This is a genomic window from Psychrobacter nivimaris, assembly GCF_009812035.1.
GTDB classification, from domain to species: Bacteria; Pseudomonadota; Gammaproteobacteria; order Pseudomonadales; family Moraxellaceae; genus Psychrobacter; species Psychrobacter nivimaris.
This window is the reverse complement of record NZ_VZIZ01000016.1, coordinates 1-40,788: the sequence shown is the minus strand read 5'-3', so window position 1 is coordinate 40,788 and position 40,788 is coordinate 1. Positions and strand designations below refer to the sequence as shown.

Below are 40,788 nucleotides of genomic sequence, written 5' to 3'. Positions count from 1 at the left end.
CCAGCCAGTTGTGAGTGCATTAGTTATTGTAAAATCCTCTGCCACTTTTGCAAGAGGTCTAGTATGCCTACTACCTTCTATACTCTATATTGACCGTTTGTACCAAAAAATAATTATGATTAGTGACGTTTAGTTTTAAAAATTGCTATACTAACTTTATATGGCGTATAGTTAATATATATTGATCGTTTTTAAATAAAATAAATTTCGATGATAATAGCCAAAGTTTTACTTGTTATTGGTTAATAAATCGAAAGCTATTTGGATAATAGATCTTTATATGAAATGGTTAACTTATTCAGAAAGTACCGTAGGAACGACATAGCAAGTTACAGAGCTAATGCAAAACTATCTCCAAGATTAGCAGTATTTGAGAGTATAGTGCATTGACTTACTAATCTATTATTTTAACAGTAGATTTTTGTCGAAATATCATTGCGAAATTCTAGCAGTAGTCAAAGTACTAGAATTTTGTTTTATTATTAGAAGATGCTTTCAAAGCTATAATAGCAATATATAAAGCATGGTGACTTATGTGTTTAGATTTATCTAAAACTAATTTTATTCAAAATGGATACAATGAGCATCTATCGCTATATATTTTCTATTTATAATGGATTGTTCGGGCTGTTATTAGAAATTATATACTCTTTAGAGTTAATGATATTTTATACATAGATTTAATGGCCAATGAACGATTTGTTCTCCGCATGTTTTCACGAAAAACAATACCTCAATAGAGGCCACACTCTTATTTTATAGTTGGATTTATTATGAGCAAAAATAACGCAATTGATTTAGAAAATTTGAACGTAGATGAGTTACGTGCTATCACTGAAAACGCTCAACAACTTATCGCCAAAAAACAACATCAACGTTTGTATGATGCCTATATGCAGTTCGAGCAGATTGCAGAAGATAGCAATGCAACGATCGAAGAGATACTGAAAGCTGGTGAAAAGTTAGAGAAAAAACGCAGTATTAAATATCGCAATACTGATGATCATAGTGAAACTTGGACTGGCCGTGGCCGTAAGCCAACGTGGTTAGTTGAAGCGCTAGCAGCAGGTCGTGATATCGAAGATTTTGCTATTTAATTAGCTGTTTTCCTATAAAGTTAATTTCTGTGAGCCAGCTTGAAGTTGCTATTTATAATGGTGTATTTACAACCATTTAGCGATAGATATAGCTGCTTTCGAGAAAATAAAAGCCAGTATCTTTACTGCCAGTATTTTGGCAAAAAGATACTGGCTTTTTTTCTGTCATCTATATGCCATTGTTTGTTATGATAATGACGTTTTTGTCTTATATAAGAGTTGTACGACTGTGACCCAAGTATCTGAGTTTTCTCATAAACGTCCTCGTAAGCTCTGGTGGCTAGTGGGGTTTGTGTTGTTTGCGCTATTTGCAGTGTTGCAAATGCCAGCAGCATGGTTACTTGAGAAATACGCGCCAGATACGCCTTATGTCCAGCATGTATCTGGCAATGTATGGCAAGGTGCTGCTATTTGGCAGTTGCCTATGTCATCGTCGTCGCTTACAGGTATGGCAGAATGGTCATGGCAGCCTTGGCAGTTACTCATAGGTAAGCTAGGTGCGGACGTCAATATTCACTCATCACAGACACGTCTGAATGGGCAAGTTAAACTTGGGTTAAACTCATGGCAAGTTGACAGCATTAGTGGGAAAATTGCACCTGAGACGCTAGCAAGTGTAGTCAACTGGCAGCTGCCAAATACCCCTATTCAAGTAAACAATGTATCGCTAACGCGTCAGGCTGATAAAAATGACGCATCTAGTAGCGATCCTGCTAAAGACGCGGGCGGATTTAGTGCAGCGGATGGTCAATTTACTTGGGTTGGTGGTGAGGTAGGCTATCCTAGTGGTGGCAAAGTTTTTTATATTACGATGCCTGCTCTAAGAGCTGAGCTTAGTACAGAGCAAAAAAACAATAGAGATTTGCTGCATGTTAATTTATTGAACAATCAAGATAAGCGTTTGGGTGATCTGTATCTCGATAGCGATAATATGCTCGATGTTAGTTTGACGCAGCGCTTGCTAGAAAACATGCCTGAGTATAAAGGACAAGCCCCTCAAGATACGCCAGTTGTCAGTGTGCGCCAACCATTGCTAGCTGGTTTGGGGGCGAACTAAATGCTTAATATCGCCGCAAGCCTAAAACCTGTTATCAATACTCTCAATCGCTTTTCAGCTTGGCTACTATTGTTAGCCATTGCTTGGCTATGCTGGACAGCCGCCCGTCTTTTATGGCTACTGCTAGCAGCGCCTTTAGCCCCTGCATTGCCTGTAGCGCCTCTACAGAACAGTGCCAAGTCCACCAACGATTATAGTGGCTTGTTTGCAATCTTTGCTGATCCCGATCCTGTTACCGCAGCCGTGCAACCACCTCCCAACATTGAGCTCAAAGGCGTCCTACTAGCCATACCTGAGAGCATGTCTTCCGCCTTATTGAATGTCAATGGCGAAGTCAAAAATTACCGCATCGGTGATGAGCTAAAAGACAGCGATTATACGCTCGTGGCTGTTGACTGGAATTCAGTTATCATCGCTGATGCTAACGATAAAGAAACCGTTATTAAAATGCCAGAGGCGATGCCATTAGACCAAAGTGATATGCTAGCAAGAGGAATAAGTAACCAGCGTTTGCCAAACAATAGCATGTTACCTACAGCGTCCCAGCCAGTACAAAATGCTGTTCCTGAGGCAGAGGGGACAACTGGCGCAGACACTTCAAATAATCCACAGTCAGCTATCGAAGAAGCGGTTACGGCTTTGCAAGAAAACCCTGCCAGTTATCTAAGTAGAATGGGGGTGATGGCATCGGGCGAGAGCTACCAAGTCACAGCGGCGATGCCTGCTGGCCTACGTAATCGTTTAGGGCTTGAGCCAGGTGATAAGGTACTAACTGTCAACGGACAGAGCGTAGGTAATAACCCAGCGCAAGATGCTGGTGTACTTCAGCAAGTACAGCAAGCAGGTGAAGCGCAGATAGAGGTTCAACGTGGTGAGCAAGTTATTACGATTCGCCAGCAGTTCTAGCAAGGTAGGTTTTTAGCAAAATTGCTCCTTAAACACTCAGCACATAGTAAGCAATATCACTGTAGGTAATCATCAATATGGTAAGTTTTCAGAATTTTTCAGCCACGCCTTTGTACCGTAGCCTGCAGCGTTTGATGCGCCTGTGCCGTCCACTTTGTCTGGCAGTGCCATTATGGGCTGCTGGTGTTGGTCTTGCTAATGCCGAGAGCTGGAAAGTCAATTTGCAAGACGCTGATATAAAAGCCTTTATTAATGAAGTTGCGACCATTACAGATCAAAACTTTGTACTTGATCCACGTATCAATGGTAATGTCACGGTCATCTCCAATAAAGCCTTGTCCCGTGATGAGATCTATCAGCTATTTCTGAGCGTGATGCAGGTGAATGGTATCGCCGCGATTGAGTCAGGAACGACGACAAAACTGGTGCCAGATAATATTGCTAAGCAATCTGGCGTGGCGGTTGATTTACGCGGTGATAGTGTGGGCGAGTCGCTCGCTACTCGAGTTATTTATTTGACCAACACCCAAGCTGCAGAAGTATTAGGTGTTATTCGCCCATTGATGCCGCAGTCGGCTCACGCGGCCGCTGTACCTGGTGTCAATGCGCTAGTATTGTCCGATCGAGCAGACAGCCTTAACCAACTGACAGCCCTTATCCGTGATTTAGACAGTAATGTAAATGACAGTTTGCAAGTGATACCACTACGCCATGTCGATGCCGAACGTATGATGGAGTTGATTAGCGCCTTAGTCTCAAGTGCGGGTAGCGGGCAAGCTCAAGGTGGCAACAATCAGCTAAAGGTGATTGCTGATACGTCAAGCGATAGACTGCTAGTCAAAGGCAGTCCTGAAATGATTGCTAAAGTCCAAGAAATGGTCAATCAGTTGGATACCACGCCGACCAGACGTTTAAGTGGTCTACGTGTCTTTCGATTAAAGTATGCTAGTGCGGGTCATATCGCCGATATGTTACGCGGTTTACTCGCTAACCAATCTATCAATAGTGCTGGCGCGACCTCGACACTAGAATCAGCCTCACTAAATGATGTAAGCAGCACAGGCGCTGCAATTAATAATGCAGCTAGCGATAGCCTTGGTAGTAGCAGTGCGGCCGCTGTCTCGACTAGCAGCACAAGCGGAACAAGCACAGGGGTGGGCGGTCGTCCGTTTAGTATTATCGCTGATGAAACTCAAAATGCCGTTATCGTCAATGCCGCACCTGAGCTCATGTTCGAGATTGAAGATGCAGTCAACCAATTAGACAGTCGCCGCGCACAAGTATTAATTCAAGCTGCCATTGTTGAAGTGTCAGGCGATGATGCCACCCAGCTAGGTGTTCAGTGGGCGCTAGGTAACGCCAATAGTGGCTATGGAGTGGTCAACTTTAACAATGTGGGGGCGAGCGCAACGACGCTTGCGGCGGCTGCTTTAGCAGGGACAAGTACGGCAGGCATTAGCGCTGCGGCCAGCTCTATCGCAGGTGCATTGATAGGAATTGGAGACAGTCGTAAAGACAGTCAGGGCAATACAGAGTTTTATGGTGCTATTTTACAGGCGCTTGACTCATCTACCAGTGCCAACTTGCTATCCATGCCATCGATTTTGACATTGGATAATGAAAAAGCCAGTATCTTAGTTGGTCAAAACGTACCTTTTGTTACGGGTTCTTTTACCACCAGTGGCAATAATTCAAACAACCCATTTCAGACAATTGATCGCCAAGACATTGGTATTAATCTGAATGTCATTCCCCATATTGGTGACAATGGCACAGTACGATTAGAGGTCTCGCAAGAAGTCTCGTCAGTCGTACCAGGTAGTACGGGTAATGCCAGTGGGCTAATTACCAATAAAAGCCTTATTAATACGACCATTCTAGCGGATGATCAGCAGACGATTGCCTTGGGCGGCCTGATGCGTGACAACACCACCACACGTCAACAGAAGGTTCCTGGACTGGGCAATGTTCCTGTTATCGGTAGACTCTTTCGTTCTGACAACGACAGCAACCAAAAGAGCAATTTGATTATCTTTTTACAGCCGACTATCTTACGTGATGGCGGCGCGGTAGCGAGTGTAACTGAACGCAAATTAAATCAAATGCGAGTGTTGCAGCTGGTCATTGATAAAAACGGTACGATTAAGCAATTACCATTGAGTGGCACTGAAGGTTGGAATGGTAATGTCAGTGCGGATTACGAGCTCATGCCGCTCAACCCCCTTATCCCTAAACGTGATCAAGCGCCAAAATCTACTTCGCAAGGCTTTACGAGAGTAGATAGTCCTAATAGCGGTATCACGACCTATCCTCTTAATCGTTAAAATATTGGCCGTATATATAACGGTTAATATGATTCAACTGACATAAATTAATGTACGATGTGATAGATACTAGTTACATCGTACATTAGCTTGCGTATTCATAACACAGATAAACATAGACGCTTTTATATTTGGGTATATTAGTTACTAATAAAATAATGAGTTACGTATTATGTTTTCCGCTACAGTAAATCAGAAACTAAGATGACAGATGATAAAAATACGAAAAAATGGTTTTTGCTAAGTGTGGCTGCAACTGCGCTATTACTCATCCCTAGGCGCAGTAGTCGAAAGGACAATACGGAGACAGTAAATAATCATAATACCGTATCTGAGGGTAGTGATATTGACGATGCTCACGAGAATGTAATTAGTAAAAATTGCTTAGTGTTTATTACTCAATTCTATGTTCTGAAAAGTCAGTTTTGGAGTTTATTAATGTGTGGCAACAAATCAGTGACCATGGCTGAGAGAACAGATGCTAGAGAAGTTTTAAAAAATGTCTATTCTCTTATAGATACGCATACACATTTTGATGCTCCAGTGTTCGACAATGATCGCAAACAACAGGTAGAGCAGGCTTATAGTCAAGGTATTCGTCACTTAGTGCTAGTAGGTTATTTATATCAGTATTTTGATCGAATGTATGATACTCAAGATTTCATTAATAAAATGTCGCAGTCGTCTGTGACAGAGGTGAATAGTAAAGATAAGTGCGATGTTGCAGCCCATATCGCGCTAGGTTTACACCCTTTTTATATTAAGCAGCATACCGATGGTCATTTGTTACAACTTGAACAAATGGTGATAGAGCGTCGTCCATTAGCCATTGGTGAGATTGGATTAGACACCTTTACCGATGCAATGAAGCAGCCTGATGTATTTGTTAAACAAAAAAGGTTCTTTGCGGCGCAGTTGGATATAGCAGTGGCCCATCGACTTCCAGTAATGCTGCATATTCGTAAAGCGCATGCTGAAGCGCTCGCAATATTAAAAGCGCATAAATACGATGCGCATAAATTAGGTGGTATTGCCCATAGCTTTAGTGGTGGCGAACAAGAGGCGAAGGCTTTTGTAAAATTGGGGTTTAAGCTTGGTGTTACGGGTCAGATAACCAATCCGAATGCCAAAAAACTGCGCCGTGCTATTCAAGTAGCAGTTGAGAGTCATGGCATCGAATGCTTGGTCATTGAGACGGATTGTCCAGATATGACACCTATTATGTGTCAGACAACGGATGATACTGATTCACATAATAGGAATGTACCAGCCAATCTACCATGGGTATTGGCAAGTTTGAGTGAGCTATTAGAAATACCACATGATAAACTTGCTAAGCAGTTATGGCACAATAGCTGTGATGCTCTGAAAGTAGACTGGGCTTATTCAGTGTAACTATGCTACTTATAAGAAAAGCATAGCGGTAATTAGAAGCTAAAAAGTACTAGCCAAATAAATGACAACCAAAATATTTGAAAAGAGAATTTGATCTGTTATGAGTGACACGCGACAATTTGAACAACCAGAATCCGTCGAAAACAGCCTTGTACAAGATGGATTAAACCAACAAGATGAGCAGTACGATCGTCGTTTTCAAGGTACACGGACACTATATGGTACCTCTGCGGTTGATACTTTTTCGGCAGCTCATGTCTATATTATTGGTGTAGGAGGGGTGGGCTCTTGGGCAGCCGAGGCGTTGGCTCGAACAGCGGTAGGAACGATTACGCTGATTGATTTGGATGTATTGGTTGCTTCTAATGTCAATCGCCAACTGCCTGCATTGGACAGCACATTTGGTCAAAGTAAAATTGAAGCAATGGCAACTCGTATTAGAGAAATTAATCCCACAGTAACCTTAAATTTGGTCGATGATTTTTTGACAGTAGATAATGTCGCCACACTCTTACCAAGTCGTGAAGCAGTCAAATTTGCCAATGCTCAGGGTAAACCGATTGTTATTTTAGACTGTGTAGACGATATGAATGCTAAATTAGCAATTGCTTTACACTGTCGTTTTAATAAACTAAAGTTGGTCTGTGCGGGCGGTGCAGGTGGTAAGATAGATCCAAGTCAGATTAGAGTAAGTGATTTGCGTGACTGTTATCAAGATCCACTACTTGCCAAGTTACGCAACAAGTTACGCCACGAAAAAGGCATTAACAGTGCTTTAAAAGAAAAATTTGGTATCAAATGTGTCTATTCGACAGAGCCGCCGATTGTAGATAAGAGCTGTCAGACAGGTGGTCTGCAGTGTGGTGGTTATGGCTCAGCAGTGGTCGTTACGTCAGTGGTGGCGATGATTATGGTGAGTGAAGCATTACAATTATTAATAAAACAGACGAGTTGTAACTAATGTGTCTTATATTATTTAATGGAGTTTACCTTGTCTATATCTAACTCGTCCAAGCAGAGCTACCCTGTCGCGGTAGATGAATTAGAACGTGTCAACAAGCTAAAGAAGTACCAGGTACTCAACGAAGATGATGAGCCTGCGTTCAAACGTTTGATTGATCTTGCTAGGCTTTTTTTTGAGGTGTCAAGAGTTAGAATTACTTTCATGGATGAGGAGGTAATGTATGTAAAGGCGGGCGATGAGTGTACCAGTGTATCAGACGATGTGCGTAAAACCCCGCGAGATATAGCTTTTTGTAATTATACGATACTGTCTGATGACGTGTTTGTAGTGGCAGATACGTTAGAGGACAGTCGCTTCAGGGAGAACCCAATGGTCGTAGGGCCTCCTTATTTACGATTCTATGCTGGCGCGCCTATTATTTTGTATGAAGAAAATAATAGCTACCGTTTAGGTGCTCTGTGCTTGCTAGATACAAAGCCCAATCATGATTTTGATAAACAGCAAGCTAAGATTTTAGCTGAGTTTGCAAAGATGGCCGCAGATGCGTTGAAATTACAAGACAAACAACGCGATGCTAAGCGTGCTAATGAGATGAAATCAAGCTTTTTGGCCAATATGAGTCATGAGATTCGCACACCGATGAACGGTATTATCGGTATGGTAGAGATGTTAGGCGATACCCAACTCAGTAATGAACAGCGAGAATACGTTGATAACATTAAAGTCTCCAATGAGCATTTGATGGTCATCATTAATGGTATTTTGGACTTATCAAAAGTTGAGTCTGGAAAAATGACGATTGATTCTATTCCATTGAATTTATCTAGTTTATGCAATGAGGTCGTCAGTTTATTTGCAATAAAGGCACGTCAAAGAGGCCTGACCTTAGATTATCATTATACTGAAACACTATCACCTTATGTAAACGGTGATCCTGTACGTCTAAAACAGATTATTGCAAACTTGGTCAATAACGCGATTAAATTCACGCGTGAAGGTGGTCAAGTAAGTATCGATGTTAAACATATGGACAATTGCTACTGTCCAAATAACATTAACGAAAAATTCGTGAGTACGAGTCAAGAAAAAGAAGCAAGCAAAATAGAATGCGATGAAACTGGTCAGAATATAACTTTGTGTATAGAAGTGAAAGATACGGGTGTTGGTATCAAAGAAGAGTCGTTAGAGGCGATATTTGACGCTTATGACCAAGCAAATAAATTTACTCATCGTATTTACGGTGGTACCGGACTTGGACTGTCTGTTTGTAAGTCTCTGGTCGATTTGATGGGTGGTCGTATTCATGTAAATAGTGAAGTAGGAGTCGGTACGACATTTAGTGTTTTATTACCGTTAACTACTATTGACGAAGACAAGTATGAGGTATGGCAAGACTCTAACGATATGACGATGATTGAACCTACGCATGAGCGGTCTGGCCATATCTTGTTGGTCGAGGATGATGCTGTCAATGCGATTATAGCCAAAAAATCCCTAACCAGCAGTGGTCATACTGTCACCCATGTTACGGATGGTCAGCAAGCAATTGAAGCTTTTGCTTTATTTCCTGACCGTTATGATGTGATATTGATGGATCATCATATGCCGATTATGGATGGAGTACAGGCAACTATCAAATTGCATGAATTGTATGATCCTCAAGTATTGCCGCCCATTATTGCTCTAACTGCCAATGCAATGGACGGCGAGCGTGAGAAATATCTGAAAGTTGGTATGCAGGACTATTGCACCAAACCTTTTAAGCAAGAGCAGTTGAATGCCTTAGTACAGTATTGGCTGATACAAAAGCAATCATTGGAAGAAGAGTAACTTACTAAATATTAGTATTGGCGCCATTGATTAGCATTTTAATGTAACTATGATCGGTAAATATAAAAAAAGCTTAACCGCCTATATGGTGGTTAAGCTTTTTTATTGATGATAAAGATATCAGTAAATATCAACTACCAGTCATGTTTAGAGCGATATTAGTTCACGCGAGTTTGGTAGTCGCCAGTACGCGTATCAACACGTACCACTTCACCTTGTTGCACGAATAATGGTACACGTACAACAGCACCTGTCTCTAATTTAGCAGGTTTGCCACCACCGCCTGAAGTATCGCCGCGTACGCCAGGATCTGTTTCTACAATTTCTAACTCAACGAAGTTAGGCGGCGTGACTGACAGAGGAGCGCCATTAAATAACGTAATGGTACATAGAGCATTACTGTTTTCTTTTAACCACTTGATTGAATCACTCATTGCGTTTTTGTCCGCTTGAATCTGCTCAAAGCTCTCAGGATGCATAAAATGCCAAAACTCGCCATCGTTGTATAGATAGTTCATTTCAGTATCCATCACATCAGCAGCTTCTAGGCTGTCACCTGATTTGAAAGTTTGTTCCAGTACTTTGCCACTACGAAGATTGCGCAACTTAACACGGTTAAAGGCTTGACCTTTACCAGGCTTGACAAACTCGTTTTCAAGAATGGCACAAGGGTTGCCATCAAGCATCACTTTTAGACCAGCTTTAAATTCATTAGTAGAAAAACTTGCCACAAGAAACTCCTAGGGGTTGTAAATATAATAGTAAAACATAGGGCTGACTGTACCAAAATTTTCTGTTATGCCAAGTATTTACGGATTAACGAGGATACTTTGATAGGCTAGACACTAAGGGCGTATAATATCGGATTTTGGGCACAGGTAATAGGCTGTCATGATAAACCATTTAATCACACAAAAAAACTGGCAAACGCAATTATCGGAAGCTATTACATCTGTTGATGAGCTATTGAGTATGCTACAGCTTGAATCAATGCGTGCAGAAGTTTACGTACCTAAGCATTTTGAACTGCGTGTGCCGCGTGGCTTTGTGGCAAAAATCGCTATTGGCGACCGTAATGATCCCCTGCTTAAACAAGTGTTGCCAGATCAGCAAGAGCAAATCAACGTCACAGGCTACGTAGCAGATCCGCTAAGCGAAAACACTCAAAATCCTGTAAAAGGCCTGCTTCATAAATATCAGTCAAGAGTATTGTTAACGATTACAGGCGCGTGTGCTATTCACTGCCGTTACTGCTTTCGCCAGCATTTTGACTATAGTGCCAACATGCCAACTGCCGATGCAAAAGAAAATATCATCAACTATATTAATGCAAATCCTGAGGTCAATGAGGTGATTTTGAGTGGTGGTGACCCACTAAATGTGACTAATAGACGTTTGTTTTCATGGTTAGATACTTTGGAGTCTCTTCCGCAGATTACTACCATTCGATTGCATACGCGTTTGCCATTGGTGATACCTGCACGCTTGGACGCTGCATTGTTAGAGAGGTTATCTCAAAGCCGCTGCCATATTGTCATGGTCATTCACTGTAATCATGCCAATGAGCTAGATGCACCAACTGCTGAGTATTTGCAACGTGCTAGAGCAGCTGGAGTTACGCTATTAAACCAAGCCGTGTTGCTAAAAGGTGTCAACGATACCCTTAACGCGCAAGTACAGCTTAGTCAGCGTTTGTTTGCTTCTGGCGTGCTACCATATTATTTACATGTGTTGGACAAGGTGGCTGGTGCGGCGCATTTCGATAGTAGTGAGCAAGCAGCGATTGAGCTTTATTGGTCATTGCTAGCATCATTGCCAGGCTATCTTGTCCCTAAGTTGGTTAGAGAGTTACCTAATAAACCTTTTAAAGTGCCGATTGATATTTACAGCAATAGCTAATGTAGGGCACTATATCAATTTAGGAGAATTAGTAAACAAAGAGCGGCTCTTAAAAAAAGATGCGGATAGTATCTTTAGAAACTAAAATCTAGGATTTATGCTTTTTTATAAGTATAAATAGATATATGATTGGAACAGAATATAGACTGTCAGTATGTAATCTAACTAAAAAGCATATAACGTTAAATACAAAACTTTGCCAGTATGTAGGTATTGTCAGAGCGTACTGCTAGATTTAGGCTCACAATAAATAGATATCATCACTTTTCTATAGTCGAGCTTAACAAACATTTTTTATGCCATACATGTATTTGTACTGCTGCATATTACTGATTGCCTCAGAGTGACTAATAGAGAGTAAAGATACTGATGATAACGTTATCAATGCTTCAAGAGCATTTAGATTCTACAGAGCCACTACCTCCGCTATCTAATCGCTCAGTAAATGGTCAAGAGCGTTACTTGTTAAAGATGTTAGCAACGCTACCTACGCTTACCCAAGAGCAGCAAACAGAGCATTTAGAGAGTCTACTGACAGTATTACGTGAATCCAATATGGATGAACAACAGCGTCTCAAATTAATGGCAACAGTCATTGATGCCTCAGACCGACTGATTGCAGCTTTTAGACAGCACTATATCTATGAGACAGGCGCGCTTAGTCAGGATCAGATGTCTTATATCGCTCAAATGCAATCGCTACATTATTTAATTATTATGGTTTACGACAAAGTCGTACGTCGTGAGACGCAGTTGTCAGAAGCCTCCTTGAACCAATCTTCTGATAAAGGTTGGCAGCGTTTTTTTGGCGCTGAGACTAAACCTGATAGCACGCTTGCTATTGCGATTTATCAATCACTATTAAGATACCAAAAACTATTAGCAGAAGAGGCACTGTGCTATCGAAAGCCATCAGACTACCTGTGGTCTAAAGTCAATCAGTTATATTATTTGGCTCATCAGAAAAAAGTAGCTGATATTGATTTAAGTCTACATACTGTTACGAACCAAACAAACAGTATTCATCAGCTATATTGCCAAATTTGTTTGCATCACTTGTTAAATTTGCGTGCTATGAGGCGCCCGAATATCTTACTCGTACAGCGTCTATTGCCTGACTGGGCTAAACACATGGTCGCAACCATAGAGCCCGCCACCGAGACAAAAGTTTTCGTTGATCTTCATAGTAGTAATCCGCCAAGCTATCTGACCGTCAACTCTCATATCAACCCCTATGAAGATCGTCATGACTGTCTATTTATAGAACTGACACCGATAATTGAATATTTTGAGTCACGTAAAAAAGCCTTTATCGAAGAAGGTAGCACAGCAGAATATAGTTTGCTTAATGCTATTTCGATGACCATCAGCTACCGCTATTTGCAGCCGCCACTTACCTTGGCAACCAAATATACTAGCAAACATCAGGCAAAGTTAATCACCAATTTTAATGATATACACTACCATGTAGGCCATTCAAAAACTTTTGCCAATTTGATCGCTATCAAAAATTTACGAGAAGAGGACAGGCCTTTATACGATACATTTGACAGCGAGCGTGGCCGCAGTAGCGTTATAAACATTGAGACATTTGATGACCATGACAGTTCTTCAGCATATCGCAGACTGCATTTATTGCCAAAAGCTGGTAAGCCTAATGAGAAGGTTGCAGACAAAAATATTTTCAATAAAGAGAGGCTTATTGTAGAAAAACATGACTCTGACCTTTCTCTAACGGCACCGCAGCCCTTACAAATAATGAGTTTAATTTTGGTCTATGGCTCTGAAAATACAGAACAACCTGATTGGTCAATAGGGGTGGTACGCTGGTTCAATGTAGATACTAAAAATCCAGAAGTGGAATGGCAAATACTCGGGCATAAAATTGTGGCATGTGGATTACGTTTGGAAGGCAGTAAAACGCGAAGTCATCATTTTGTACCGGTATTTATTCTCGGTAAAGATGAACAGCTACAGACGACTGGCACGCTAATCGTACCGCCTTTTTACTTTCAAGCTGATGATAGAGTCGTCATGCGTATTGGTAATAAACAAACCACTCTACGATTAGGACGCAGGCTAATGATGACTGATAAGTTTAGTCAATATGAGGTGGCGCAGTTATAGCGCTTAGAGGTACTTAGATGCGACAAGTATTTCAGGCCATAACGGAGAGTTTATACAGATTTTCGTCAGTAATATAGTAGGCGACAAAGGGCATAAGTTAATCTGCAGTTGGTCTAATTATTGTCTATAATGATAAATATTGTTACTCTGACTTTTATGATATCTCTAACTATAAAATAATTATCATAGTGAAAACTCAGTCTATACTGATAGGATTCATAGAATTTTAACGCTAGCATGTTTTATGTGCTAGGTTAGTTTTAGACAAAGATGTAAAGTAACAAAATAATAGATAACAATACGTACGACTAAAAGGCTCCTTATGCGCTCTCAATCTCTTTTAAATTTATTGGTGATCAATGACGATCAGCTCTATGCTGAACGTCTTGTGCAGTTATTGAGTCCTTATTATGATAGTGTGAATTTAGGGTTTTTAGACGATAAAGAAGAGCTATTAAAACTTCTGCGCCAACCGTGGGATGTACTGGTATTTGGCAAAGCTTATAATATGAGCTTTACAGATGTGGTAAGCATCGTACAAGAGCAAAATATCGATTTGCCGATGATCTGTTTAGTGAATGAAGAGGTAGCGTCGACTGCCTACAATGAGTATGAGCTACCGACTGTGATTAGTGGCACAATGGTCAAAGCGCTCACCATCGATCAAGAAATGCCAGTGGTAATGGCTATTTGTCTACAGCATAGTAGTTTGCGCAGTCGTCGTGAGCTAAAAACTTTACGTCAAGTACTTTCTGAAGCAGAACAACGTGCTAATGTGCTGATTAAGAACTCCAAGAGCGCGGTTGCTTATATTGATGAAGGGATTCATATCTTTGCTAATGATCCCTATCTCCAATTATTCGGTTTCAAATCAATGAATGAAGCGGTAGGCGTGCCTATTATTGATCTGATTTCGGGTGGTGATAGTGTCAAAGGATTTAAACAGTTTTTACGTCAGTTTGACAAAGGCAGTCGCCAAGACGTTGAGTTTAATTTTGAAAGTGTGCGAACAGATGGCAGCACTTTTGAAGCGAAACTACAATTAGCATCAGCCACGTTAGAGGGCGAGCCAGTCATTCAGATTATTATTCAGCAGAATAGTAATAATAGTGCGGAGGTTGCTAAGCGTTTAGCTGAAGCTGAACGTAAAGATAATTTAACTGGCTTAGATAATCGTCGTGGTTTTGAAGAGCAGATGATAGCAATACATCAGCAGGCGTCCCAAGGACTAATGACCGCAGCCCTGCTATATGTGCAGGTTGATAATGTAGGAAAAATAAGAAGTAGTTTAGGTCTACAAGGAATAGATGCAACGGTCAAACAAGTTGCCCACACATTAACTGAGCTAGTACCTGATGGGCATGTGAGCCGTTTTAGCGATACAGCATTTACGATTTTAGTAAAAAACAAGATGACGAGTGATCTTGAAGAGATTGCTAAACATATCGGTTCGTCAATCAAGGGTATGTTTATTGAAGTTGATAAGCGTACAACCAATACAACAGTTAGCATTGCTATTGTCAAAATTGAAAAAAATCCTGTAGAGCCTGTCATCATATTAGAACGCGCCATGGATGCTATCAGCCAAATCATGGTAGAGACTTCTAACAGTGGTGGATCTTACCGTATATATGACCCAAGCGAACATGCCAATAGCGATGATCATGCGCTTGCTGAGTCATTAGTGGATGCCATTACTAATAACCGTTTTGATCTATCATTTCAGCTAATATACGACATCAATAACGATCGTAGCGACTTCTTTGAAGTGTATCTACGGTTACCTTTGTCAGATGCTGACAATACGGTATTAACTCCTGATCAATTTATGGCGGTGGCTAAAAAACATCAACTGTTAGAAAAGATCGATCGATGGGTGCTTATCAATGCTTGTAAGAAAATTAATGACGTCCGTAAAGTTCATCCTGAAGCCAAATTGTTAGTACAATTAACTAATGCTTCATTGGTTGATAAAAAACTGCCGATAGTGGCCAGTCAATTGATAAAAGCGGTAGGCGGCACAGCTGGTGTATTGACACTCCAGTTCAATGAAATAGACATCTCTGATCACTTAACCGTCGCCAAATCTCAATTTTCCGCACTCAGCGATGTTAGCTGTCAACTAGGTATTAATAATTTTGGCTCTTCTGTTAAATCTATTGAAATTGCCAATTTTGTCCAGCCTAATATGGTACGCTTAGCGCGTAGCTATATTCAAGATATTGGTTCAGCAGAGAATTTAGAGACGGTTAAGTCTATTATCACACGTACTAATGACATCAAAGTCGATGTGCTTATGCCTTATATCGAAGATGCAGCAACGATGTCAGTCGCTTGGAGTGTGGGCGCGCGCTATTTGCAAGGGTATTATTTAGAAGAGCCTAGTAGCACAATAAAGGTAGCGAGTTAAAAGGCCAATACATCATATCGTTTATACTATGGCGATGATATTCCTCAACCAAAGATTGCTAAAAATGTCCCTTATCAGTAGATATCAAATGAGCAGCCTTTTGGCTGCTGTTCTGTTGCTCTCAGCTTGTGAGAAAACACCACCTGACCACCGTGCTCCTGTGACTCTGCCCTTATATACTGACGGGGATGCGGACAACGGCTCGATAATTTATAAAGATGCTTGCGGTCAATGTCACCAACGTAATGCGGGTCTGAATAAAAAAGGCCCACAATTAATGAATATATATGGTGCGCCGGCTGCCGAGTTAAAAGACTATACCTACAGCAAAGGGCTAGAAGATTCAGGTTGGGTATGGGATGCAGAGACACTCGATCCATACATTGCAGATGCCCAAAAAGCCATGCCAGATTCTAAAATGCTGTCTGACCCGATGCCAGATGCGAAAGAGCGTGCCGATATCATTGCTTATTTATCTACGCTCCGTGCCGCTGCACCAACCGTTACAGATGATGTGAACTGACATCTGACTTATCATCGTTATGATCTAAAAAATGAGCCAATAACCTACTATGACCCATGCAGCTAACGATAGATCATTATCCATCTCTCAGAGAACAGCGAATCCGCTTAGCCAGTCCATCCCTAGTACGGTTGATTTTCAACACAATCAGCAGCAAATTGCACAGCTGTTAGCGCAATTAAATCAGATTGTATTGGACAAGCCGCAAGCAGTCAGGCTAGCACTCAGTTGTATCCTGGCAGGCGGTCATTTGTTGTTGCAGGACTTGCCTGGTATGGGTAAGACGACTTTGGCACAGGGCTTGGCACAGTTATTAGGTTTAAGCTTTAGCCGAGTGCAATTTACCAATGATATGTTGCCTGCTGATATTTTAGGTATGAGCATCTACGACCAAAGTAAACAGCAATTTGAGTTTCGTCCGGGCGCTATCTTTACACAGTTATTACTTGCTGATGAAATAAACCGTTCCAGTCCCAAAACGCAGAGTGCGCTACTTGAAGCGATGGAGGAGCGACAAGTCACGCAAGATGGCCAGACTTATCCTTTGCCACAGCCATTCTTTGTCATTGCCACCCAAAATCCATTGCAACAAGCAGGTGTCTATCCGCTCCCAGAGTCGCAGTTAGACAGATTTTTATTATGCTTATCATTGGGTTATCCATCGCCTGCCGCAGAGCGTGAGCTGCTAAAAGGTAAAGATCGTCGCGAGCTGCTCAAAGACTTGAATACGGTACTTGATACTGAGGCTGTACTAGTGGCTCAGCAGGGTGTTAGGCAGGTTTATGTGGCAGATACTGTATTGGATTACTTGCAAAGACTGGTTGCAAAAACTCGTGCAAGCCAGGATTATCATGGTTTGTCACCTCGCGGCGTATTGTCACTACAACGTGCTGCCCAAGCGCATGCCTATGTATCGGGATATATGGAAGTGACCCCTGAAGATATCCAAGCGGTGTTTGCTGCGGTCACTGATCATCGCCTCGGTCAGCGATTTGTACCTGTGCATGTGACTGGTGGACAAGCGACAAAAACCATCGCCCAACGTATCCTAGCAGAAGTATCAGTCGTCGCTTAGCAGCTGACAGACTGTTTGACCGTATTGATTAACTGCATCTGTGAACCATAGTTCTACACATAGTCAACGCTATATAACTTAGAAAAAATATCAAAGTCACTCAGTTCACTATTTACGGTATTTTCACCCGCTTTTCTTGTATTCGAATTGTCCTGAATCAACTATATCGTTCTATTCGTGAGTTTGTTTGTCAGTCAGATACAAATACTGACAGCATTGTTCTTTAGATGGTAATAATAGGGTAGTCATGAGCTTGTTACCAAAGGCCTTAACCGCACCAATAAAATCAGCTCTGAGCCGCTGGTTTGCCGCGCGCGCACCTAAGAGTGACAGTGCTACGCTTAATTTGCGCAATGTCTATATTTTCTTTAGTCGTGAAGGAATGCTATTCGCCGTATTATTAGTAATTACCTTTATCGCGGGTATCAACTATGGCAACAATTTGGTGCTTGGTTTGTGCTTTTATCTGGTCAGTATTTGGCTAATTAGTTTTCATGTTACTTTTGCTCATATATCTGGTCTGCAAGTGCGTTTACTAGAAGTCACTATGACAGAAGCTGGCTTGCCTGTTTGGGTTACACTACAGTTGAATAGTGATAGTCGCCAACCAAGGCGCCAGTTGCTATTTGAATTTGAGCAGATAACCAATAAAAAAACCAAAAATGGCATAAACGCGCAAAGTTCAGTGCTTATCACGAGATTACAAGGCGAGCAAGTCATTCGACTGCCTGTCCAGACCTACAACCGTGGCCAACTTGAACTACCACGGTTAAAAATAAAAACAGTTTATCCCTTAGGTATCATGCGTGCATGGTCTTATGTCTACTTTGCGCGTACAGCGTGGGTATATCCAAAACCTGAAGTATTTGATTGGCAAGCAAAATATGCAATCGCAAGCTTAGAGGATTTACCAACAGGTGGGCAGTATAGACAGGGTCAGGACGACTTTGAGCGATTAGATAATTATGTCGAGGGTGAGTCATTGGCCCGAGTCTCTTGGGGGCATGTGGCGCGGGGACAAGGCATGCTGACCAAGCACTTCGCTGATCCGGTCGGTCATGAGCAAACGCTTGATTATGCAGATATGCCAGCTGCACATCACGAGCAAAAACTTGCACAATTGGCTTATGGGGCATTGACGCTGGGTCAGCTAGGCGTACCGTTTCAAATGCGTTTACCTAGTGATACTCCTGCTACTGCGGAGATGGGTAACGGAGAATCCTTTGCGCAAGCATGCTTGCTAAGGCTTGCGAAAGCACCATGACCAATTCTAAACGCTTATCTTCCACTGATGTTGATGCACTGTCCACAGAGTATTCTGCGGTCGATACTACAAAAACGGCCAGCTTTGAGCAGTTGGCTTTAGGTCAAAAAGTCTCGCTTCAACCTGAGCGAAATGGCGCTAAATGGTATCGTAAGTTATTTGCACTGCCAGCTTATTATTGGGTATTAATTGCTCAAGTCGTCGTTGTGTTACCGCATGCCGCACATTTACCATTATGGCTGATAGGATTTGCCGCCGTCAGTATCGTCGCTCAATTGCCTCATATCAAAGCTAAATTCAAAAAACTATCGCACCTAAAACGTATTTATCAAAGTGTACAAATGCTAGGCTTTCTGCTGGGGCTATTAGGTCTGTGGCTAACCTACAATACAGCATTTGGGCTCGATATGGGCGTGGCATTTTTGGTGCTATGCCTAGTTAGTAAGCTATGGGAGCTGTATAAGCGCCGCGATGCCTATGTGGTGTTGAATTTATCATTGTTCGTGCTTGCGGCATTATTTTTGATGGACCAAGGTTTACTGACTACTTTAGAAGTGATCGTTGGCGCAGTCATTGTATTGCTAGCATTTATTGCGCTTAATGATGATGGCAATGCTAACGGTGATGGACGCTTGCGTACATTGGGCGTGTTAGGGGTTGGTGCATTGCCATTATTGGTGGTGCTATTTTTGTTTTTTCCGAGACTGCCCCCACTGTGGTCTGTACAGCTCTCAGGTCAGCAAGCAACTACAGGTGTCTCTGATAGTATGTCTCCTGGTGATTTTGCCAATTTAGGGCAGTCGACTGAGCTAGCCTTTCGCGTAGAGTTTGCTGATGAGCGCCCACCGCAACAGCAGTTGTATTGGCGCGGTTTGGTATTTAGTGATTTCGATGGTGTCACATGGCGACCAGCCTCTCGAAGGGAACAATGGTCGTCGAGATTGCAAGCACCTGCATGGATTCAAAATGCCTTTGCTACTGTACCTGATGAATCAAGGGCGGCACCTGTCAATTACAAGGTTATCTTAGAACCCACTCAGCAAAACTGGCTATTTGGTCTTGATTATCCGTTCTCTGAGCAGCCAGATATTAATACTACCTCTGAATTTACCTTATCAAAGGGTCAACCTGTTACGCAGCAGCTTCGCTATGATGTGCTGCAGTTTGCACAGATGCGTATTGATCCGGTTCTAACAGAGGCATCAAAACGTGAGAATCTTGCCTTGCCTAACGAAGGTAATCCACAAGCACGCGCGCTTGCTAAGCAATTATTTGAGCAGTCAGGTTCAGACCCTGTGCGCTACATAGCTGCTATTGAGCAATGGATCAATCGAACAGATTTTCGCTATACGTTGTCGCCACCACGGCTCAATACCAATCGTATTGACGAGTTTTTATTTGAAACCAAAGCAGGGTTTTGTGAGCATTATTCGTCAAGCTTTACCTTTATGCTCCGCGCCGCTGGTATTCCTGCACGAGTAGTAGCGGGCTATCAAGGCGGTGAGCCAAGTCGCAATGGTAACGTATGGGAAGTGCGGCAAATGGATGCGCATGCATGGACTGAGGTTTGGCTTGAGGGCCAAGGCTGGGTACGTGTGGATCCGACAGCCTTTGTGGCGCCTGAGCGAGTAGAGCAAGGCATGAATACGATGACCCAGCAGCAAGGGGCGGCTATGTTTGGCAATGATGCCAGTGCGCAAATCAGCTATCAGCAGTATCAAATGCTACAAATGCTACGCCGCCTATCAGACCAAGCGAGCTACTACTGGCAAAAAGACGTAGTCGGCTATGACCAAGACAAACAGGCCGACTCGCTACTCAAATGGTTCAATATCAGCTCAATCATGCAGCAAATCATTTGGTTAGCCACCAGTGCAGTTTCCGTTATGGCTATCTTAGTATTTGTCATTTGGTATCGTCGCCGCAAACGTTGGCATCCAGCAGACCTGTCTCTTGCTCAGCTCTCAAAACGTGTTGCCAAACACGACAAATTATTAGCCCGCAATGATAACGAAGGGCAGCTAGCTTGGTTGGAACGTTTGGCATCGGCTATTGATAGCCGTCAGGGTGACGATGCTCATACTGCTACGAGTCAGCTAACAGATAGTAGCGACCCAAGTGTTATTCAAACAAAGCTTATTGAAATTAGACAAAACTACCGTCAGTTACGCTATGGACGACTGAGTACATTTGATAGCAGTCATAGCGAGTATCAAGAACGACTCAAACAACTTAAAAAAGATGTGCGCGCATTGTTATAGAGGTTTTTGATGACAGTTTTATTAAGTTACTTTGATGATAGTGCTGTTGAGGTATTTTGAACTGACGATAAGTTAGATAAGCGAATTAGTAAGAGAGGCGGTTATATGGCGATATATGTAGATTTTGTGCAGATAAAATTCAAAGGCCATAAGTGGTGTCATATGTTGGCAGATAGCTTGCAAGAGCTGCATGATTTTGCGGCATTTATTGATGTGGATGCGCGTCTATTTCATCGTAATGCCAGCTATCCTCATTATGATATCACGGTTCAAATGCGTGAAATCGCTATTGCACAAGGTGCTATTCCTGCCGATAGAAAAAAGATTATCGAGTGCGCAAAGAAATTAAAAGTAGAGCTGAATGACCAGATAGAGCAATCTAGTCATTCTTGATATGAAAGCTTTTTAAGTAAATAAGTAATACTTCCGTAGCACATTTCACTTATTTACTCGAATGTATATTTATTCAACTATATCGATCGCATTATTTTGCTATTGCTGCAGTACTGATAGCGTTAAGTGCTTTTGAGATATTAGCAATCTCGGTATCGCAACCTTTGATATTGTGACGTGTCTTGAGGTAGTCAGGGTTGTTGTATGACAGCCATACTTTTTTATCGGCATCTTCGCTAATTAAGATTTTTTGCGGCAAATCAATGGCAACAGTTTGCTCACAGTTCATTAATGGCGTACCCGCTTTAGGGTTGCCAAACATAACGACTTGCGTTGGTCTCAATGATAAGTCGGCACTCTGTGCATTTTTCTGATGGTCGACTCGTGCAAATACTTTCATACCCTTGCTTTCGATAACTGAGACCAGCTTGTCTGCGGTATCTTTGACGGAGTGATTGCTCTGTAAAGTTACTAAGCCTTTTTCGGCATTGATAGAGGTAGTAGTGTCTGTCATAGCACCAGTGCTCTTGGTTTTATCTAGCAGCGTATCGATACTGGCACAAGAGGAAACGGCCACTGCTAGTGCAGCGATAGAGACGATTTTAATCATAATGATACCTATAAGTTATCTGTAGTATGGTTAGTCCTAACTATAATGAGCAACATCGAATATTCATTGTGCGTAATCAGGTTTGTGATTGCAATACGTCTTAACAGAACGTTAAACCAAATGTTCTGCTAGATAATCTACGAGCAGTCTAATCTTTGGTGATAAATGACGGTTATGTGGATAAATGGCCCAAATGCTTTCTTCGGGCTCTCTATAGTCATCAAGTAAACTGACCAACTCGCCAGACGCTAAGTACTTTTGCACATAATAATCAGGCAGCTGTACGATACCCAGCCCTTTTAGTGCAGCATCGACCAGACTATAGCCGCTGTTATATTGCACCGTACCAGAGACACGCAGGTTCCGCTCTATACTTGCTTGTTGGTTGTCCGTCTTACCATGAGTATGACTGTTCTCTTTTATCTTAGCAGTATCTATAAAGTGCCAGTAGTCACGAGTACCCAATAGGCAGTTATGTTGACTTAAATCACTCAGTTGGTGTGGTACGCCGTGTTTTTTTAGATAAGAGGGTGCCGCGCAGACAAAGTTAGTACGCAGGCTAAGTTTCTTTGCCATCATCGTCGAGTCATGCAATTTGCCAATACGAATGGCCAAATCATAACCCGCTTCAATCAAATCAATTTTCTGATTACTCAAAAAGGCAGTCACTTCGATATCGTGATACTGCATCATAAAATCATTGATCAGTGGTAATAACTGCTGCTCACCATAAGTAACAGGCGCTGTTAGTTTTATCCTGCCTTGGGGCTTTGATTGTAAGTTGCTTACGGCTTGCTCAGCGGCATCCAAGCCGTCGAGTACACTGCGGCAGTGCTGATAGAATACACGTCCTTCTTCGGTTAATGAGACCTTGCGCGTGGTTCGATATAGCAGCTTTATATTTAAACGTTTCTCTAACGCGCTGATCTGACGGCTGACTTGTGCCGTCGAGATACCCAGCTCTTTTGCACCACGTGTAAAGCTCTCATATTCTGCGACATAGACAAACTCACTAATTCCTTCCCAGCGCATGATTATTACCAATATGTAAAAGATATTTTCAAATATAGCATATTGTTATCCGCTCAGAAATAAATATAATGGTTAGTATCAATGTAAACAGATGGTGTTTTATGGTCATCGATGCTTGCCTATAGAGGGCAGGCAAGATAAGCTCAGTCTATCTTTATCTGTTTTAACTGTGGATATAGTGAACGCCAAAATCCATAAAGTGTGTTAGCAAACTTTCAAAACTGCTTGTACTTATAACAAAACTGTCATGTCATTACCTATAAAAAACAATCAATTAAAAAGAGAGATTCTTATGTCAGATAAATTTATTAAATCAAAAGCCGCCATCGCGTGGGGTCCAAAGCAGCCGCTATCTATCGAAGAAGTGGACGTCATGCTGCCACGCAAAGGTGAAGTATTGGTCAAAATCGTTGCCAGTGGTGTGTGTCACACAGATGCTTTTACCTTATCTGGTGAAGACCCAGAAGGTGTGTTCCCTGCGATTTTGGGTCATGAAGGCGGCGGTATCGTTGAGCAAATTGGCGAAGGCGTGACCAGCGTTCAGGTCGGCGATCATGTCATTCCGTTATACACGGCAGAATGCGGCGTTTGTAAAATGTGCCGCTCAGGAAAAACCAATCTTTGCTCGGCAGTACGCGAGACTCAAGGCAAAGGCTTGATGCCAGATGGCACCACACGTTTCTATAAAGACGGCGAGCCTATCTACCATTATATGGGTTGCTCGACTTTCTCTGAGTACACGGTTTTACCAGAGATTTCTTTGGCTAAAGTTAATAAAGAAGCGCCATTAGAAGAAGTTTGCTTACTTGGTTGCGGTGTGACTACTGGCATGGGCGCGGTCATGAATACGGCTAAAGTCGAAGAGGGCGCTACAGTGGCTATCTTTGGACTGGGCGGTATCGGACTGTCAGCAGTGATTGGTGCTGCCATGGCAAAAGCCAGCCGTATCATCGCGATTGATATCAATGAAAGCAAGTTTGAATTGGCCAAAAAACTAGGTGCAACTGACTGTATTAACCCGAAAGATTACGACAAACCAATTCAAGAAGTGATCGTTGAGCTAACCGATGGCGGTGTTGATTATTCTTTTGAATGTATCGGTAATGTCGATGTTATGCGTTCAGCGCTAGAGTGCTGCCACAAAGGTTGGGGCGAGTCAGTCATCATCGGTGTCGCTGGTGCTGGACAAGAAATCTCAACCCGTCCATTCCAGTTAGTGACTGGTCGAGTCTGGAAAGGCTCCGCATTTGGTGGGGTAAAAGGTCGCACAGAGCTACCAGGTTATGTCGAGCGTTATCTAGCGGGTGAGATTCCTTTACAAGACTTCATCACTCATACGATGCCAATAGAAGATGTCAACGAAGCGTTTGACTTGATGCACAAAGGCGAAAGTATCCGTACGGTTGTACATTTCTCAGAGTAATCAATGACAGCAGTAACGACGTTATTGTCTTAGAAATGCTTTATTAAAAATAAAAAGGCTGCTTCAATATTGAGACAGCCTTTTTTAATGTTATTTTCAAACACAGCTTAAAGGTTAAATGTATCAAGCACTCTTTTTGCTAATGATTTGATCCGCTAGTGTCGATAAATCTGATGCGGTCAAATCAGGAACTGGTACATTTGGCGCGTTTAGCATTGCATTATAGGGACGGGTCAAAAATGCACCGCGACAACCTGCCGCTTGTGCACCTATAGTATCCCAGAGGTGACAGGCAACAAGACATAAGTCTGACGTATCAACAGCTAGCGTATCAGCCACCAATTGATAAGTATCAGGTGCTGGCTTGAACTTGCCAACAGTCTCAATACTGAAGTGCTGCTCAAAGTACTGACTGAGACCTGCTTTTTCTAATGGCGTTGGGGATGCACTGCTTGCTGAATTGGTCAGCGTAACCAGTCGAAACCCTGCATCACGCAAACGAGTCAGTGCTGGTGCAGCATCAGGATGAGCCGGCAACGCGCTCATTCTTTCTTTGAACTCATTGATGTCGGCGTCTGTCAAAGTCACTTGTCTGATATCAGCAACCATTTGCAATGCACCAACCCCAAGCTCGCCAAAAGGCGTATAGAGGCCGGACAACGTCATAGTTTGCGAGTACAGTACTAGCTGAGCGAACCATTCTCTCAGCACTCTTTGCTTACCAAAGACGCGCATGAATAAAGGCGTTAGCGTGTCGATATCGAGCAATGTTTCATTGACGTCGAACACAATAATCGAGGGAAAGCGTTCAGAAGACATAAAGTATCCTTTTATAGAATGACATTTTTATAACGTCGTATGGTTTACTCAGTCATGTTGGCCAATTGCTCTAAGATACTGATGTAGTTCTCGACCCCTTGAGCACCGCTGACCAGATGACGCTCATTAAAGATAATCGCTGGTACACTTTGGATGCCTTGCTGTTGCCAATGCTGCTCTTCTGCTCGTACTTCTTTTGCAAAGAATTGACCTTCCAACACTGCTAATGACTCACTACGATCAAGCCCAGTCTCTGCTGCAATATCGGCAAGCACATTGATATCTGAGATATCTCTGTTATTGGTGAAATGCGCAGCAAACAAGGCTTGCTTTAGCTCATGCATGCGGCCTTGCTGATCAGCGAAATGTAGCAGCTGATGCAAGTTAAAGGTGTTGTGCATGCGTGTGTCATCATTGAAATTAAATTCAAAGCCAACTTCCTGTCCAGCTTCAGTCATTCTGACTCGGCTAGCATCTGATTCTTGTTTAGTAGAGCCGTACTTTTCAATAATATGCTCACGTAGATTTTGACCTTCGCTTGGCATATTTGGGTTTAGCTCAAACGGATGCCAGTGGATAGTGTGAGCGGTATTGGTTTGCTCAAGTGCTGCTGCCAATTGACGATAGCCGATAACGCACCAAGGGCAGACGACGTCTGAGACGATATCTATTCGGAGTGGTTTTTCTGATGTGCTCATATTTCCTCACGGGTATTATTATGTATGTTTTGTTTGGGATATATAGATAGTGGCATATCAGTTGGGATCAAGCAGATATACCTAGTTATCAGACAACTATAACTAGTTACCATATATCAAGTCAGTTCATACTAAGAGAATGACTAAGTGATTACAATGTAGTCTGCGCAGTCGGCGTCGCCAATTCGGTAGCGTAATTGTAACCATTACTAATAAGAAAGTAGGCGTTTTTGCAATACGCTGACTCAGTCATAACAAAACCTACGAATACTTAACCAAGCAGGCATGGTCATAACATAGCTTTTTATTTAAAGTGGCTTCGTTAAATGGCAATCGAAGAATAAAAATTCTAAGAAAGAATAAAAATTAACATCAATAATGGAGTCACAGATGAAAAATATCACTGAAGCAATGAACTGGCGCTATAGCACAAAAGAATTTGATACCAATAAGAAAATCTCAGTAAAAGACTTCCAAAGTCTAAAGGATATTTTACGCCTCAGTCCTTCGAGTACCAACATTCAGCCTTGGCATTTTGTCATTGCTGATGATGAAGCTGGTAAAGCCCGAATCGCAAAAGGCACGGAGGGCATGTACGAGTTCAACGATGCTAAAGTAAAAGGTGCCTCGCACGTTATTGTATTCTGTAGCCGTGTCTATGCTGATGATGAGTTTTTGGATGACATCTTAGAGAAAGAAGATGCAGATGGTCGTTTCGCAGAGCCAAAATTTAAAGAGCAAATGCATCAGACGCGTAAAATGTTTTTGGACATTCGTCGTTATGAGCAAAAGGACGAGCCACATTGGTTGATAGAGCAATTGTATCTTAATATGGGCGCTCTACTACTAGGGGCTGCAACCTTAGGTATTGATGCGGTTCCGATGGAAGGGGCGGATTTGAAAGCACTTGATGAAGAGTTTGATTTACGTAGCAAGGGCTATACTGCTGTGGCGGTCGTGTCGCTTGGTTACCGTAGTAAAGATGACTTTAACGCTGAGCTGCCAAAATCACGTTTTGATGAAGAAACTATTATCACGAAGGCATAGCCAGTAGTCAGCTAAGCAAATGACGTTTTTGATAGACAGATCTACTAAATACTATACGTAAAAAGTCTATCTAAGAGCCTCATAAACTGACCGTTTATGAGGCTTTTTTTTAGGGACTTCCTTTGAAATAACGTTAAAAACTGATGATAAAAAATATACTACCTATTAGCAGCGCTAACATTTCGATACTCTCGCAGATTAGAAACTACACTGGAATCCCTACAAAGTAAAAACAAAACAACTGTTTTCATACGTCATAATAAATTTATTGACATTGTCATTTTGAAGCGTATTTCACCACTCTATTATATTCACCTGCCAGCGAGAAGCCAGCATGTCTACTTTGACCTTAACAATCAATAAGCAAGATTATCAGCTTGAAAATCTTGACGCCCGTACGACACTGCTCGACGTCTGTCGTCAGCACCTACAAATTACTGGACCCAAGAAAGGCTGCGATCACGGTCAATGTGGGGCATGTACCATGCTCATCAATGGACGACGGGTTAATTCTTGTCTGACGCTCGCCGTTATGCATGATGGTGATGACATCACAACGATCGAAGGCATTGGAATGCCAGAGTCATTATCGGCATTGCAGCAAGCGTTTAAAGACAATGATGCTTTTCAATGCGGATATTGCACGCCAGGTCAGATTTGCTCTGCGACCGCCTTGATAGAAGAAGTAAAGCAAAACTGGCCAAGCCATGTCAGTACCGACTTAGAAAATCCTGATGGTTTCCTTGTACAAGAAATTGCTGAGCGCATGAGCGGTAACATCTGCCGCTGCTCAGCTTATCCAAATATTATCAAAGCCATTTCACAAGTGCTTGAGAGTCAAGTTTCAGAGAGTCGAATACAAGAAGCTAGTGCTCAAACAGCAGACAACACAGTGCAAAACTCAAGCGTGACAGGTATCTGGTCGCCGCCACCGAGCGAGGCGCAACTTGGTAAGACTTCAGCGAATAACAAGACAGTAAATGCTACAACAGGGGGCCGCTCATGAAACGCTTTGAATACAGTCGTGCTGATGCACCAGAGCAAGCGGCAATATCTGCCAGTACCAGAGATGCGTCATTTATCGCAGGCGGTACCAACTTATTAGATCTGATGAAATTGGAGATTGAAACGCCAATTAAATTGGTCGATATTACCCGTTTAGAATTAGAGCAAGTCGAAACTACTGCCGACGGAGGTTTGCGTATCGGTACGCTTGTGACCAATAGTGATTTGGCTGCGCATCCTGAAGTCATTGCAAATTACCCAGTATTATCCCGAGCGATTTTGGCAGGGGCGACTGGTCAACTGCGCAATAAAGCAACGACTGGCGGTAACTTCTTACAGCGTACCCGTTGCTACTATTTTTATCAGACAGACAGCGCCTGCAACAAGCGTGAACCGGGAACAGGTTGTCCTGCTATCAATGGCGAGAACCGTACGCTGGCTATCCTAGGTACGAGCGACGCTTGTATTGCTCAGCATCCATCTGACATGGCAGTGGCAATGCGCTTGCTAGATGCCACTATCGAGACAGTCAAAGCTGACGGATCGACTCGTTCTATCAATGTAAAAGATTTTTATTGCTTACCAAAAGATACGCCGCATATCGAAAATGTATTAGAGGCAGGTGAGTTAATTACTCACGTTGTATTACCTGCGCCTATTAAAGGTATGCATACTTATGACAAAGTGCGCGATCGCGCCTCTTATGCCTTTGCACTCGTATCCTGTGCCGCAGTGGTAGACGTTGACGACAGTGGCAAGCTGAACACAGTACGATTGGCATTTGGTGGTATCGGTACTGAGCCATGGCGTAACGAAGCGGTTGAGGCACTGTTAACGGGTACCGATGGCAATAATGACGTTATCGCGCAAGCTGCCGATCTGTTATTGAATGATGCCAAAGGTAATGGTCAAAATGACTTTAAGATACCGTTGACGCGTCGCCTACTAAAACAAGTCATTCAGCGCGCACTAGCGGGCGAGGGAGCATAATCATGTCATTATTTGAATCAATCACTCAGTCAGAACCGACCAAAAAAATGACCATGGATGAACCTGTTGAGTCTTTATTTAGCACAACAGCGAGTAAACTGGTTGGTAAGCCAATTAACCGTGTTGACGGCTCGCTAAAGGTTAGTGGTCAAGCGCATTATAGTGCCGAAATCCATTTAGACAATAAAGCGTACGGTGTCTTGGTCGGTGCGACCATTGCCAAAGGACAAGTCGAAAATATCGATAGCAGTTCTTTAGATGGCATTCCTAATATTATCAAGGTCGTGACAGACCCTAAGCACTTCTTGCGTAACTCTCAGCAAGGCGGGTTAAAAAAAGCACCGAAGCAGGGAGCGACTGAGGTTTTTTATCATGGTCAGCCTATTGCGGTGGTCATCGCTGAAACCTTTGAGGCAGCAACAGAAGGGGCGAACGCGCTTAAAGTCACTTATAAAGATGAGACTGATCAGGCGGCATTGAATTTTACTAAAGAGTTGTCTAACGCTCATGAAGTCGATGAAAAAAAAGGCTCTGACAAAAATTATGTCCAAGGCGATCCTGAGCAAGGTCTAGCTGATGCTGAGGTAACACTAGATCGCTTCTATCATACGCCAAGTCAAAACAGCTCGGCGATGGAGCCACATGCGACATTGGCACATTGGGAAGGCGATAAGCTCGTTCTTTATACGGCAAATCAAATGCTGGCGTCTTGTAAGCAGCAAGTCATGGACGCGCTAGACTTAAACAAAGATCAAGTTCAGCTGATCGCGCACTATGTCGGTGGCGGGTTTGGTAGCAAGCTCGGTATTGCGCCTGAGTCTATTGCCGCTGCTATTGCGTCAAAAGAGCTTGGTCGTCCAATATTGATTACCATGACTCGTCCACAAGTGATGGAAGCGACAGTCAGACGCTCAAACACTCGTCAGCGTATCGCAATCGGCTGCGATAAAGATGGCGTTATCGATACGTTGATTCACGATACTATTTCTAGTAATTTGCCAGACGAGGCGTTCTTTGAGCCAACTGCCTTGTCTACGCACTATCTATACAGTGGTAAAAACCGCCGTGTAAACTATGAAATGGTAGACATGAACCAAGTGCTATCAGGTTCGATGCGTGCGCCTGGTGAAGCGGTCGGTATGATTGCCGTTGAATGTGCGATGGATGAATTGGCTGCGCAATTGGACCTTGATCCTATAGAGCTACGTCGCCGTAATGAACCCGAAAAAGACCCTAGTAAAGACATTCCATTTTCGACGCGCCAGCTGATTGCCTGTATGGAGCAAGGTGCTGAGCAGTTTGGTTGGAGTCAGCGTAACGCAAAGCCTGCCAGTCAATTAGAAGGCGACTGGTGGATAGGAACGGGCATGGCTGCTGCCGCACGTGGTAATCAATTACAGTCTTCTGAAGCTCGTGCAACGCTGCAAATCGATAAGTCAAAAGCGCTTGGTGTTAAAGCAGTTATTGAGACAGATATGACGGATATCGGTACTGGGTCTTATACGGTGTTTTCTCAGGTAGCTGCAGACCTGTTAGGACTACCTATTGACCATATCGAGATGAAATTAGGTGATAGTGCCCTGCCGCCTGCATCAGGTTCAGGTGGTAGTTGGGGCGCTGCAAGTGCAGGTAGTGGTGTCTACCTCGCTTGTGAGCAGTTGCGTGAGATGTTAGCAGCAAAAGTCGGCCTGTATCCTGATACGATTCAGCTAGATAATGGTCAAATTAAGCAAGTAGGCAAGCACGACTTAACAGCGATAGAGGCAGCCAAAGAGAACGGTCAAGCGTTTGCTGATAGCACTATTGATAAAATATCTGAAACGACCGGAGTCTCATTTTCAGAGAATGTATTAGAAGAACAGTCAGATTCAGAAAAATATGATTTCGACAATACAGAGTCATATGCACTTGCTGACGTGGTAGCGGGCTATGATGAGCAAAAAGTCAGTGCTAAAGGACAGATAAAGCCAGGTAAAAATGGTAAGAAGTATCGTCAGTCTTCTTTTGGTGCAAACTTCGCTGAAGTGGCGGTTCATAAAGTCACTGGTGAGATTCGGGTGAAACGTATGACAGGTGCATTTGCCGCTGGTCGTATTCTAAACCACAAAACTGCAACGTCGCAATGCTATGGTGGCATGGTATTCGGTATTGGCTCAGCGTTGATGGAAGAAGTGATTCATGACAAACGTGACGGTCGTCTCTGTAACCATGACCTTGCCGAGTATCATGTGCCAGTTAATGCGGACGTACCGCAGTTAGATGTCATATTGGTAGAAGAAGATGATCCTTATACCAATCCAATGCACATCAAAGGTATCGGTGAGACGGCTATTGCAGGTGCTGCTGCCGCGATTGCCAATGCTATCTATAATGCGGTCGGTGTGCGTGTTTATGACTTCCCGATTACCCTCGACAAGCTGCTTTATGAGATGCCAGAGTAGTTTTATCAGCTTATGTATGACAAGAACCCGCTTAATGAGCGGGTTTTTATAACTCAATCAGCAGTATATTTCGTCATTATCAAGAAAATAACTACCAAATAAGAGGCGTTATGAATCAGGTCGCTGACATTCTTAAGCTGGCAATCAAAGTTAAGCAACAAGGTATTGATGCTGTATTGGCAACGGTCGTACGTACTGAAGGCTCAGCATATCGCCGTGCTGGCGCGATGATGCTTATCTGTGAGGATGGTCGCTCAGTTGGGATGATTAGTGGTGGTTGCTTGGAGCCGCATATTATCAAACGTGCCTTTTGGCTTACTCGTAACGGTGCCAATGTGCAAGTTTATCAGACGGGTGATGACATTCAATATGCTGACGATGGCCAAGCGCAAGCAAGCGTGAAGCGAACTAACTCTGATATATATGATGGGTCGGATAACGACTTAGATGACGCGGACTTTGATGAGCTAAATTTTGGATTGGGCTGTAATGGGCGAGTGCATGTATTATTTGAGCGACTAACGACAGCAACGCCATTGTTAGAGACCATCCGTAATATTCGACGCACTCAGCAGCCGATTACTGTAGCGACTTTAATTCGTGCTAACGACTATCAGCATCAAGATTATATATCGCAAAACAGTGATAATTTGCAAATCGGGATGCGGATTAATTTAGATGAACATCGCAGTTTAGGAAGTGTTTTTGCGCTAGGGAAAACAACTTTTTCAAGCATACTTGCCAATACCGTAGAAGAATTAGCAGAATATAAGCTGTCTGATAAAAATGCCAAATATGTGATAGTAGAAAACGGCGAGGTAACAACAGAGTGGCTTGTGCAACGCCTGCAACCACAATTGCGTCTATTGATTTGCGGCGCAGGTAACGACGTGATGCCACTAGTGACCATGGCCAAGCTACAAGATTGGCATGTGACGGTCGTAGACAGTCGCTCGCAATATGCGACGCGTATGCGGTTTCCTCAAGCAGATGTTGTGATGTCGATACCCTTAGATGACAGTGAGACTTTGCTTAAGCTCAGTAATAACGCAGCCGTCGCCCTGATGTCACACAGCTTGAGTCAAGATCGCGCGCGCCTAACTGTACTGCTCGAGCATTCAAACAATTATAAATACTTAGGACAATTAGGGCCGCGCTATCGAACCGAACGTTTAATTAATGAGATTAGCATAAACCTTAGCAATCCTACTATGTTAGAAGCTGGCATTCATAAATTGCATTATCCGATTGGTTATAAGCTGGGTGGAGATGGCCCTGAGGCACTTGCGCTTGGTATCATGGCACAGGTTAATGCGGTCATGCACGATCAAAACGCTTCAGTAAGTGGCTCGCATAACGATTTTTCAAATATCCCAGCGGTGAGTAATGATACGGATGCCAATACTGTCCAGAGTGGCGTATGAGTAAGCGTGCATTTACAGAAGGTGCTGAACATACAGAAAGTACTAAACAGCAGAGCCAGAACCATGCGGTCATCATCTTGGCAAGTGGCCTCAGTCAGCGTCTCGGTCAACCTAAGCAGCTACTCGTTAAGAATGGCGAGCTATTAGTTACTTATATGACTCGATTGGCAATAACGACCAATCCGCAAGCCATTGTCATTGTCATTCCTGATAATCATCGTTTGATTGCTAGTACGATGACAGAGTTGGCTAATCAATATCCAGCGGTTCAAATAGTGGTGAACTCACAAGCTGATACTGGTATGGCGCATAGTTTACGTTTGGGTATTGGAAAAATTGCTGCTCTTGAATCGACTTCAATCGATCGAGTGCTCATCATGGGAGTCGATCAAGTATTGTTAGATAAGCCACATCTAACAGCTTTGCTAGCGGGCAAGCAGACGGTAGTGGCCAGTCGCTATCACAGTTGGCAAGATTTAGCGAAACATCAAAATCGAGATAAAACGGTGTCTGATATTATAGGTCCACCTTTAGCAATTAACTATAAATTGCTTAGACAGTGGCAGTCAGAATTGATAGGAGACAAAGGGCTTCGTCATCTCATTAGAGGATTGCCCGCTGATCAAATAGGTGAGGTCGATAATGACCAACTTAGCTACGATATTGATACGCCCGAGCAGCTAGCATTTGCTAGAAGACAGGATTGGCTTGATAGCTAGCATGATTAATTTAATTTATTTTGAACAGTATTCCTTCTGAACAATAAAATGCGAGAGAATAAAATTATAAATACGATAGAAACCGAACGACTGTACCTACGACAGTGGCAAGCGAGCGATTTTGCGCCATTCGCTGAGATGAATGCAAATCCTGAAGTAATGGAATACTTTCCCAAGTTATTAACTACTTCCATGAGTAATACTATCGCCAAAAAATGCCAGTCGCTGATTAATGATAATGGGTGGGGTTTTTGGGCGGTGAGTTTAAAAGAGACAGATGCTTTTATCGGTATGGTTGGGTTAAATCACGCGTATGCCGATATGCCGTTTTCTCCTGCTGTCGAGATTGCTTGGCGCTTACATAATGACTATTGGGGACAAGGTTATGCAACTGAAGCTGCCCGAGCATCTCTGGATTTTGCCTTTGTTGAGCTAGAGATTGAGGAAGTGGTTGCCTTTACTGCCGTTATCAATAAGCGCTCACAATTGGTTATGGAGCGCCTTGGTATGACCAATACACAGGAGGATTTCTATCACCCTATGCTTGACCTTAATCATCGGCTCGCTGAGCATGTGCTATACAAAATTACTCGGCATCAGCGGCAAGATACTGTGCTCACTTAATTGCATTGACGGCTGTCTTTTACTCTGTTTGGCTACTATTATCACGCGAAAACGTCAAAATATGTCCCTTAAACGGTAAGTCTAGATAAGTCGTATTTTCAGGTTTAACGTGCTTACTACTAAAGCCAAATTCAGTCATCTTGTTGGTTAGTTTGTTTTTGCGTCCGCGACCAGGATCGACCACGATGACCTCGCAAGTCGGCATAGCATGGCGGTCAATAAACTCAGCTAATATGTCAATGTGTTGGTCTTCATAGAGCAAGTCACTGCCGATAATCATATCAAACTTGCCAAGATGGCTATTGTCCTCTGCCCAGTCTAAACGCTCAAAGTTTATCTCTTTGGTATTATTCAGCGTGGTATTTCTATCAAGGAAATACTCAACCGTTGGATGATAGTCAGTCGCTGTGATGTCCGCATGTCTATGATTCAATAGCAGACTAGAGAGCGCCATACCGCAGCCAACTTCCAAAATACGTTTGCCTGCAATATCGTAATCGAGCATATGATTGGCCAGCACCAAGCTTGACGGCCATATCACCCCAAACATCGGCCAAGAAGCAGAGCAGATACCCAAATTTAACGCTTCGTCATCAGGGTCGCTAAATTGTTGATTGTCACGCAAAGTACAAATATGAATGTCGGTATTGCCAATTTCAATCGTTTGATAACGCACGCGCACAGTGGTCAGCGAAGTCATAAACTGTCCTAAAAAATAAGCAAGAATGCAAGGTTTGGCAGGGGTTGCCGATTTCGGTAGGGTACAACGTTGGAAAAGATAATTAAAATATTGGAAGCGGTATAGATGTTTGAATGATTAGAGATTTGTGGCAACTTAAGTTGTGGCAAGAAAATACCTAAGTGTATGAGAAGAGTATGACCTAAATTCTGACAAGTTATTGTTAATTCTGAGAGTATTGTTATTGCTGCATAGAGTTAGCCGATATCAAAGAGTGATATAGGTAAGAATGGTACGAACAGTTTCATATAAGCATAAGTAGTGTGCTTAGCTAGAATTAAGCACACTGCTTATGCTCGCGTAAAAGATTGAGATTAGGCATCAAATCATTGGATACAGCGGAATCAACTAAGTGAGTTAAATCAGTTAAGAAACCTCCTTAGTTAAGAAATCTCAATCCAGAGGTTTTGAGTGCCCATACCAGCTCTACAAAAGCGCGACTGTTGGTCAGAGGTTCGCCATCGATGATGAGAACGTAGCCTGCATTATCTATCCATAAAAACACAAAGCTGGTCTCAGGAATGAGTAGGTCGACCTGTTGAAAAAACGAGATTGCCTGACTCTCTACTGCCCACCCACGTTGCTTTTGGCGGAGCATAAAGCCTGAAAAATCAGCGGCGGCGACACTGAGCATGTCCGCTTCTTCTTGACTATAGCCAACTCGCGCTAAACAAAACCCTTCATCAGAGCCGATCGCGGATCGGCGTTTACCAGATAAGCTCACCACGACATAAGGCAAAAACTGGTCCAATGGCAAGTTAGGCGCTGGTAAAAACAGTGACAGCTTTTCAATCCAACCTTTTTCGATAAAGCTCTGTAACCATTGTTCAGAATAACGCTGAAGCCAGTCAGCGGCGAGCAATGTCTGATCATAAGACAGCAAATCCTGTAATGCCAACTGCTCATCAGTCGGTTCTTTCTGTGAAAACGCTTCGAAAATACCAGCTGGCGTCAGGGTAAGATAGGTTTTATCAGCATTTAAGTAAGAGGACATAGTAACTACCATTATGATAAAAGTGATTAATAAGTGACGAATTAGGCTTTCATATCGTTGAGTTCAAATAATTTCGATACAAGGAAACCGAGCGTAAGTTATACATTAATATGCTTAGTGAAGATGACGATGTAGCAGCTTTATATGGATTTGACTATAGTTTGATCGAGATGATGTTGGCAGTTGTCCCAGCGCGCATCGAACTGCCAATCACTTCTACCCAAACGGAACCATACCAACGAAAATGCGAGACGATCATTGCGCGCAGTACAATGGGCAAAAAACTCATTTTCGATTTGCTCAATCGTACCCCAGTCTTCGTCCTCACGCGCTTGCATCAGCTCAGTGGTGATGTCTTTAGCGATTTCTCGGGCATCGTCGCTGCTGATACGCAGCCGTTGCTTTTGCTCATTGAGTGAAGGGGATATCAGTACACTCCAACGAGTGGCCAACATACTATTGCGCTGGATGTATCTTTTTTTATCAATGCAATCACGAAAGCCCTGCTGGACATGAGGATACAAACGATCTTTGATACGAGTAAATAGGTTGTTTACATCATATGGGATATCAAACCAGCACCCATAAAAAAAGTCCGCTACAGCGCCTTGTAACGGCTCTTTCTCCGTCAACAGTAACGCTGCATTGATACGCTGCTCATGAAAATGACGGTTATTGGGTGCCAAAAATACTTTACGAGAGTAAAACCGAAATACTCGGTGCGCGACTCTTTCATTTTCTTTGATCAGGTCTGAATCAGACATAATAATACCCTCCTGTCATCGCTATTATTACGACGGTGCTTGCTTCAGTGGTGATGACTCCATATAACAAGCGATGATGTAATCCAGAGAAATAGCGCTTGATATCAATACAATGATTGAGCGACTAATCCAATAACGTCTGCATTAAATCAATCATAAATTCGGCATCTTCTTCGCTCATTGGCTCAAACCCTTGAGGCATGCCAAGCTCAGCCAAGGCCTCTTTACCATCTGCATCGTTGTGCAAATTCAGGATGGCTTCTAGGAAGATTTGTGCATCGGGAAAGTCTTCTTTGACTAGTAACACATGACTGATATCAGCCAAGTCACTTTCGATAAGTACTGACAGCTGAGTCTTGGTCAAGCGTGAGAAGCTATGAAAAATCTCTGCCAAAAAGAACGCGACTTGGGCTTCACCTTTGATGACCTTGCGGGCAGCCGCTTGATAGGTCTCGGTCACATCCCAGTTGAGATCAGACGCTTCTATATCGACGGCTTCTAGCAAGCGCAAGCCAATCAGTTTGACATCTCGGTTGTCGGCCATCGCGACAGTAGCCCCTGCTTGAATGTCTTCCAAACGGCTGATAGTGCTATTGGCAGCGGCTGCAATGATCATCTCGTCAGATTTACCGATAGGTCGGGCAATGGCTCGATAGCCTTGCTCTCGAATGAGAGTGGCTGCATCAAAAGGGTTGGCATAAATGATTTGAATGTCACCAGCATCAATGACCTGCTCTTGCTCAGCGTGAGAGGCAGGAATATTGAGATGCATGTTTAAGTTGGCACGTTTTTGAATCAAGGTGTTGAACATGTGCCAGCCTGCAAAGCGATCAGGCGAAAAATCAGGGGCGATTAACATATTGTGTGTCGTCATGAGTTAGCCTTCCTCATCTTGTTTCATTTGGGCATATTGAGTCATCGCCGCTTCAATTTTGCTGCGTGATGGTTTGCGTCGTACCGAGGTGTAGCCGACGGTTTCACCGCGACGCACGTTAGGCACCACAGTGGCATAGACCCAATAATAACTGCCGTCTTTGCATAAGTTTTTGACATAGCCATGCCATTTTTGTCCAGACTCGGCAGTACTCCATAAGTCTTTATAGGCAGCTTTTGGCATATCAGGATGACGCAAAATATAGTGCTGTTGGCCAATCAATTCATCTACATGATAGCCACTGATTTCGACAAAGGCGTCGTTGACGTGAGTGATGATACCGTCGAGATTGGTACGCGAGACAATCAGTTTGCCATCTGGGTAGGGGCGCTCTATACCAGTATCATAGACAGTCCGTGACGTGCCATCATGATAAGTCATCGTGATTTGCTCAGCAGGCATATCGGGTTTGTGTGCATCAGGGATTGGAGAACCCATGGTCATCTCCTTCGTTGATCGTTATATCGTCAATCCTCTATAAATTGAACACGGTGTCAGCCTTGCTTAGTCTACTACTTGTAGTACTCTCACTCGGCTTTCTTGCGTTCAAATTATATTGAACCGACTATGTTTATAGTGATTAAAAAGCTAATAAGTTCGATAAGCAGTCGCTAATCAAATGAGCTTTGCCAATGCTTCTGAAGCACGCTTAATATCTAGGAATATCAAGCCAAGCTTGGCATTGGGCTTTGCCATGATGGTGAGTACGGCTTCATCGCCTGATGAGGTCATGATGACGTAGCCTTTCTCGCCTTGAATCATAATACGATCGATACTACCGCGTGCCAACTCGCGGCCTGCACGGTCACCTAATGATAATAATGCTGCTGACATAGCACCCACACGATCTTCATCCACGCCGGTTGGTAGAGCTGAAGCAATCATAAGACCATCGCTAGAGATTAGCGCAGATGCTTCAACATCTGCTGATGAACTGTTTAAGTCTTCCAATATCTGCTGAAATGAATCTGTACGCATATCGCTTTCTCTGTACTGGTGATTGGTTTTTTATTTATGAACTAATGAAGTTAGTCAAAAATATCCTTGTTTAAAGAAAGGTATTATAAATCCTTACTAATAATATTGATATACATTTGCCCAATTAAAAGTAAATTTTTTGGACTTTTGTGCCTTTTGTCATCAAATCATTACCCCTTATCTTTATTTTTTCGAGGAAAATGTTGGTTTTTTATTATGTCTAGTCGATGAGCGGTTGAAGACCTAGCAAGATCCTTGGTATTTTTTCGAATAGAGATATTCTTTGTAACTATAGATTAATGTCCACCATTGCTATCAAACGGAGCCGCTGGAATTTAGCTAATAAAAATCGCTTATAGATTCTTATGATGAAGATATTTACTAGACTTATAAGTCTCAAAAATGATATACAGTCATGAGGGGATAAATGTTGACACTTCTAAATGCGTTATAAAAATACAAATTGAGTCAGCTTTTTTGATCTTATCAGTCTCTATACATAATCTTGTATAGGGGCGATTTCAGTTTTACATCAACGTTTATAGCCCTTTCGTTTACTCAATATGTTGTAGCGTCGATGTAAATAATTACTATCACCAGTTTTATCCTAAGGAAGAAATACATGAGCATCAGTGAAGCCATCCAAAAAGTCGAAGCACGTTATGCCCATCAGCCTGAATTCATTCAAGCAGTAAAAGAGGTGGCAATTACGATTCAACCTTTATACGATGCGCAGCCTGAATATAGTACGTTAAAGGTATTCGAGCGTTTGGTAGAGCCTGATCGGGTATTTGGCTTTCGTATCAATTGGGAAGATGATCAAGGCGTGGTACAAGTCAATCGTGGTTGGCGTGTGCAGTTTTGCAATGCTCTAGGCCCTTACAAAGGCGGTCTTAGATTCCATCCTACCGTCAATCAATCCGTATTGAAGTTCTTAGGCTTTGAGCAAATCTTTAAAAATGCCTTAACTGGCTTGCCTATTGGTGGCGGTAAAGGTGGGTCAGATTTTGATCCTAAAGGTAAAACAGACAGCGAGATACGTCGTTTTTGCTATGCCTTTATGCGTGAGCTACATCATTACGTGAGCAAAGACATGGATGTGCCTGCTGGTGACATCGGCGTCGGTGGTCGAGAAGTTAGCTATATGTTTGCGATGTATAAGAATTTAACGCGTGAATCAACAGGGGTTATCACTGGCAAAGGCGTGGGCTTTGGTGGCAGCTTGATGCGTACAGAGGCGACTGGCTACGGTGCAGTCTACTTCTTAGAAAATATGCTCATCGCTCAGAACGATAAGCTTCAAGGCAAAAAGGTGCTGATATCAGGAGCAGGTAATGTCTCATTACATGCTGCCGAAAAAGTGAATGCGCTAGGTGGTATGGCAATAACTGTCTCTGATTCACAAGGGACGTTGCATGATGAAAATGGTCTCAATCAAGAAAAAATTGATTGGCTCAAAAAACAAAAGCAGCAAAACAAGCCTTTAGCAGAGTATGTTGATGTTTATGGTGGCGAGTGGCTTGCCAAACAGAAACCGTGGCAGTTTGAAGCTGATATTGCGATTCCATGCGCTACTCAAAATGAAGTCAATGAAGCTGATGCCAAATTGTTGGTCGAAAATGGCGTGAAGTATGTGGTGGAAGGCGCTAATATGCCACTCACTGCGGAAGCAATTGATTATATCCGTTTGCACCGTGTTCATTATGCACCTGGTAAAGCTGCTAATGCGGGCGGGGTAGCAGTATCTGCGCTTGAAATGTCGCAAAACTCTGTCCGTCAATATCAAACCTTTGAGCAAGTCGATGAGCGTCTAAAAGGTATTATGAAAGATATCCACGACAGTGCTGCGAATGCTTCAGAACAATATGGTCAAACTGACAATGGTTATGTCGATTATATGGCTGGTGCCAATATGGTTGGCTTCAAACGTGTGGCTGATGCGTTGGTTGCTTTTGGTATTTTGAACTAGGGTGTGTTGACAATTACCGTAAATGGATAATCGTCGCTGCTAAATAGATATTA

35 protein-coding genes are annotated in these 40,788 nt (G+C 42.8%); 24 read left to right on the top strand and 11 right to left on the bottom strand.

From position 1 onward, the window contains the following. The first annotated feature begins 773 nt into the window (after window positions 1-773). The 7 genes from FQV37_RS07410 (at window position 774) to FQV37_RS07380 (ending at window position 9,573) form a co-directional block, all read left to right on the top strand. Window positions 774-1,097: an H-NS histone family protein gene (locus FQV37_RS07410; RefSeq protein ID WP_101204384.1), complete on the top strand. Its 324-nt coding sequence runs from the start codon at window positions 774-776 to the stop codon at window positions 1,095-1,097. 229 nt (window positions 1,098-1,326) lie between these two features. Beyond that, the gene (gene gspN, locus FQV37_RS07405; RefSeq protein ID WP_160022050.1) at window positions 1,327-2,154 is read left to right on the top strand and encodes a type II secretion system protein N; all 828 of its coding nucleotides are present in this window, start codon (window positions 1,327-1,329) and stop codon (window positions 2,152-2,154) included. Then, window positions 2,155-3,060, top strand: coding sequence for a type II secretion system protein N (locus FQV37_RS07400; RefSeq protein WP_160022048.1), 906 nt, complete (start codon window positions 2,155-2,157; stop codon window positions 3,058-3,060). A gap of 77 nt (window positions 3,061-3,137) precedes the next feature. Then, the gene (gene gspD, locus FQV37_RS07395; RefSeq protein ID WP_160022046.1) at window positions 3,138-5,384 is read left to right on the top strand and encodes a type II secretion system secretin GspD; all 2,247 of its coding nucleotides are present in this window, start codon (window positions 3,138-3,140) and stop codon (window positions 5,382-5,384) included. A gap of 462 nt (window positions 5,385-5,846) precedes the next feature. Beyond that, window positions 5,847-6,779, top strand: coding sequence for a TatD family hydrolase (locus FQV37_RS07390; RefSeq protein WP_160022054.1), 933 nt, complete (start codon window positions 5,847-5,849; stop codon window positions 6,777-6,779). A 100-nt stretch (window positions 6,780-6,879) separates the two neighbouring features. Further along, complete coding sequence (locus FQV37_RS07385; protein ID WP_160022044.1) at window positions 6,880-7,740, top strand: tRNA threonylcarbamoyladenosine dehydratase; 861 nt, start codon at window positions 6,880-6,882, stop codon at window positions 7,738-7,740. Window positions 7,741-7,770: 30 nt separating this feature from the next. Then, window positions 7,771-9,573: a GAF domain-containing hybrid sensor histidine kinase/response regulator gene (locus FQV37_RS07380; protein ID WP_240990979.1), complete on the top strand. Its 1,803-nt coding sequence runs from the start codon at window positions 7,771-7,773 to the stop codon at window positions 9,571-9,573. Window positions 9,574-9,731: 158 nt separating this feature from the next. On the opposite strand, the gene efp is transcribed toward FQV37_RS07380, so the two are convergent. Then, window positions 9,732-10,304, bottom strand: a complete 573-nt coding sequence (efp, locus tag FQV37_RS07375) for an elongation factor P (protein ID WP_160022040.1) — start codon at window positions 10,302-10,304, stop codon at window positions 9,732-9,734. Between the two features lie 160 nt (window positions 10,305-10,464). Here efp and epmB point away from each other — a divergent pair, with 160 nt between their 5' ends. From epmB to FQV37_RS07335, 8 genes are all read left to right on the top strand, one after another. Then, complete coding sequence (gene epmB, locus FQV37_RS07370) at window positions 10,465-11,472, top strand: EF-P beta-lysylation protein EpmB (protein WP_160022038.1); 1,008 nt, start codon at window positions 10,465-10,467, stop codon at window positions 11,470-11,472. Between the two features lie 369 nt (window positions 11,473-11,841). Further along, complete coding sequence (locus FQV37_RS07365) at window positions 11,842-13,599, top strand: hypothetical protein (RefSeq protein WP_160022036.1); 1,758 nt, start codon at window positions 11,842-11,844, stop codon at window positions 13,597-13,599. Window positions 13,600-13,921: 322 nt separating this feature from the next. After that, window positions 13,922-16,009 (top strand): EAL domain-containing protein, encoded by a 2,088-nt coding sequence (locus FQV37_RS07360; RefSeq protein WP_160022034.1) that lies wholly within the window; start codon window positions 13,922-13,924, stop codon window positions 16,007-16,009. An 88-nt stretch (window positions 16,010-16,097) separates the two neighbouring features. After that, window positions 16,098-16,532 (top strand): c-type cytochrome, encoded by a 435-nt coding sequence (locus FQV37_RS07355; protein ID WP_240990978.1) that lies wholly within the window; start codon window positions 16,098-16,100, stop codon window positions 16,530-16,532. A 49-nt stretch (window positions 16,533-16,581) separates the two neighbouring features. Further along, entirely contained in the window at window positions 16,582-17,607 is a 1,026-nt protein-coding gene (locus tag FQV37_RS07350) for an AAA family ATPase (protein WP_160022030.1), read from the top strand. 247 nt (window positions 17,608-17,854) lie between these two features. Continuing rightward, window positions 17,855-18,871 (top strand): DUF58 domain-containing protein, encoded by a 1,017-nt coding sequence (locus tag FQV37_RS07345; protein ID WP_160022028.1) that lies wholly within the window; start codon window positions 17,855-17,857, stop codon window positions 18,869-18,871. After that, window positions 18,868-21,132 carry a transglutaminase TgpA family protein gene (locus FQV37_RS07340; protein ID WP_160022026.1) on the top strand — a complete coding sequence of 755 codons (2,265 nt, stop codon included), beginning with the start codon at window positions 18,868-18,870 and terminating at the stop codon, window positions 21,130-21,132. The genes FQV37_RS07345 and FQV37_RS07340 overlap by 4 nt, the downstream gene beginning before the upstream one ends. A gap of 105 nt (window positions 21,133-21,237) precedes the next feature. Next, a complete protein-coding gene (locus FQV37_RS07335) occupies window positions 21,238-21,525 on the top strand; it encodes a DUF4031 domain-containing protein (RefSeq protein ID WP_057761296.1) in 288 nt (95 codons plus the stop codon). 91 nt (window positions 21,526-21,616) lie between these two features. On the opposite strand, the gene FQV37_RS07330 is transcribed toward FQV37_RS07335, so the two are convergent. Both FQV37_RS07330 and FQV37_RS07325 read right to left on the bottom strand, forming a co-directional pair. Then, window positions 21,617-22,135 (bottom strand): DUF302 domain-containing protein, encoded by a 519-nt coding sequence (locus tag FQV37_RS07330; protein ID WP_160022024.1) that lies wholly within the window; start codon window positions 22,133-22,135, stop codon window positions 21,617-21,619. A 111-nt stretch (window positions 22,136-22,246) separates the two neighbouring features. After that, on the bottom strand, window positions 22,247-23,167 hold the full coding sequence (locus FQV37_RS07325; RefSeq protein WP_160022022.1) for a LysR family transcriptional regulator: 921 nt from the start codon (window positions 23,165-23,167) through the stop codon (window positions 22,247-22,249). A gap of 292 nt (window positions 23,168-23,459) precedes the next feature. Here FQV37_RS07325 and FQV37_RS07320 point away from each other — a divergent pair, with 292 nt between their 5' ends. Further along, window positions 23,460-24,590 (top strand): S-(hydroxymethyl)glutathione dehydrogenase/class III alcohol dehydrogenase, encoded by a 1,131-nt coding sequence (locus FQV37_RS07320; protein ID WP_160022020.1) that lies wholly within the window; start codon window positions 23,460-23,462, stop codon window positions 24,588-24,590. Window positions 24,591-24,713: 123 nt separating this feature from the next. Here the strand turns inward: FQV37_RS07320 and FQV37_RS07315 are convergent, their stop codons facing one another. Together FQV37_RS07315 and FQV37_RS07310 are read right to left on the bottom strand one after the other, a co-directional pair. Next, window positions 24,714-25,409, bottom strand: a complete 696-nt coding sequence (locus tag FQV37_RS07315; RefSeq protein WP_160022018.1) for a haloacid dehalogenase type II — start codon at window positions 25,407-25,409, stop codon at window positions 24,714-24,716. Window positions 25,410-25,453: 44 nt separating this feature from the next. Beyond that, complete coding sequence (locus FQV37_RS07310) at window positions 25,454-26,107, bottom strand: DsbA family oxidoreductase (RefSeq protein ID WP_057761286.1); 654 nt, start codon at window positions 26,105-26,107, stop codon at window positions 25,454-25,456. Between the two features lie 390 nt (window positions 26,108-26,497). Here FQV37_RS07310 and nfsB point away from each other — a divergent pair, with 390 nt between their 5' ends. The 7 genes from nfsB to FQV37_RS07275 all read left to right on the top strand — a co-directional run bounded on the left by nfsB (window position 26,498) and on the right by FQV37_RS07275 (window position 34,357). Further along, window positions 26,498-27,154 carry an oxygen-insensitive NAD(P)H nitroreductase gene (nfsB, locus tag FQV37_RS07305; RefSeq protein WP_160022016.1) on the top strand — a complete coding sequence of 219 codons (657 nt, stop codon included), beginning with the start codon at window positions 26,498-26,500 and terminating at the stop codon, window positions 27,152-27,154. A gap of 334 nt (window positions 27,155-27,488) precedes the next feature. Further along, on the top strand, window positions 27,489-28,160 hold the full coding sequence (locus FQV37_RS07300) for a 2Fe-2S iron-sulfur cluster-binding protein (RefSeq protein WP_160022014.1): 672 nt from the start codon (window positions 27,489-27,491) through the stop codon (window positions 28,158-28,160). After that, entirely contained in the window at window positions 28,157-29,149 is a 993-nt protein-coding gene (locus FQV37_RS07295; protein ID WP_160022012.1) for an FAD binding domain-containing protein, read from the top strand. Before FQV37_RS07300 ends, FQV37_RS07295 begins: the two co-directional genes overlap by 4 nt. Before the next feature lie 2 nt (window positions 29,150-29,151). Then, window positions 29,152-31,590, top strand: a complete 2,439-nt coding sequence (locus FQV37_RS07290; RefSeq protein WP_160022010.1) for a xanthine dehydrogenase family protein molybdopterin-binding subunit — start codon at window positions 29,152-29,154, stop codon at window positions 31,588-31,590. Window positions 31,591-31,700: 110 nt separating this feature from the next. Continuing rightward, complete coding sequence (locus FQV37_RS07285; RefSeq protein ID WP_160022008.1) at window positions 31,701-33,014, top strand: XdhC family protein; 1,314 nt, start codon at window positions 31,701-31,703, stop codon at window positions 33,012-33,014. Next, on the top strand, window positions 33,011-33,733 hold the full coding sequence (locus tag FQV37_RS07280) for a nucleotidyltransferase family protein (protein WP_160022006.1): 723 nt from the start codon (window positions 33,011-33,013) through the stop codon (window positions 33,731-33,733). The genes FQV37_RS07285 and FQV37_RS07280 overlap by 4 nt, the downstream gene beginning before the upstream one ends. A gap of 48 nt (window positions 33,734-33,781) precedes the next feature. Then, the gene (locus FQV37_RS07275; RefSeq protein WP_205962068.1) at window positions 33,782-34,357 is read left to right on the top strand and encodes a GNAT family N-acetyltransferase; all 576 of its coding nucleotides are present in this window, start codon (window positions 33,782-33,784) and stop codon (window positions 34,355-34,357) included. 19 nt (window positions 34,358-34,376) lie between these two features. On the opposite strand, the gene FQV37_RS07270 is transcribed toward FQV37_RS07275, so the two are convergent. The 6 genes from FQV37_RS07270 to FQV37_RS07245 form a co-directional block, all read right to left on the bottom strand. Beyond that, window positions 34,377-35,057 (bottom strand): class I SAM-dependent methyltransferase, encoded by a 681-nt coding sequence (locus FQV37_RS07270; protein WP_102093868.1) that lies wholly within the window; start codon window positions 35,055-35,057, stop codon window positions 34,377-34,379. Window positions 35,058-35,475: 418 nt separating this feature from the next. Next, window positions 35,476-36,090: a hypothetical protein gene (locus FQV37_RS07265; protein WP_160022004.1), complete on the bottom strand. Its 615-nt coding sequence runs from the start codon at window positions 36,088-36,090 to the stop codon at window positions 35,476-35,478. A 140-nt stretch (window positions 36,091-36,230) separates the two neighbouring features. Next, window positions 36,231-36,854, bottom strand: coding sequence for a hypothetical protein (locus FQV37_RS07260; RefSeq protein WP_160022002.1), 624 nt, complete (start codon window positions 36,852-36,854; stop codon window positions 36,231-36,233). Window positions 36,855-36,978: 124 nt separating this feature from the next. After that, entirely contained in the window at window positions 36,979-37,728 is a 750-nt protein-coding gene (locus FQV37_RS07255; protein ID WP_160022000.1) for a PhnD/SsuA/transferrin family substrate-binding protein, read from the bottom strand. Between the two features lie 3 nt (window positions 37,729-37,731). Beyond that, window positions 37,732-38,226 (bottom strand): PAS domain-containing protein, encoded by a 495-nt coding sequence (locus FQV37_RS07250; RefSeq protein WP_160021998.1) that lies wholly within the window; start codon window positions 38,224-38,226, stop codon window positions 37,732-37,734. 177 nt (window positions 38,227-38,403) lie between these two features. After that, window positions 38,404-38,766 (bottom strand): roadblock/LC7 domain-containing protein, encoded by a 363-nt coding sequence (locus tag FQV37_RS07245; RefSeq protein WP_160021996.1) that lies wholly within the window; start codon window positions 38,764-38,766, stop codon window positions 38,404-38,406. 622 nt (window positions 38,767-39,388) lie between these two features. On the opposite strand from FQV37_RS07245, the gene gdhA reads away from it, so the two are divergent. After that, window positions 39,389-40,735, top strand: a complete 1,347-nt coding sequence (gdhA, locus tag FQV37_RS07240; protein ID WP_160021994.1) for an NADP-specific glutamate dehydrogenase — start codon at window positions 39,389-39,391, stop codon at window positions 40,733-40,735. Window positions 40,736-40,788 lie beyond the last annotated feature (53 nt).

What these genes read in the sequence shown, in the direction of transcription:
- FQV37_RS07410 (WP_101204384.1), top strand. Translation starts at nt 774, where the DNA reads ATGAGCAAAAATAACGCAATTGATTTAGAAAATTTGAACGTAGATGAG.
- FQV37_RS07400 (WP_160022048.1), top strand. Translation starts at nt 2,155, where the DNA reads ATGCTTAATATCGCCGCAAGCCTAAAACCTGTTATCAATACTCTCAAT.
- gspD (WP_160022046.1), top strand. Translation starts at nt 3,138, where the DNA reads ATGGTAAGTTTTCAGAATTTTTCAGCCACGCCTTTGTACCGTAGCCTG.
- FQV37_RS07390 (WP_160022054.1), top strand. Translation starts at nt 5,847, where the DNA reads ATGGCTGAGAGAACAGATGCTAGAGAAGTTTTAAAAAATGTCTATTCT.
- FQV37_RS07385 (WP_160022044.1), top strand. Translation starts at nt 6,880, where the DNA reads ATGAGTGACACGCGACAATTTGAACAACCAGAATCCGTCGAAAACAGC.
- epmB (WP_160022038.1), top strand. Translation starts at nt 10,465, where the DNA reads ATGATAAACCATTTAATCACACAAAAAAACTGGCAAACGCAATTATCG.
- FQV37_RS07365 (WP_160022036.1), top strand. Translation starts at nt 11,842, where the DNA reads ATGATAACGTTATCAATGCTTCAAGAGCATTTAGATTCTACAGAGCCA.
- FQV37_RS07360 (WP_160022034.1), top strand. Translation starts at nt 13,922, where the DNA reads ATGCGCTCTCAATCTCTTTTAAATTTATTGGTGATCAATGACGATCAG.
- FQV37_RS07355 (WP_240990978.1), top strand. Translation starts at nt 16,098, where the DNA reads ATGAGCAGCCTTTTGGCTGCTGTTCTGTTGCTCTCAGCTTGTGAGAAA.
- FQV37_RS07350 (WP_160022030.1), top strand. Translation starts at nt 16,582, where the DNA reads ATGACCCATGCAGCTAACGATAGATCATTATCCATCTCTCAGAGAACA.
- FQV37_RS07345 (WP_160022028.1), top strand. Translation starts at nt 17,855, where the DNA reads ATGAGCTTGTTACCAAAGGCCTTAACCGCACCAATAAAATCAGCTCTG.
- FQV37_RS07340 (WP_160022026.1), top strand. Translation starts at nt 18,868, where the DNA reads ATGACCAATTCTAAACGCTTATCTTCCACTGATGTTGATGCACTGTCC.
- FQV37_RS07335 (WP_057761296.1), top strand. Translation starts at nt 21,238, where the DNA reads ATGGCGATATATGTAGATTTTGTGCAGATAAAATTCAAAGGCCATAAG.
- FQV37_RS07330 (WP_160022024.1), bottom strand. Translation starts at nt 22,135, where the DNA reads ATGATTAAAATCGTCTCTATCGCTGCACTAGCAGTGGCCGTTTCCTCT.
- FQV37_RS07325 (WP_160022022.1), bottom strand. Translation starts at nt 23,167, where the DNA reads ATGCGCTGGGAAGGAATTAGTGAGTTTGTCTATGTCGCAGAATATGAG.
- FQV37_RS07320 (WP_160022020.1), top strand. Translation starts at nt 23,460, where the DNA reads ATGTCAGATAAATTTATTAAATCAAAAGCCGCCATCGCGTGGGGTCCA.
- FQV37_RS07315 (WP_160022018.1), bottom strand. Translation starts at nt 25,409, where the DNA reads ATGTCTTCTGAACGCTTTCCCTCGATTATTGTGTTCGACGTCAATGAA.
- FQV37_RS07310 (WP_057761286.1), bottom strand. Translation starts at nt 26,107, where the DNA reads ATGAGCACATCAGAAAAACCACTCCGAATAGATATCGTCTCAGACGTC.
- nfsB (WP_160022016.1), top strand. Translation starts at nt 26,498, where the DNA reads ATGAAAAATATCACTGAAGCAATGAACTGGCGCTATAGCACAAAAGAA.
- FQV37_RS07300 (WP_160022014.1), top strand. Translation starts at nt 27,489, where the DNA reads ATGTCTACTTTGACCTTAACAATCAATAAGCAAGATTATCAGCTTGAA.
- FQV37_RS07295 (WP_160022012.1), top strand. Translation starts at nt 28,157, where the DNA reads ATGAAACGCTTTGAATACAGTCGTGCTGATGCACCAGAGCAAGCGGCA.
- FQV37_RS07290 (WP_160022010.1), top strand. Translation starts at nt 29,152, where the DNA reads ATGTCATTATTTGAATCAATCACTCAGTCAGAACCGACCAAAAAAATG.
- FQV37_RS07285 (WP_160022008.1), top strand. Translation starts at nt 31,701, where the DNA reads ATGAATCAGGTCGCTGACATTCTTAAGCTGGCAATCAAAGTTAAGCAA.
- FQV37_RS07280 (WP_160022006.1), top strand. Translation starts at nt 33,011, where the DNA reads ATGAGTAAGCGTGCATTTACAGAAGGTGCTGAACATACAGAAAGTACT.
- FQV37_RS07275 (WP_205962068.1), top strand. Translation starts at nt 33,782, where the DNA reads ATGCGAGAGAATAAAATTATAAATACGATAGAAACCGAACGACTGTAC.
- FQV37_RS07270 (WP_102093868.1), bottom strand. Translation starts at nt 35,057, where the DNA reads ATGACTTCGCTGACCACTGTGCGCGTGCGTTATCAAACGATTGAAATT.
- FQV37_RS07265 (WP_160022004.1), bottom strand. Translation starts at nt 36,090, where the DNA reads ATGTCCTCTTACTTAAATGCTGATAAAACCTATCTTACCCTGACGCCA.
- FQV37_RS07260 (WP_160022002.1), bottom strand. Translation starts at nt 36,854, where the DNA reads ATGTCTGATTCAGACCTGATCAAAGAAAATGAAAGAGTCGCGCACCGA.
- FQV37_RS07255 (WP_160022000.1), bottom strand. Translation starts at nt 37,728, where the DNA reads ATGACGACACACAATATGTTAATCGCCCCTGATTTTTCGCCTGATCGC.
- FQV37_RS07250 (WP_160021998.1), bottom strand. Translation starts at nt 38,226, where the DNA reads ATGGGTTCTCCAATCCCTGATGCACACAAACCCGATATGCCTGCTGAG.
- FQV37_RS07245 (WP_160021996.1), bottom strand. Translation starts at nt 38,766, where the DNA reads ATGCGTACAGATTCATTTCAGCAGATATTGGAAGACTTAAACAGTTCA.
- gdhA (WP_160021994.1), top strand. Translation starts at nt 39,389, where the DNA reads ATGAGCATCAGTGAAGCCATCCAAAAAGTCGAAGCACGTTATGCCCAT.